Below are 55,678 nucleotides of genomic sequence, written 5' to 3'. Positions count from 1 at the left end.
AGCATTAAGTTTAATGACAACGGATAAATAAGCGGCTGGGAACCATCACTTTAGAGTACGTCGCTAAACTGATAAACCATCGCTTCTACTGTCGATACACAGATAATAACGACAATTAGTATCATCTCAATTTAACCATAAAGGCTCTTATTTTGAATAAACGCTTATTACAGCAAGTTCTTGAACGCTGCCAACAAAAAGGGGTTCGGTTAACCTCGCAACGACAACAAGTGCTTGAATTAATTTGGCAACAGAAAGGTTCATCCACCGCTTATGAATTACTGGATAAGCTAAAAGTTAATGAACCTCAAGCTAAACCCCCAACCGTTTATCGCGCACTTGAGTTTTTATTAGAGCAAGGTTTTATTCATCGAGTGGAATCCACTAATAGCTTCGTCTCATGCTGCTTTTTTGGTGATCATCCCCATGAGCATAAACATTTTTCGCACTTACTGATCTGCGATCAATGTGGTGATGTCAGTGAGTTACAAGACGATGATCTTATTGCTCTTTTGACTAAGAATATTGAAGATCATGGATTCACCTTAACCAACCATGTCATTGAAACCCATGGAACCTGTAAAAACTGTGTCTAGTTTTACTTATTCAATCGTGAGTTTGAGGTACAAAAAAGGTTGGCATATTCGCCAACCTTTTTATTAGGTTCAGTATTTAATAGATAATTTCTATCATAACAACTCCCCTAACGACTAAGCCTTGAACGCTTTAAAAGCGTTAATCAAACCATTCGTTGAGCTATCGTGTGAATCAACCGCTTTATTGTCAGCCAATTCAGGCAAGATTTGATTTGCTAGTTGCTTACCAAGCTCTACGCCCCACTGATCAAAGCTGAAAATATTTAAAATTACACCTTGTACAAAGATCTTATGTTCGTACATAGCAATCAAGTTACCTAATGTTCGAGGGGTAATTTGCTTCACTAAAATTGAGTTTGTTGGGCGATTACCACCAAACACTTTAAACGCGACTAAGTCTTTCACTTCTTCTGCTGTTTTACCCGCCGCGGCAAATTCAGCTTCAACGGTTGCTTTACTCTTACCAAAAGCAAGTGCTTCAGTTTGAGCAAAAAAGTTAGACATCAATTTCTGATGATGATCACCCACTTTATTATGGCTAATCGCTGGAGCAATAAAGTCACAAGGAATTAATTTTGTTCCTTGGTGGATCAATTGGTAGAAAGCATGCTGACCATTAGTTCCTGGCTCACCCCAAATAATAGGGCCAGTTTGATAATCGACATCATCACCATTGCGATCAACACATTTACCATTTGATTCCATATTCCCTTGCTGGAAGTAAGCAGCAAAGCGGTGCATATATTGATCATAAGGAAGAATCGCTTCAGACTCTGCGCCATGGAAGTTGTTGTACCAAATGCCAATTAACGCCAAGATCACAGGAATGTTGCTTTCAAATTCCGTTGTTGAAAAATGCTTATCCATTTCATGAGCACCTTCTAATAGCTCAACAAAATTATCAAAGCCAACCGCAAGCGAAATAGATAAACCAATCGCCGACCAAAGCGAGTAACGTCCACCAACCCAATCCCAAAATTCGAACATATTGTCGATATCGATACCAAACTCAGACACGGATTTTGCATTAGTTGAAAGCGCCGCAAAGTGTTTCGCGACATGCGCATTATCACCCGCTTCTGCTAAGAACCAATCACGCGCCGTATGCGCATTCGTCATCGTTTCTTGAGTCGTGAAGGTTTTTGACGCCACCAAGAATAGAGTTGTTTCAGGGCTTAATCCTTTCAAGGTTTCTACGATATGAGTACCATCGACATTAGAGACAAAATGCATATTTAAACGCGTTTTGTTGACCGTCAATGCTTCAGATACCATATATGGACCAAGGTCTGAACCACCAATACCAATGTTAACCACATCGGTAATTTCTTTACCTGTGTAACCTTTCCACTCGCCCGATACGATACGGTTAGTGAACGTTTCCATTTTTTTCAATACCGCATTGACCGCTGGCATCACATCTTGACCGCCGACCACAACCGGAGTGTTACTGCGGTTGCGTAATGCCGTATGCAGTACTGCGCGACCTTCTGTCTTATTGATAGTTTCGCCACTAAACATCGCATCGATTGCTGATTTTAATTCTGTTTGTTCAGCCAAAGAGAACAAGTGAGTCAATGTCTCTTTGTCGATCAGGTTTTTTGAGTAATCAACCAGAATATCTGAACCAAATTTAGCTGAAAATTCAGTGAAGCGTGCATTATCTTGCGCAAACAAGTCAGCCAATTCCATATCTTGTGCACTTTCGAAGTGTGCGGTTAACGCTTTCCATGCCTGTGTCGTAGTTGGGTTAATATTTTTCAACATAATGATGATCCCGATGTGTGTTGGATTGATTAACATCTATCGACAAAATATCGATAAGATGTCCCCCCCGATTAAAAATCTTCTGATCTAATATTTTTGATCTAATGATAGGTTTAGATCATTAGATACAATTTCGTACTGCCATCCCCCAACCAAAAAATGATTGGCTCGAAGTACTTATTCTATAACTAAATTATCGCAACGATTTTTATTATTAGTATTGCGCTATATCAGTTATCGCCCTTTTACTTAATATCAAAACAAGATTGCTGAAACTGAAGAGTAATGACCAAGCTAAATCAAGCCCTCTAAAAGGGTTGGTTTACCATCAAAACACGCTCTCTTCACTGCTCCAAGCCATTTCAGTTCGAACCACTATGCCTTCAATCTGAAAACGGCTTGCCCCACCAAAACTAGAACGCATGTCTTGATGAAGTGTTGCTAAGTTATACTCATCGGCAACACGGCCAACATCGGTAAACACAACCCATTGCCACCAAGGGACATTGTATAAATCAAATATTGGCCAATTTTGCAGTGGTTGCCAATCAGGCATCACTCGATATTCAAGGCTGTAATTAATCGCCGCTTGTCCAGTAAATCGTCCGCCAGAAAAAGCTCGCTGACGATACAAGCCACCTAAACGAACCCCTGCATATTCAGGAGGTCGATTCTCATTGCCAGAAGTACCGTTATCCCAGCTGGGTGTACCTGCGGTATAAAAATCAAAGGCCAATACTTGCTTATTAAAAAGGGTACCAAGTGCCCCTAAGTCCCAAAACTGACTATTTTGAAACTCCCACGTAGACCACGGATTATCGTTGCCAATATCCGGAGCGTAGGTCAATGCTAATTGAGTACGTGAACCCGTCGTGGTATTTCGAAGAGTATCTCGGTTATCCCAATCCGCTCTCAGTTCAACTCCCCAAGTCGATTCTGGTTCAAAACCATCATAATCATCGAGGTGACGGCTCTTATAAAAAGGCTTTATCCATAATGTTGAAACGCCGCTTTCGAGAGGGTTGGCTGACGTAATATCTCGGGTCGTTGCATAGCCCGCTGCTCCGCCTAACTTTTAGCCCAAGCCGATAGGTAAAACATAACGAAAAGACGCCTGTAAGCGTGATTCTTGGCCGTCAGTGATAACCGAATCTTTAAAGTGAGAATCATTACTCGAATTCACGCCTAAATAATAATCGTAATCTTTAAATTGAGCACTGTAACCATCAAAATTAAATAACCAACTCTCCGAAACTTGGTAATTATAACCACCAAGGTAAGTCATGTAGCTTCCTTTATCAGATACGAATGCCGCACCAAGTAAAGCAGCTTGTGGCTGACCCGCTCCTTTTAATAATCCTGCTGCGCCAATTGAATTACCAATACTGTCTGAAACAAAACCAAAAGGGACCACTTTGAAATCGGAATACCAAGATGACGTTTTATCCTTGCTGTCAGAAGACAAGTCATCGGCATAAATAGAAAAGGAGAAAGGAAAGTTAACGATCAAAAACGATAACACTACTTTCCAATGAAATTTCATCCATTTAAATATCATGTATGATTAATCATGGTGACAATATTTTAGTATCACTCGCCCTGTCAGCTGAGTGACCAACTCATAAGCAATCGTACCGATATGTTGTGCCACCTCTTCGACAGGCAATGCCTCCCCCCAAAAAATGGCCTCATCACCCACTTTCTCTTGACTGTCTGGGCCAAGATCAACCGTGATCATATCCATCGACACTCGACCAGCTAACGTCACTTTTCGACCATTGACCAATACAGGCGTCCCATTTGGCGCGGTTCGAGGATAACCATCCCCATACCCCATCGCAATGACCCCAATTTTGCTATCTCGCGTAGAAGTCCACGTCGCGCCATAACCAACACTTTCACCGGCTTTGATATCACGCACTGCAATTAAATGAGAAGTTAACGTCATCACCGGTTGGAAGCCTAATTGTTGCGCGTTGGAATCAGAGAAAGGAGAAATGCCATACATAATGATACCAGGGCGAACCCAATCAAAATGACTATCTGGCCAAGATAAAATACCCGAAGATGCCGCTAAAGAACGAGACCCTTTAGCATCAGTAAGCGATTTAAAAACGTCAATTTGTTCGGCGGTAACGGGGTTATCAAGCTCATCTGCACAACCAAAGTGACTGATAAAGCACAGTGGCTTTTGAACATTATTACATGCCGTTAAGCGCTCAATAAAATGCTGAACATGATCAGGGCGAACGCCTAAACGGTGCATACCCGTATCAATTTTTAGCCACACAGTAATAGGTTTACTTAAACAGGCTTGTTCTAAAGCAAGTAACTGCTCTTCACAATGAATAGCGGTTTGTAAATCATAAGATGAAAGAATATTTACATCATTCGCAGAATAAAAGCCTTCTAATAACAAAATCGGTTTTTCGACCCCTGCCGCGCGTAATTCAAGCGCTTCTTCTAATCTAGCAACCCCGAATGCATCAGCATCCGTGAGGCTTAATGCAACAGGAACAACACCATGACCATAAGCATTGGCTTTAACAATCGCCACCGATTGACTAAAGGGGGCTTTGTTCTTAACCTTCCGCAAATTAGATTGCAGTGCATTTAAATTAATATACGCGGTTGCTGCTTGCATCAATTTCATTTCAGTTAATTGTTTCTCATTCATTGGACTGGATTACTCATCATCAAATGCTGGTCCCGCATAATTATCAAAACGAGAATATTGCCCTTGGAAAGTCAGACGTACTGAACCAATCGGACCATTACGCTGCTTACCAATAATAATTTCCGCAATCCCTTTCAATGCGCTATCTGGGTTATAAACTTCATCACGATAAATGAACATGATTAAATCCGCATCTTGCTCAATCGCACCTGATTCACGCAAATCTGAGTTAATTGGACGCTTATCCGCTCGTTGCTCCAAGGAACGGTTGAGCTGAGAAAGCGCCACTACCGGCACATTAAGTTCTTTCGCTAGCGCTTTTAACGAGCGTGATATTTCGGATATTTCCAAGGTACGATTATCTTTCATACCCGGCACTCGCATTAATTGGAGGTAATCGACCATGATCATGGAAAGGCCACCGGTTTCACGTGCAACTCGACGAGCGCGAGAACGTAAATCGGTCGGTGTTAGACCAGAACTATCATCGATGTACATATTCTTTTTCTGCATCAGAATACCCATCGTTGATGAAATACGCGCCCAATCCTCATCATCAAGTTGACCAGTACGGATTTTAGTTTGATCAACGCGAGAAAGTGAAGCCAGCATACGCATCATTAATTGTTCCGCGGGCATCTCTAGTGAGAAGATCAAAACGGGCTTGTCTTGATCCATCGCCGCATTTTCACATAAGTTCATAGCAAACGTGGTTTTACCCATTGATGGACGCGCTGCCACAATGATCAAATCGGAACCTTGCAAACCTGCCGTTTTCTTATTTAAGTCAGCAAACCCAGTATTCACACCCGTCACACCATCTTGTGGTGATTTATACAATTCTTCGATACGCTCAAGCGTTTTTTCTAGAATATTATCAACCCCTTGAGGGCCTTCATTTTCCGTTGTGCGCTCTTCTGCAATGGCAAAAACTTTACTTTCCGCCATATCGAGCAAATCAGCCGAACTACGCCCTTGTGGATCGTATCCAGCATCAGCAATTTCATTAGCCACACCGATCAAACTTCGAACCAAGGCACGCTCGCATACTATGTCGGCATAAGCATTGATATTGGCAGCACTTGGGGTGTTTTTGGCTAGATCGGCAAGGTAAGCAAAGCCTCCTACCGACTCTAATTCTTCACGCTGTTCAAGATGTTCAGAGAGAGTAATAAGATCCAGAGGTTGGTTATCGTCTAAAATCGCTTTAATCGCTGCGAAAATAGAACGGTGTGGTCGGCTATAAAAATCCTTACCCACAACCTTTCCAGAAATAGAATCCCAGCGTTCATTATCAAGTAATAACCCACCTAAAACTGACTGTTCTGCCTCTAAAGAATGCGGGGGCACTTTAAGCGCGTCGACTTGAGCGTCTACGATTTTTCGAGTTTGATTGTCTGCCATGGGATCACTTCATTGAAAACTATAGCCAGCCATTATAACGGAGTGTATGGATTTGTAAGCACACTATTGAATAAAATAGAAAATTAACTCGCTAATGACTGCACTATAATTATACTCCGTTATAATTGTGAACTTTTACTCATTTAGGTAAGCAAATTCGTGCAAAAACGTATATTACCGCTGTTATTTTTACTCTGTAGCGCCAATAGCTACAGTGAGGAATCAGCGACAATATCAACGGATGATAGTCAACCTCAAACGCTTCCACTTTCTGGTGCTCCTCAAAGTGCGGATATTGCCGCCTCTGAAACGCCTGAGCTTAAAGAAAGTAACGCGGAACAGACCAAAGAAGATACGCAAAGTAAGCCAGATCAGCCTCAAGAAATCACCTTTGAAGAGCCGGAATCTGCCGAAGCCCCAGAAACAACAGAGCAAGATAAAACACAGCCAAATAAAGATGACACTAAAGATCCTAAAACGGCTGAAGAACAAAAGGCCAAGGAAGAAATAGAAAAAAGCGAAGAAGCAGATTCAGAGGTGGATGATGCTGCAATCTCTAAATTATTGAATGAGAATAGTGATGGTAGCGTTCAGGAAGAAGAACCGTCACCTTGGGAATCAGAGGTAGAATTCGGTTATCGCTCCGAACAAGGCAATGAAGATAAAAAATCATTAAATGCTCGCGTTTCAATTTCTTACATCAAGGGTCGACTTCGTAATACTGGTGAAGTCAAAGTTTACATGAAAGATAAAGATGGTGAGGAGGACGAACGAGATCAAACCTATCAATTACAAAGTGACTATAAGTTAAGTCCCAAAACCTACCTTTACGGAAACTTTAAAGGGATTACCTCTAAGTACAAATCTTATTATCAAGATTATACGGTTTCAACTGGCTTTGGTTACCAAATCACCAATACTGATACTTTAAAAATAGAAGCAGAGCTCGGCCCGGGTTACCGCTATCAAGAACCCAATACCGATGAAATTGATGATGACGATCCTATCTTCCCAGATAATGTCCAAGAACCTATTATCCGGGCTAATTTAACCGCTCTTTGGAAACCGTTTGAACGTATTGGATTTAACTTTGATGGAACGGTGGTAACGGGATCGAGTAATACACGTTTTGATACTGAAATTAGCATCATTAATAATATTACCGAAAGCATCGCTTTGAAAATTGCACAATCTCGCCAGCATTTAAGCCATGTTCCAAATAATTTAGAAAAAACGAATAGTACGATCACGATCAATATCTTATTTTCCTTTAAATAATATCAACCAGAGATCCCAATCGATAGACGAAAAAAAACCGACTTAAAAAGTCGGTTTTTTTGTATTGCGTTGAGAGTTACTCAGCAACAACTTGTAATTTAACATCTGCAAAAACTTCAGAATGAAGTTGGATGCTAATGTCAAACTCACCGATGTTACGTAGTGCGCCTTCAGGAAGACGAACTTCGCTCTTAGAAACTTTAACGCCAGCTGCAGTAATTGCATCAGCAATATCGCGAGTACCGATAGAACCGAACAATTTACCTTCATCACCTGCTTTCGAAGCAAGTACAACGGCTTCTAGTGCATTGATTTGATCAGCGCGAGCTTGACAAGCAGCTAGTTGCTCAGCAACTTTAGCTTCTAGTTCAGCACGACGAGTTTCAAAAACTTCAACGTTAGCTTTAGTTGCCATAACTGCTTTACCTTGTGGGATAAGGAAGTTACGAGCGTAGCCAGATTTAACGTTTGCTTGGTCGCCAAGGTTGCCTAGGTTACCAATTTTATCAAGTAGAATAACTTGCATTATCTTAGTCCTCTTAAATTATTTAACTGCGACCAATTACAGATGCTTATCTGTATATGGAAGAAGTGCTAAATAACGAGAACGTTTGATAGCACGAGCTAGCTGACGCTGATATTTAGCGCTAGTACCAGTGATGCGGCTAGGTACGATTTTACCAGCTTCAGTGATGTAGTTTTTAAGAGTTGATACGTCTTTGTAATCAATCTCTTGTACGCCTTCTGCAGTAAAACGGCAGAATTTACGACGACGGAAGAAACGAGCCATGGGCTATCTCCTGATCTTAAATTTGAGTAATGTTGTCAGCATGTAGCACTAATTTTCCTAAACCATTTCGGCCAGTCTGATAAGCGACAAAACCGCCTACCTTAATGTTACTGCCTAGAACTAAATGTTGAGTTAATGCTTGTGACCTTTGCCCACTAACGACTACCTGTATACGACAATAAACTTGCCTTGGTAAATCGGCTTCCATCACTGTCGAACGATGCTCAAGGCTAAAAAAGCAATGGGCAATGCCAGCAGGACTTAGGCTTCTAACTGGAGCTTTAACGACATGGCCGCTTAACTCCAATCGATTGGTCATCAAATATTACTCAGCGTCTGCTTCTGGCTTAGCTTCTGGCTTAACTTCAGAACGCTCTTCACGATCTTCACGACGTGGAGCACGTTCAGCACGCTCTTCACGTACTTTAAGCATAATCGATTGCTCAGTCACAGCGCCTTTAGTGCGCATGATCATGTTACGTAAAACTGCATCGTTAAAACGGAAAGCAGTTTCTAGCTCGTCAATCACTTCTTGGCCAGCTTCTACGTTCATAAGAACATAGTGAGCTTTGTGAAGTTTGTTGATTGGGTAAGCCATTTGACGACGACCCCAATCTTCTAGACGGTGAATAGTACCGCCCGCTTCAGTGATAGAACCAGTGTAACGCTCGATCATGCCAGCCACTTGCTCGCTTTGATCAGGGTGCACCATGAATACGATTTCGTAATGACGCATAGGTTGCTCCTTACGGATTATTAGTTTCCACATGGGCTCGGCCGTCCGGAGGAAACAAGGAACGAAAAATATAAAAGACCGAGATTTCAGGACGGCGAATTGTATAAGAGGCAATCACTTTAGGCAAGGGAAATATTGAACGACCTATGCTTTAAAAAACGAGGCACTACACCACTCTATTTTGCTCAATCCCTTGCTGAAATTTCACTACATTATCCATCAATATATTACATAAGGTTTGAATAGAAGAATCGCTACCCCAAGCTACATGTGGGGTTAAGATCAAATTAGGTAGATCCATATTAGCAATTAATGGATTGGTTTCATCCGCGGGCTCTTGAGTAAAGACATCACAACCAGCGCCTGCAATGTGTTTACTTTTTAGTGCTGCAATTAAATCGGCTTCATTGACCAAACCGCCACGGCCCGCATTAATAAGAATCGCACTCGGCTTCATAGATTGAAGCTCAGGCTCTGCAATCAAATTATGAGTACTGTCACTTAATGGACAATGTAACGTTATTACATCTGCTTGTGACAATACTTGCTCAAACGGCACATAACCCGGTCGGCATTGTTTGCCCCCTTTACGCTCAGCGAATATCACTCGCATCCCTATCGATTTAGCCAGCTTCGCCACCGCCTGACCCAAGCTGCCGCTGCCGATAATACCTAATGTAGAATCCGCGACATCACCGATCGGGTGAGAAAAGAAACAAAACTGCTTTTGTTGTTGCCAAACACCCGCTGCAATATCTTGGTGATATCCCACTAAGTTACGCTTTAGCGCAAACATCATGGCGATCACGTGCTCTGGCACAGAACGAGTGCCGTACCCTTGCACATTGGCGACTGCAATTTGCTTATCACGACAATAAGCTAAATCAATATTATCGGTTCCGGTTGCCGCCACTGCAATTAAACGTAGATTGGGTGCATGTGCTAAAACCTCTGCGGTCAGTTTGACTTTATTGGTGATCACAATATCAGCCGCTTGAATACGCTCAATAATTTGATCTGGCTCGGTCAAATCAAACTGCTGAAACTGATGTTCAAAGGTTAAGTTAGGGATACTGATTTGGTTCGGAATAGTGGCAACATCAAGAAAAACTACCGTAGGTTTACTTGGTAGGTTACGCGGCGTTATCGTCATAAAAAATCCTTTCTAAGATTCAGCCCTGCTCAATTAAGGACAAGGCAATGTTTTATAATCGGGCAATTTAGAGGGCGGGTTATAATGTTCTAAAAGCTGAGCTTCAACATCAGGGTAAAAATCACACTGAACAAAAATCGTCGACAACCTCAAATTTCGCGGATGGTAAAAACCTAACTCAGCCGAATGCAGTTGTAAACGATCCGAAAAAGCAAATGCCTCAGGAGTCGCATAAAATTCATCACCAACAATAGGATGACCAATCGACATCATATGCACTCTAAGCTGATGAGAACGACCAGTAATAGGCAGTAAGCGTACAACGGTGGTTTTGTCTTCTCTCGCAACGACTTGATAACGAGTAAGCGATGGTTTGCCATCTTGAGTACACACTTTTTGTCGTGGTCGATTTGGCCAATCGCAAATTAAGGGCAAATCAATCTCACCTTCATCTTGCTCAACACATCCCCACACACGGGCGTAATACATTTTATGGGTTAAGCGATATTGAAACTGCTTCTTAATATGTCGCTCTGCTGATTTAGTCAACGCAAATAGCATTAAACCAGAAGTCGCCATATCCAAACGATGTACCACTTGAATATCTGGATAATCTTCACGCAAGCGACTCCACAGGCTGTCGTGGTGCTCAGGTAAACGCCCAGGAATAGACAGTAAACCAGCCGGCTTATTGGCCACTAAAATATGATTATCTTGGTAGACAATTTCAGTCCAAGGATCGGTAGGAGGAAAGTATTCGAGTAAAGCCATAACCAAACGTCTCTAGGTATGAGCGCTGACGCCTAAAATCCAATAACAATGAAGATCAAGGCGGCAGAGCTAAGGTCTCTATCTATTAAAAATTGCCTATTGATGGGCAACCACAATCAAACGCAATGAATCCAGTTGCAGTTGAGCACTTTCAATATAGCCCGACAACTGCTGCATTTGTTGCTCAAGAATGTCAATCTCTTCATCTCGTATATTCGGATTCACCGCTTTTAATGCCAGCAAGCGCTCTAATTCGCCATTGAGTTTTTGCTGCATTTCGCTATTCGCACTATGACGAACCTCATCTAAACGAGGCAATACCGCTTGCTCGGCTTGTTCAATCAAGGCGTGAATTTGGTCTTGCACCGAACTCGCCACTTTACTCGCCATATGACGATTAATTGGGCTAAGTTGACGATTAAAGGTATCAAACGGTACTTGTTCTGATAATTCATTGCCTTTGGCATCCATTAATAAACGGATTGGCGTTTTAGGTAAGAATTGATTGATTCCACTGCGTTTTGGAGCTTGTGCATCCACAACATACACCAGCTCTAAAAATAGAGTACCGACAGGCAATGCTTTATTTTTAAGTAAAGATACCGCATTAGTACCAACACCTTCGCTCAACAGTAAATCAATCCCGCCTTGGATCATTGGGTGCTCCCAACTGATGAAGTGCATATCTTCACGCGACAATGCCGTATCACGATCAAAGGTAATCGTTGCGCCTTCATAAGGTAGTCCTGGGTAGCTTGGCACCATCATATGTTCAGATGGTGTCACCACTAACGCATTCTCACCTTTGTCATCTTGATTTAAACCAATCGTATCAAACAGGCTTAAAGAAAACGTAACCAGATTGGTGTCATTATCACCCGCGGCAATCGTTTTGGTAATTTTCTGCGCTTTTTCACCACCATTGGAGTGAATTTCGAGTAAACGATCTCGACCTTGCTCTAACTGGGATTTCAGCGTTTTATTTAGCTTGGCTGAATCTTCTACCAACTCATTTAAATCATCGATATTAATCGCGGCCAACATTGCCACCAGCTGATCAGAATATTGGTCATAAACCGAACGACCTGTCGGGCACGTCTCTGCAAAAGCATTAAGCCCATGATGATACCAATGCGCCAAAATTGATTGTGCAGAATCCGTAAGGTACGGTACAAACACATCAATATCGCGCATTTGCCCAATACGATCTAAACGACCAATACGTTGTTCAAGTAAATCGGGATTAAACGGCAAATCAAACATCACAAGTTGATTGGCAAACTGGAAGTTACGCCCCTCAGAACCAATCTCTGAACAAATAAGAACCTGCGCCCCACCTTCTTCTTGTGCAAAATAAGCCGCCGCTTTATCTCGTTCTAAAATCGACATGCCTTCATGGAATACCGTGGCGCGAATACCTTCACGTTCACGCAATGCTTGCTCAAGCTGCAATGCGGTTGTGGCACGCGAGGCGATCACTAATATCTTTTCCGACCGTTTCGCCAGCACTTTATCCAACAGCCAACTGACGCGAGGATCAAAACTCCACCAAGAAGATTTATCGCCTTCTAAGTCTTGAAGAATTTCTTCTGGATATAGGTTTTTGATGGCTTGGGTGGTTTCGGGTAAATCGCCATCCATCATTTTTGCTACACGCATCGCTCGCGTATATTGCTCTGGCATTGGCATTTCTAGTAGATGCACATTACGAGTTGGAAAACCTTGAATCGCGGCGCGGGTATTACGGAACAAAATACGCCCAGTCCCATGGCGATCCATTAAGTTATCAATTAACTCTTGGCGCGCTAGCACTTTTTGCTCAATATCAAATTCTGCTTGTGAACTACAACCATCTAAAATACGAAAGAGTGGTTCGGCATCTTGCTCTGACAATAATTCAGTAATGCTATTTTTTTCATCGTTGGTGAGTGATTTCCCAGATTCTAGACTGGTGACCGCTTCTGCCACTGGCGCGTATTGTTGCTCTTCTTTTACAAACGTTGGGTAATCAAAGAAGCGATCTGGGTCAAGCAAGCGCAAACGTGCAAAGTGGCTTTCATGCCCAAGCTGCTCTGGGGTTGCAGTCAGCAATAACACCCCGGCAATATTTGCGGCTAACGCTTCAACCATTTCATACTTACGACTTGGCGCTTCACGGCTCCACTCTAAATGGTGCGCTTCATCAACCACCAACAGATCCCATTTAGCCGCTAGAGCTTGCTCATAACGCTTCGAATGCTTGCACAAGAAATCTAATGAGCACAATACATACTGCTGAGTATCAAATGGATTGCCTTCTGATTCAGACTCAATACAACGCTCTTCATCAAACACTGAAAAATGCAGGTTAAAACGACGCAACATTTCCACAAGCCACTGATGCTGCAAGGTTTCAGGCACCACAATAAGAATGCGTTCAGAGCGACCAGTCAGCACTTGTTGGTGAATAATCATCCCCGCTTCAATGGTTTTACCTAAACCCACTTCATCGGCGAGTAAAACACGAGGCGCATGACGTCGACCCACTTCATGGGCAATATAAAGTTGATGCGGAATAAGGCCAGCACGCATACCACAAAGACCACGCATTGGACTCTTATGTTGTTGGTATTGATTCGAGAGTGCGTGATAGCGCAACACAAAATTGTCCATGCGATCAATTTGACCGGCAAATAATTTGTCTTGCGGTTTATTAAAACGAATTTGGTTATTAAGAAATATTTCACGTAATACAACGTCGGTTTCTTGCGTATCTTGGCGAGTACCAATATAAGTCAACACATCAGCATCAACCTTTAATGTCTCAACTTTTAAGCTCCAGCCTTCTTGGCTTTCAATCACATCGCCAACATTAAAAATCACACGAGTGATCGGCGCATCGCTACGAGCATAGAGCCTATTTTCTTCAGAAGCGGCATACATCACAGTCACGGTACGCGCATCTAATGCGACAATAGTACCTAAACCTAAATCACTTTCTGTATCACTAATCCAACGCTGACCTAACGCAAATATCATGTAATCGACTACCTCTAACCAAATCAAAAAATTCTTATTAATACGCCTAAACACACCATTATTTTAGTGCTAAATAAGCTGTTTTTCTCGTAAAAGCAAAGATCCAAGAAAAATAAAGACAAGCATAACGCTCATCGATAAAAAGCCGCACATAGTACTGCACAGCGCCTTTTTTATCACCTTGAATCGCATTAATTTTGTGGACTGACATAAAAGTGTCAATATTTAAGCGCTATTGTAAGGTCGAAAGCAAAAAACTTTCATATACTAAGAAAGTACATTGCTTGCCTTCCGCTTGGTGGAAAAAGGAGATGCTATGGGCACAATCAAAAAGACGCAAAACTGCGATACTCAGCACGATAAATCATCGCGCAAACTCTTTGTCCTTGATACCAATATTCTACTACACGAACCCCACGCTATTTACTCATTCCAAGAACACGATGTCGTCATTCCGATGACCGTATTAGAAGAACTTGATCGAATAAAAGACAGTAAGCGCGATGTAGCGCGAGATGCCAGAGTCGCAATTCGTGCATTAGAAGCCATTTTTCACGACGCTACGCCAGAAGAAATATCGACCGGTATTCCATTTGGAAAGCAGATAACCGATAGCAATCATGTCAGCGGAACTATTTCCATTTTGGCTGATTTTGACATCCAAGACAGCGACAAAGCCTTTGCCGATAAAGCGGGTGATAATCGAATCCTCAATGGTGTACTTTCACTGCAAAATAGCAGCGCTCCGCGAGAAGTCGTGTTAATCACCAAAGATATAAATATGCGCTTGCGTGCTAAAGGCGCCGGTGTTGAGCATGTTGAGGATTACCGCACTGACCAACTGATTGATGATGTGCAATTTCTTACCAAAGGTTTTACTGAATATAAAGGCAACTTTTGGGATAACTTTAAACAAGTTGAAAGCAAAAATATCGGCAGTAAAACCTTTCATACTGTCGATCGTGAAGGGCTTGAGCCAACCTACATCAACCAATATCTAATAGATGAAGATAGCGACTTTGCTGGCCGCGTTGAAGAACTCACGCCAACCACGGCCAAAATTCGTGATTTAGGCCGAGAACATTTATTACACCGGCAAGCTTGGGATGTTCGATCTAAAAATATTTATCAAGGCATGGCACTGAATGCCTTACTCGATCCGGATATCGATTTAGTTATTTTAACTGGAGCAGCAGGAAGCGGAAAAACCATACTTGCAATGGCGGCTGCACTGGAAATGACTATAGAAAAGAAAATATTCGATAAGATCATCGTGACCCGAAACACACCCGATATCGGGGAAGCAATTGGTTTCTTACCGGGAACGGAAGAAGAAAAAATGTTGCCTTGGCTTGCCGCCATCACTGACACACTCGAAGCACTGCATAAGAATGATCACAATACGGAGGGATCACTAAAATACATCTGTGATAAAGCCAATATTCAATTCAAATCGATTAACTTTATGCGTGGTCGTTCCATCCAAAATGCCTTTGTGCTTCTGGATGAATGTCAAAATCTCACCGCTTCACAAATTAAAACCATCATCACTCGCTGTGGTGAGGGCAGCAAAATTGTTTGCTCTGGTAACTTGGCGCAAATAGATTCTACCTACTTAACCCCTGTCACCTCTGGTTTAACTTATATTGTTGAGAGATTTAAAAGCTTTGAAGGTAGTGTCAACGTCCATTTAAATGGCGTAGTACGAAGCCGCTTGGCTGAGTTTGCTGAAGAGAACTTATAGTGTCTAACGTTGCAGCTAATTCAGGCTGCAACGTTAATTATATTAAAAGCTAAACCGCTTTTAAAAACTTAACACAACAAAATAGATAGCTGTTTGAGTCTATTTCATTTGAGATAATATCAATTTTTTATGATTTATAGGAATATCATATGAAAAATGAATCTAAACTTAACATTGGTTTAAACAATAAAACGTAGCTAGAATCGTCCGCTTCTTTCACTCCCCTCGTAAAAACTGATATACCCATCACATTTTTACAGCGTTTACCTAGGTTTTCATATGAACAATACCCAAAAACTGCAAGTGATTCGACGCGCAACACTACGATTTTTAGTGTTATCGGTTTTGGTGTCTTTACCTGTAATGTGTGTCCGTATTGATATGTTTTATTTGCATAATGGACTTAGCGAAATTTCCCTCACCGAACTATTACAAGAAACAATCCTCTTTATTTCAGTTTGTCTATTTGGCTATATTGCCAAAAAAGAACCCGCAACCCGTCACGCTTATGTGCTGGTAACTGGTTTTTTTGCTTGCTTATTGATCCGAGAATTTGACGAATTTCTTGACCTCATATTCCATGGTTTTTGGGTTGTTCCAGCCTTAATCGTTGCGGCAACTGCCATCGGCTACGCTTGGAGTGATAAACAAAAAACGCTTGATGGTTTATGCGCACATATCCTCGATAGAAACAGTGTCTCGATGACTGTCGGGCTTTGTATTTTACTTGTTTTCTCTCGCATCTTTGGGATGGGTAGCTTATGGGACGGGCTCATGGGTGACGCATCTGTCAGGGCGGTAAAAATAGTGGCGGAAGAAGGCACGGAAGTTCTCGGCTATGTCATTATGTTCTATTCCGCACTGTGTTACTTCATGGACTTTAAGCGTAGCCAAACTTTAGATAAAACGACGCAACCGAATAACTAATCCGATATACGAGAATACCTAACGTTAAATAGATTAATAAAGATCGATAAAAAATGGAGGCCATTCGCAGTCTCCATTTTTCATTATTACCTGCACACAAAATCACTGAATAAAAGCGGCCAGCTGAGGTGTGATTTGTTTAGAAAATAACATCTCCATACTTCCACTTTCACAGATTTTCCCCTGCTGCATAAAAGCAAAATGTGTCGCCATATTTTTAGCATCTGAAACATGGTGGGTGACCATAACTACGCTCACTTTTCTCTCATCTGCTAACCGCTTAACGAGTTGTAGCATATCTTCGCGTAATACCGGATCCAGTGCTGAAAAGGGCTCATCTAATAACCAAATTGAATGCGACTGAACAAAACAACGTGCCAATGCAACACGCTGCTTTTGCCCGCCAGATAACTGTTCTGGCAGTCTATCTAGCATATCTTCCAATCCTACTTGCTGCGCGGCTTGCTCGACCTGTTGTTTGTCGCTTGCTGTTAGCTTCAACCCGGGATGCAAACCTAAACCAATATTATCGCGCACGCTTAAATGAGTGAATAAATTATGTTCTTGGAACAGCATTGCCACTGAACGTTGATGTGGCGGTAATCCTAAAACACTTTTTCTTTGCACTTGAATATCACCGCTTATGGGTTCGATAAATCCAGCAACCAAACTCAGCAAAGTTGACTTCCCAGAACCGCTTGGCCCCATTAAAGCGAGGATTTGTCCTTGTTCGAGCTGGCAATCAAATTCAAAACGTTCTTGTTCATAATGATAAACCACTTGTTGTAATGATAAGACGCAACTCATCAATGACTTTCCTCTTGATTACTGACAGTGTTGTTTTTCGGACTAAGGCGATTATTACTTTGAGACTTATTACTTTGAGGCTTATTGTTTTGAGGCTTATTCGCTTGTTTAAAGACCGTTTCTATTAGTGCAAAACACAACACACTAAATAGCAATAAACATAATGCGACAACCGCTGCTGACTGCATTTGATAACTGCCTAATAATTGGAATAAATACAGCGGCAAGGTAGTAAAAGATTGGCTACCAAATAAGGCAATAGCACTAAGATCCCCCATCGCAAACATAAAGCTGATCGCAAAAGCATGGGCAATCGGCTTGTTCAACGCTCGCCATTCGATCAAGCGAAAACGTGACCAACCCTTCATCCCTAAACTGGCGCAAATATATTGATATTGCTGTGCAATTTGCAGCATAGGTTGGGCCAGTGTTTTAATCACATAGGGCAGCGCCATCAAGCTATTGACCAGAATCACCACCCAGAAAGCTAAGCTGAATACATCCACCTGATCACGAAGCAATAAAAACAATCCCGTGCTTATCACAATACCGGGCGTCACTAAAATAATCGTGCCGAGTAACTCAATGCCATGCGATCGATTCACATGACCTTTTAAGTGCCATGCTCGACTGGTCATTAAGATTCCAATACCTAAGCATAATGCGAGGCTACTGGCTAAAATAGCCACTTGAACGGAAGACCATAACGCCTGCCAAAACTGGCTGTTTTGCAAGATGATCAGAGCTTTGGGGTTGATTCCTTGCCACACCACCATGATTAACGGCGGTAATACCACCAGCATCGAGAATCCAATCCACACACCATCCCATAACTTTAATGCCCAATTCGATTGAGTGCCTAATATCAGTCCAGAATGAGCCTGACTGGCTGGAAGTGTACGGCTAAACTTTAAAATAGTGAGGCTTAATAATCCGCATAATACCATTTGCCACAATGCTAAAATCGCGCCAGATTGCAAGTCAAAATCAAATTTTATCGCTTGATAAATAGCCAGCTCAATGGTGGTGGATTTCGGCCCGCCCCCCAACGCCATTACCGTTGAGAAACTGGTGAAGCACAGCATGAAGACTAATCCCGCCACATGCGGTAATTGCTGCTTGATACGTGGCCATTCCACAAGATAAAATTTTTGCCATGGGTTCATTCCTAAATGCGCACACAATTTATGTTGCTCAAACGGAATCGACTCTAATGATTGCAGCAACAAACGACTGGCATACGGAAGATTAAAAAAGACATGAGCAACTAAGATGCCATTTAAACCATAAATAGAAAAAGGTAATTTACGGTCAAATAGTGTAAATAAATCAGCCAATAAACCACTGTTGCCTAAAATAGCCAAGATCCCAAACACACCAACTAATACTGGCAGCACTAAGGTCGATGCAAACAATTTCAGTAATAAGCCTTTACCTTTAAATTGACGACGAGATAAAGCATGCGCCACGGGGATCGCAAGCCCTACACTCAATAGCGTGGAGAAAAAGGCTTGGTAAAAACTAAAATAGGTAATGTGCCGATAATAGTCATCTTGCCATATCCAGCTTAGATTTAGAGTTGGCGCATATTGAATTAACGCGCCGATGCTGGCGAGTACAAACAAGCCAATACCAATCGCAATCCAGATTCCTAACTTAGGAATAGACCCATTCATCACAAACCTATTCCCATTAGCTTACTATTCCCGTCGTATTACCGCGCATCATCATATTAGTTTGAGAGCGCCGATTGCCACTCTCTCGTCCATGGCTTAAGCTCTTTTGCCACTTGTTTAGGATCCAAACTCAACATTTTGCTTGGCACACTTAACTGCTCATAGCCTTTTGGCAAGGTGATACCGGTGACTGGGTACATCCAGTTGGCGGTCGCCATTTGATTTTGGAAATCATCACTCAAAATAAACTGCATGAACTCATCGGCAAGTTTTGGGTGTTGGCTACTTTTCACTTTCGCGGCCAATTCAATTTGGGTGTAATTCCCTTCGGTAAAACTCGCCGCCGCATAATTATCATCGTTTTCAGCAATAATATGATAAGCCGGAGATGTGCTGTAAGAGAGCACCATATCCGACTCGCCTTTTAAGAACATCGAATAAGATTCAGACCAACCTTTTGTGACCGTGACGGTTTTCTTGGCCAATTTTTGCCATGCTTGGGGCGCTTTATCGCCATACACTGATTTCATCCACAACAATAAACCTTGCCCTGTAATCGAGGTGCGGGGATCTTGATAAATAATGTTGAAGTCATCACGATCCACCAACTCTTTTAAACTCTTTGGCGGATTCTTCATTTTCTGCTTGTTATACACAAAAGCAAAATAGCCATAATCAAACGGGACAAATAACGAATTATTCCAACCTCCCGGCATGGTGATGTTAGACATATCGACATGATGTGGTGCCAGTAACCCCGTTTGCTCGGCTTGATCCATGATGTTGTTATTTAGACCAAGCAGCACATCGGCTTTACTATTCTTACCCTCTAAACGTAAACGGCTCAATACCGAACCACCATCGTCTAATGCGACAAAATTCAGTTCACAACCACACTTAGCTTCAAACGCTTTTTTTACTGCAGGCCCCGGCCCCCAATCAGAAGTAAAAGAGTCGTAGGTATAAACGGTTAAGACTTCTTTGTCAGCCGCTTGTGCATTAAAAGAAAAAGATAACAAGACAGGCAAGGCTAACGCGCTAAAAACCATTTTGGCTTTCGTGGTTATTGAGCCAATAGAATGTGAATGTAAATGTGTAATCGAAGTAGAAAAGATGTCGTTCACTAGAATATCCTTTTTAGTGAGCGGCACAGGAGAATAAGTAGGGAGATCCAGACTCAATTCCTACGCCAGCATTATCTGGTTCAGGTTCACGGGTCTCTTTTTCAACCGAAAGAAAAAAAAGATCTCAGCACAAGGCTCCCCGATGAGTATTTTGATTGTATTAAATTGTCGATTATTAGGCTAGCGACTCATTCATAAACGGCGTGTTAATCACGCTGATCATATCCCCAACGCGGTACTAATCCTTGTTCAATACCCAGGTGATCTAACATTCGCGCGACCATGAAATCAATCAAATCGTTAATGGTTTTAGGTTGATGATAGAAACCCGGTGCAGCAGGCATAATTGTCACCCCCATTTGAGAAAGTTTATGCATATTCTCAAGATGCAATGTCGAGAATGGCGTTTCACGTACCACCAGCAACAGTTGACCACGCTCCTTCATCACCACATCGGCAGCCCGTTCAATTAAGTTATCCGAGAGGCCATGCGCAATCGATGCCACACTACCTGCCGAACAAGGACACACAACCATTTGTTTTGGTGCAGCCGAACCTGAGGCCACCGGCGAGAACCAATCTTCTTTGCCGCATACGATAAGCTTCTCACTCTCAATCAACTTTTTATGCGTGCTCATCTGGTCGAAATTGCGATTTAAATGCTCAATCAATATTTTTTGCGCCGCTTGTGGGCCACTCGGTAGTTTTAAACCATGTTCCGTTGCCATCACCACTCGCGCAGCGGAAGAAATCAATAAATACACCGTATAATCGGCGGCAAGCAAACACTCCAATAAACGCAGGCCATAAGGTGCGCCTGAGGCTCCAGTGAAAGCTAACGTAATATGTTTATTTGATGATTGATTCATTATTCTTCCTTAACTCTTAACTTAGCAAAAAGATCATCATGATCTCTTTGCCTATTATGATCTTTTTGCTAAGACACCTTTTTACTTATGATGATCTTTTTACTTTTTATCGGCTAATGCTTGTAATAGCTTGGCATGGATCCCTCCAAAGCCCCCATTACTCATCACTAAGATCTGATCGCCCTCATTAGCTTGTGCCACCACTCGCTGCACTAATTCATCAATATCATCTTCAACAAAAGCCGTTTGGCTACATTGATCAGCAACTGATTGAACTGACCATTTAATATTATTAGGTTGGTATAACGCCACTACATCGGCATGCTTAAAAGCCGCGGCGAGAGTTTGTTGATGTACTCCCATCTTCATGGTGCTTGAACGTGGTTCAAATACGGCAATAATTTTACGTTCACCCACCTTATTACGCAGGCCATCAAGGGTGAGATCAATCGCGGTTGGATGATGAGCAAAATCATCATAAACCGTCACGCCAGCTTCAATGCCTTTAAGCTCTAAACGACGTTTGGTATTAATAAATTTCCCTAACGCTTCACAAGCAAGATCAACAGTGACTCCTACATGACGTGCGGCAGCAATCGCCATCAAGGCATTATTGACATTATGATCGCCAACCAACTCCCATTTCACTTCACCACCAAGTTGACCATCAAGGTAAACATTAAAATGACTGCCATCTTTTTTCACTTTGTCTGCTTTCCAGTGACCATCATCGCCAATATGCTCAAGCTCACTCCAGCAACCACGCTTAATCACATCCTCTAACCCTGCATCATTAGTTGGAGTAAGAATGCGACCATTACCCGGAATAGTACGCACTAAATGGTGAAATTGACGCTTGATCGCTTCCAGATCATCAAAGATATCCGCATGATCGAACTCAAGATTATTCATCACTAAGGTGCGAGGATGGTAGTGCACAAACTTAGAACGCTTATCGAAAAAAGCACTGTCATATTCATCCGCTTCCACCACGAAAAACATGCTATCGCCTAAACGTGCCGACACACCAAAATTACCAAGTACTCCCCCAACAAGGAAACCAGGAGCGTAACCACAATCTTCTAAAATCCAAGACAGCATACTGGAGGTTGTGGTTTTACCATGGGTACCCGCCACCGCCAGTACCCAGCGATCATGCAACAAAAACTCTTGCAACCATTGCGGACCAGAGGTGTATTTAAGGTTATGATTTAAGACATATTCCACACACGGATTACCACGACTCATTGCGTTACCAATCACAACTAAATCAGGCGCAGGATTTAATTGAGACGGGTCAAATCCTTCAATTATTTCAATACCTTGCGACTCTAACAAGGTGCTCATCGGTGGGTAAACATTGGCATCACTACCCGTCACTTTATGCCCAAGCTGACGCGCTAATACCGCGGCTCCGCCCATGAAAGTGCCACAAATACCAAGAATATGAATATGCATAATAAGGTTTCCTGCCCATAACCGTAGAGCTGATTATAAATTGTCAAAATTGCGGTGAATAGTAACGTAAACACAAGAAAATGTATGGTGGATTTCAATAATTTTATCGTTAAAACTAGAGACAATAAAAGCTCACTTGCTTAAGTCCACATTTATCTAATTTGCTCGCTTACTTCATTACCATAAATAAGATTCTAGATTTACAATCCGGAAGCAAATATTCAAAACATCATACAACGGCGCTCCCCCTTTATTACTTATGACAAATTAAACGACAAAAAGGATCTGTTATGTCGACAACCCGCACCTTAGGCGAGTTTATTGTTGAAAACCAACATCATTTTCCACATGCCAGTGGTGATCTTTCTTCCCTGCTTGGCTCCATCAAACTGGCTGCAAAAATTGTCAATCGTGAAATAAATAAAGCTGGATTAGTCGATATTACTGGCTCCGTTGGCGCGGAAAACATTCAAGGTGAAGAGCAACAAAAGCTCGATCTTTATGCCAATGATAAATTCAAGGCTGCACTTGAAGCACGCGATCAAGTGTGCGGAGTCGCAAGCGAAGAAGAAGATGAAGCCGTAGCTTTTAATAAAGATCTCAATAAAAATGCAAAGTACGTCGTATTAATGGATCCACTCGATGGTTCATCTAATATTGATGTCAATGTATCCGTTGGGACTATTTTCTCTATTTACCGCCGAGTTTCACCCATTGGCAGCGCACCGACTCAAGAAGATTTCTTGCAACCAGGTCATAAACAAGTGGCGGCTGGCTATATTATTTATGGATCGTCCACCATGTTGGTGTACACCACAGGAAATGGTGTACACGGCTTTACTTATGATCCATCCCTTGGTGTGTTCTGCTTATCTCATGAAAGAATGATGATCCCACAGGTTGGTTCTATCTACTCGATTAACGAAGGTAACTATATTCGTTTTCCAACAGGCATTAAGAAGTACATTAAATATTGCCAAGAAAACGTGCCTGAAGACAATCGCCCTTATACATCTCGCTACATTGGTTCATTAGTCGCTGACTTTCATCGAAATTTGTTAAAAGGCGGTGTGTACTTATATCCAAGTACTGAAAGTCACCCTAGCGGCAAACTGCGTTTATTATATGAATGCAACCCCATCGCTTTCTTAATGGAACAAGCAGGTGGTAAAGCGACCGATGGTTATCAACGTATTATGGATATCAAACCAACGGAGTTACACCAACGTGTGCCTTTTGTAGTGGGATCACCTGTCATGGTTGAAAAAGTAGAATCATTCCTGGAGCAATTTCCAGACTAAGCGGTATTAGCATACCTCTAAGCTATTATTATAATCGCAATGTGAGCAACTCTCGCTCTCATTGCGATCTTCTATATTCGTTTTATTTGAGGGTCATGTATTCTTTTTCATCATTTCAACCGCACACTGATAACCTTCCTGCTACAAAATATCGACAAGTCACGTTATAATCTGGCGGTTAATTACTTTTATAAAAGGAGCCCCAATGAGCTTAAATCATGTCCCAGCAGGTAAATCACTACCCGATGATCTTTACGTGGTTATCGAAATCCCAGCCAATGCTGACCCAATTAAATATGAAGTCGATAAAGACAGCGGTGCACTATTTGTAGATCGCTTAATGTCAGCTCCAATGTTTTATCCATGTAACTATGGCTATGTAAACAACACTTTATCTTTAGATGGCGACCCAGTAGACGTATTGGTTCCAACTCCATTTCCATTAATGCCAGGTTCAGTCATTCGCTGTCGTCCAGTTGGCGTATTGAAAATGACAGATGAATCTGGTGAAGATGCAAAAGTGATTGCGGTCCCACACAGTAAGCTATCGAAAGAATACGACCACATTCAAGATATTGGCGATGTTTCTACGCTATTAAAAGCTCAGATTACCCATTTCTTTGAGCGTTACAAAGATCTTGAAGAAGGCAAGTGGGTAAAAGTCGATGGTTGGGAAGATGTCGCTTCTGCCCGCCAAGAGATTTTAGAATCTTTTGAGCGCGCTAAAAAATAATTTTTACTCAATACACCTATTAACATAAAACCCTCAATAATTATTTTTAAATCATTGAGGGTTTTTTATATAGATACCATATCATTAGAATAGGTGTTCAAAAGGACTACATACCACCATGGTTAGATTGCATTCCCGACATATAATCTTGGCGGAAGAAAGGATCCATATTATCGCAAATGCCACGGTAAGGCTGTCCTGTTGAGCCTAGCCATGATGCATTTTGACCACAATATTGTTTTTGACCAATAAGATAACCTTGATGATAAGCATCCGATGCTTCATTGCTCAGCATCGTCAAACCACTTTTAGTCGCTAAGTCTTGCTTAGAGTGTTCAACAAAACCTTTGCTTGCACGTTCTTGACCATAAGCTTGCCAAGCTTGAGCATTGCTACTGTTTGGCATTGTATTTTGCGATGCACAACCCGCAAGAATGATGATGGTTACGAATAAAAATAAACGTTTCATAGCTATTCTCCATCATTAACACCTTAACCAATACGGCTCTCATGGCTTTTTTGTTCACTTTTTATTCAAAGTAATTAATAGATAACACCGATTACTAGAAAGCGCCTTATTTTAAGTAAGCTTAGTTGAAACTAAACTGATAGATGAAATCAACCGCACTGTCGAGTCCTGTCACCGCTTCAACATAAAAATCACTCATTAATTCATAACGAACCGTAAATTCACCTAATGAGTTAAAAATTCCAACGCCATATTTCACTTGTAGACCTGGCGCAATATAACCGCTCACGGTGACTTGTGAATCGTCCCCCGATCCTGCTGTTCCAAGTTGCAAGTCTTGCACGCCAAACTTTTCACCAATTTGGCCGACTACTTTACCGCTCTTCGCCAAACTAAGGCCAATTAATGCTGTCGTCATGGCGCTGCCGCCAGAACCACCTTCTATATCTTGCCCGCGTAATAAATAGGATAATGCATTCGTTTGTGGCATTGCGGGTTCAGAAAACACCACGACTTCTGGCGCATCTGCAGGACCGGTCACCGTGATCCCTGCAATAACATCATCTTGCGTGTTATCAGGGTTTCGGATCGCTTTTATCGAAACATAAGGTTGATCAGCTGGGCCATTCATTAAGATCTTACCTTCCTTAATGATCAGATCTTGACCAAAGGATCGATAGGAACCATTTTCTATTCGTATCTCACCAAAAATAAAAGGCCCTTTATTCTTTTGAGAAACTTTCAAACTACCGACTAAATTACCACGTAGACCAAAGGCTGATAAACTCACATCATTGCCAATATTGATAGTAATGTCGGTTTCCAGCTCCATTGGTAGGCCGGTGCTCTTCTCTATAGGCTTAAGATTCTGATCCAGAATGACTTCATCTTTTGAAACGCTCACAGCGCTTTCTGGTAGCTCTTCCACCAAGATACGTCCCCAAGGTATATCAATATTGCCCGTGATTTTGGCTAACGTGGGGGTAATCGTAATGGTAAGATCTGGTTTAACTTTTAAGCGCACCATTGGCGGCGCTTCCACTTTTAATTCATCACCATAGACGCGTAAATTCACCCTCCATTTTTCAAGATTTGACCAGTCCGCATCCCCTTTTAAGTTAAGCTCACCGTCAGGAGTATGAAGGTTCGAGTTTAACTTCGCAGAATAACCATTAAATTGAGTATTCACTTCCCCGCTATTCACATCGACAGGAAACATCTGACCTTTCAGCTTCATGTCTAACACTCTAAAATCACCGACTACCTTAGGTTTTAACATCGGCCCTTGAAAGGTGAGTGATGAATTAATATCGGCTTGCATGAGGTTTTGCTCACCCAATAATGGTGATAGAAATGACAGGTTAATGTGCTTAATGACATTCTTACCTTGCATGATAGGGCGCTGACCTTGCACATCTTTAATTGAAATATTTCCTTTAATGTCACCGTTATTGATTAAATCCAGTAACCAATTAAGATCGAGCGTATTGTTGCGTAAATTCGCACTGAGTTTTATATCTTCCCAACCAAGGGTTACCGGTGTAGCAAGATTTTGCGTCACATATCCTTTGGGGATCATGACATCAAGCTTAACTTGAGGAGCGGTATTGGGTGCCCATTTAGCCCAAGCTGTCGCATTGAGCTCACCGCTGATTACAGTATCAGCAGGAATAAAGGCTTTTAGCTGGGAAAAAACAAAATGCTTAACTGAAATAGCGGCTTCCCCTTTTTCTCCCAGGGTGGCATTATTTTCTAAGCAAATTTTTGCTGGAGAATTTGACCAACAATGCGCATCAATTTGAGCGGTTTGTTTATCGATTTGATAAGCCAATGGCAAAGGATGGTCGAGTTGCCAGCGCTGAGATTGTAGTTCTGGCTGCTTAAGCTCAATTAATGCGGACTCTAATTGACCTTTCCAGTGTGTTTTTGATTTATCACTAACCCCCCCAGTTAATACAAAATGGGTAGCAACAATATCGGTGATGGCATCAAAATCTAATTGATGCTTCGCTTCATCTCCCACAAATCGTAATTTTAATGTTTCTAAAGTACGATTTTGATATTTACCTTGGCTCGCCAGTAATGAAATATCGCCACTAGGCGCAGGTAGCGGGCTCACTTCTCCTTTTATACTTAACGACTTTAATGTTGCTTCCATTTCAGGTAGAGCGATATTGTTCGCTTCTACGTTAGTGTAAATCTTCGGCTGTTTTTGCAATCCACGCAGCCGAACCATGCCTTTAACACTGCCTTTAACTTGAGGAATAGATTGTGATAATTTCGGTGCAGAAACATCCAAATCCATATGCCATTTCTTCCCTAGATCACCTTTCATCAATAAGCCATTATCGGCGTGAGAAATACGCAACCCTCGAGTTTTCAAGTTTACATTGCCATCACCATTGATATCACTGGCATTCAGTTGCCCTTTAATCACAATCGGATATTGCCTTAAAACGCCTTTAATATCTAAGCTTGGAACCTTGACTTGCCAACCATCTTGCTTCGTTAATGAGCCAGAATTCACGATACTGCCGCTAATTTTTCCTTCTGCTTGTGGCCATTGCAAGCCCGGTTGTATATCCGTCAAGCCGAGCGTGGCAGTCCAATAAAATAAATGCTGCCAGTTGGCCATTACTTGCCCAGAAATATGCCCGCCTAAAGTATCAAGAGTGATTCTTTTAATGCTTACTTGAGACATATTGCCAGAACCTATTGCCTCTAGCCCAGTAGATGGAATATCGCCTCCTGAAGCCTCCGCCTGAAAAGTAAAGTGATATTGTTCTAATGAACCTTTGGCACTTAAATCAGGCACGCTAAGTTGGTAGTCTGATGGCCCTTTTAGAGGCCAGCGAACTTTTGTTTGGCTCAATTGAATATCAAACGGCAAGGCTGCCTTCAGTGGTTGTAGTTTTGCCTGCAGGTGAGCTTGTGCGCCATTAGACAACTGCGTGCGTAACGATAAATCGGCCGCACTACCATCGGCTTCCAAGCGAATCTTTTGTCCATTAAGCTCAGGGATTTTTAGTTGGCTATTCATGCGCAGACTCAGTGGGTAATCCCCCGAAAGTGTGACCTTCGCTTTGGCATCCACATCGGCTTGTGGAGCGTCTAACTGCAAGCGCATTATATTAACTTTACTGCCTCTGGTATCACCCATTAATGCTAAACGGTTAACCACTATTGGCGTCTCGCCAGCCATCTTAAAATCTTTGACTTCAAACGATTCAATATTCAAGTTCAAAGGCAATGTAATATTGGGAAGTTTAATATCAGGCTGTTGTGATAACGGAATGGCTTTCTCTTTAGATGAGGGTTTGGCTCCTGATGATTGTTCTTTAGTGGATGCTAGCGATAGACGAATAGCTTGCCACTGCGTTGGACTGATCGTCAGTGTTTTGCCTTGCATATATAAACCACTAGAGAATGATTTCCAACTCACCTTATTGCCCAAAATGTTTAGATCAATATCATTTAAGGTTAAATGGGTTAACGAAATTGGAATCGGCAAGAATAATGCAGGCATAGAACTCTTAGCATTTTCTTGTGTATCCGAAGGTTCAGGTAAGGAAGGGAGTTCTAACTTTAAACCCTGTATAGCAACAGTATCGACACACACTGAACGTTGTAATAAGCAATCTAGAGTCACCGAAAAGTCAAATTGTTTAAGCCGAACATTAATTGGAATATCAGTGTTATTGTATTGCACATCATGCAAGGTAAATGCTGGCAATAAACTCCCTTGCATCTCACCCACTTTCAATTCAGGCACAAACTTTTGCGCCACCCATAACGAAGTGCTTAACCCAACATTAGTAAATAAGAGAACGACAACCAATAGCAATACCACCAGCACTGTCGTCGGTATTACTAGAATAATGCCTAATAGCCATTTCAATAGTCGTTTCATTACAACTCAGGCCCTAAGGTAAAGTGGATACGGAATTGATCACCTTGAGCTGCATCTTTACCGTAAGCAAAATCCAAGCGAATAGGCCCAACTGGTGATCCCCAACGGAGCCCCATTCCTAACCCAGTTTTAAGTTCAGGTGTATCGGTCCATGCATCACCAAAATCGGCAAACGTTGCCCACCACCAATTGCCAGTAATTCGATATTGATACTCAAAACTACTGGTTGCCATATAAGCACCGCCTTCTAATTCACCCTTGCTATTTTTTGGTGAAATTTCTTCATAACCATAACCGCGTAAAGAGTTTATCCCGCCGACAAAAAATCGTAATGACGGTGGTACCTCATCCCAATTTTCAGCAAAAGTTCCGCCAGCATCCAACCTAGTTAAAAAACGATGATTTTGCCCTAATCCACGCACCCAAGCAGTATGACCAATCACTCTAAGTAAACGCGTATCAGAAAAAGCCATTGGATCGCCATATTCAACATTAATACTTTGCTTATCTCCCCACATTGGCATTGCGCTGGTGCCGCGAGTCCTCACTCTCGAAAATGAGATACCAGGTAAAACGTAAAGAGAATTGCCAGACTCAGAAGCCTGTACATAATCTTCATATAAGAGCCGAAGGTAAATACTACGATGCCACCCATTGTCATACAGCCAATGCCTTTCAAATGAGAGGTTTTGTTCTTGGCTATCAGTATCGTTTTCATTTTCATCTTTAAAACCATACTGCATTAAATAATAATCATGCAAAACATCTTCAAGCGGGATCTTATAGTTAGCGATAAAGGTTTTTTCTGGTCTCGAAACCATAACACTGGCACCAACACTATGGCCGTATTCATTTAGCCACGGCTTTTTCCACGATAACTTAGCTCTTGGTCCTACGTCAGTAGAGTAACCAATACCGGTTTCGATCTGGTTTTTAGTTTGCGGCGCAAGATTGACTGTCATCGGTAATTTTTTTGTTTTTCCTGAATGCTCAAGATCGGGTAAAACCGAAACAGATGAAAACCACTCCGTGCTAGATAAGTTTTGGTTTAATAAACCCACCGTAACCGACTGATAGGGATCGCCCTCTTTATAAGGAATTAATGAGCGAACTCGAGGATCTTCAATTTGGCTTCCTGATATCATCGTACTGCCAAAAACATAACGAGGGCCACTTTGGTAATGCAAGTGAATAAAAGCCTGATTACGCTCTGGAGACACTTGCAATCTCGCATCGGTAAATTCACCATCAAAATAGCCTTTTTGCAGTGCTAAATTTCTCACTGCATCTTTGAAGCTCTCATAATGACCGTGATTGATCACTTGGCCTAAATTTAACTTCGCACGGTCGACTAAGTGAACAAAATCGACATCTGCCGCGGCTTCACCGCTAATATCAATATCACTAACATAAATAATGCTAGGTAAACCTTTATCCACCTGAACGATCAATTCGTTATCGCTTGCAGTCTCGTCCCCTTCAACGCTAAAGTGGATCTCAGGATTGTAGTAACCTAATGCTTTTAAAGCGTCGCGAATATTATCTTCGACTTGAGATTGAAAGCGCAAAGATACGGAATACTCATCTTCCTTAATCGAGGATAAATACGCGGAGATATTGTCTTCCACCTCTCCATCTACACCTTTTATAGTCAGATCAGTTGCCGCATAACTTGCCGTCACAGGCAAAATAAGCAATATACTGAGTAAAAAAGAAAAGTGGATTTTATTCATAGGTGATTGCGACTCTATCCTTGAAACAATTGAAACTTTCGTTTATTTGAAATAACGGATGAGACCATCAGGTCTGGTAGTATAACTGTTTGCTAAACTACCAGACTTTCTATTTTCTCTAAAGCGACAAGAGGCTAAAACATGTCAAATAAAGATAAATTAATCACTCAAGAAACGGCTTTGGTAGGCCGAAGCGAAAAAATGCCGATAACTGAACAGCACTTTATAAACCAAACTGATTTAACAGCAGAAAAACCAAATGGTTACCAGCAAGTTTTTTTAGGATTAGGCTGTTTTTGGGGAGCGGAGCGTGTTTTTTGGCAACTGGAAGGCGTTATTAGTACATCGGTTGGGTACAGCGGTGGTTATACTCCTAACCCAACCTATCAAGAAGTATGTTCTGGTCAAACCGGACATGCCGAAGTTGTACGCGTTATATTTGATCCAAGCAAAATTACGTTAAATCAGATTTTAACCGTATTTTGGGAACGTCACGATCCTACTCAGGGAATGCGTCAAGGTAATGATATCGGAACCCAATATCGTTCAATAATTTTAGTCGAAAACTTACAAGACCAAGCCGTGGCTATCGCCAGTAAAGATAGGTACCAGCAGGCGCTAGAGCACGCAAATAAACTCAGCATCACCACAGAAATCAGTATTATCCAAGACTATTACTTGGCCGAAACTTATCATCAACAATATTTAGCCAAAAACCCTCAAGGCTATTGTGGTATTGGTGGTACTGGAGTTTGCTTCCCTCCACAAAAATAAACGCTAACACAGAAAAACAATCACGGCGTTGTAGTCGATGCTTCTACCATAAGAACTACAACGCTCTATCACTAAATAGCAGTATAAATTTAGCAGTCCAACGATAGTGTTTTAATCGCTAAATTTATCTCTTTCATTACCTTTAATTGCTTCTTATCTGCAATGGCTGGTAACAATACTTTACCCTGGTCAAAACGGAAATATCCAACCCCTTGAATGATAAACTCCCCACTAAACAGCATTTTTACAAAACGTGCAATTTTAGTTGGACGATAGCGACGAAAAATTGGTTTCATATTCATGATATTAACCCATTTGTTTTGGTGTGAATCAAATTCAACGAATAAAGCGATTGTAGCGGTAAGGTTTCGCCTCTACTTAAAATCGGTGAATACCTGTTATAGACAAAAAATGAAATGAAAATTAGATCTAGGCGACAAATACACACTTTAAAACACAATTGTTACGCTATTATGTAAAGGATTCTTCATTATTAGTGTTTAAACTAGGTAATTCATTATGTTCAAAAAAATCACTGCTATTTTATTATTATCCATCACTCCTTTTATTACTCACGCGAATAATATTAAGGTAGGCCAAAGTGTCGCGGCAGTCAGCGTTGACGAGGGCGGTGAAATCTTTATTGAAAATGATACTACCTCTTATTTACCATGGACGACGGAACAAATGCTTGGCAAAGTTCGCGTCATCCAAGCTATTGCAGGTCGTTCAAGTGCAAAATCAATGAATGCCCCATTGATGGAAGCCATCACTAATGAACACTTCCCTGAAGATGATTATCAAACGACTACGATTGTGAACCAAAATGATTCAATTTGGGGTACAGGATCATTTGTTAAATCTTCAGCTGAGGATGGTAAACAAGATTTCCCTTGGTCTTCAATGGTGCTAGACAGCGACGGCGTCGTATCGAAAGTATGGCAACTTGATGAGAGCACTTCCACCATTATAGTTCAAAATAAAATGGGTCAGGTGTTATATACTAAACAAGGCAAGTTAACCGACCAAGATATACAACAAGTATTGCAGTTAATAAAAAAATCACTGTAAGTTAATCAAAATAGAAGAGAAAAAACGTTATTTTCCTTTTATATAAAATACCAACATTATGAGCAGAGTAATTAGCTCATAACGTTGGTATTGATATCGATATAACGAAAAAAGTACGAAACCGTTATGCGCTAATAATGCCTTTCGCTTGCAACGTATTTAAACACTGTAAAACCAACTCACCGATGGACTTGTCTCCAGCAAGTAAATCAATTTCTGCTTGTAATGGTGCTTCATATTCTGAGTCAATACCGGTGAAGTTCGTTAACTCTCCCGCTCTAGCTTTTTTATACAAACCTTTAGGATCACGTTGTTCGCACACTTCAAGCGGTGCATTGACAAACACTTCAATAAATTCACTTTCTGGCAGTAATTCACGCACCATTTGTCTCTCTGCTCGATGAGGTGAAATAAAGGCCGACAAAACAATCAGTCCTGCATCAGCCATCAATTTAGCCAATTCACCAATACGACGAATATTTTCACGTCGGTCTTGTACTGAAAAACCTAAATCACGACAAAGCCCATGCCTAACATTATCACCATCTAATAAATAGGTGTGATAGCCACGTTGGACTAAAGCCGATTCCAGAGCGCCCGCGACTGTTGATTTACCAGCACCCGATAAGCCAGTAAACCAAAGTACGACAGGTTTTTGTTGCTTCAATTGCGAACGTGTTTGTTTTGTCACTTGGTGTTGATGCCAAATCACATTTTCGTCTTTTTCAATCTCCGCATCAGTTGCATTTTGTTCAATTAGACTCATTATTTACATTCCATCTTAAAAAGGGAAAAAATAAGGGATCAGGCTCAACACTAATGTTGAATACACCAAAGATATTGGCACCCCAATTTTAATAAAATCTTTCATTCGATAATTCCCTACGCTGTATACCAACAAATTAGTTTGATACCCATAAGGAGAAATAAAGCTGGCGCTCGCGCCAAATAATACCGCCATAACAAATGGCATAGGATCGATGCCATATGCCATTGCCATGCTATAACCAATAGGAAAGGCAAGCGCTGCAGCCGCATTATTGGTGATCAACTCAGTTAATATAAGAGTAAAAAAATAGGTCGCAATTAAAGCTCCTATTGGTCCCCAACCATTAAACAAGTAAATGAACAAATCACCCATTTGTTGCGACAAACCCGATGACATCATTAATTGCGCTAAAGATAACGCCGAACCCACAATCACGACAATATCTAAAGGAAAACGACGACGTAATTCAGTCATACCAACAGCGCCAATCGCCAACATTAATACGATATACGCGGCGAGCGCTTTAATAATTGGGACGAACCCGAGCAGAGACACACTAATAGCCAAAGCAAAACCGACTAAAGCAATGGCCGATTTTTTGCTATCTAGTTTCGCGCTACTGTCTAAATCATTGGTCAGCACAAACTCTTTGCCGTGCGTTTCCCGCGCCCGATGGAAACCTTTACCAGGAACCAGAATTAAAGTATCGCCAGCAGCTAAAGTTACGTTACCTAAGCCTCCCTCAAGACGTTCGTGCCCACGACGAATGGCAACCACAACCGCATCAAATCGGTCACGAAACTGTGTCGATTTTAAGGTTTTATTGCAAACCGAAGCCGATTGACCAATCACCACTTCAATAAAACTTTGCCCATTTAAATGATGCTGCCCAAACAAGGTAATGCCAGGGATCTCTTGCAACGTCGCAACACTTTCCACATCGCCACAAAACAGTAATCTGTCTTTTTCGAGTAAAATAAGATCTGGTGTAACAGAAGCCAACGTCACACCATCTCGAATAACTTCAGCTAAAAATAATTTACGCAACGCACGCAAGTTATTTTCCGCAATGCTCTTACCAATCAATGGCGACTCTTTTTCAACCCGAGCCTCTAAAAAATAAGGCAATTCATCTTGCTCGTTTGAATCACTGCTTGGTAAGAGATAACTCAGTGGAATTAACATTAAAACGCCACCCGCTAGCACTGCGAGACCAATGCAGGTCGGGGTAAAAAAGCCCAAACTTGGTAACCCTGCATCCACAACAAAACTATTAATAATAAGGTTGGTTGACGTGCCAATTAACGTTAACGTGCCACCAAGGATCGCCGCATAAGAAAGTGGAATTAATAACCTTGATGGGGCATGGGACTGATTACGCTTAATAGCACCAATTAATGCGACGACGACTGCGGTATTATTGGTAAAAGATGATAAAAATGCGGTTGATAAACCTAGCTTAGTTACCACCGTTCCAAGCTTACCTTTAGAGATATAACGACTAATCCAACTGATCAGGCGGGTTTTCTCTAACGCACAAGATGCTAAAATTAATAACACCAAAGTAAGTAACGAGGAATTGGTAAAGTTTTTCGCTAATCCATTAAGATCAACCGCGCCAATCATAAAGGCGACAAGTGTGGCTGTGGAAAAAATCAAGCTAGGCTTACACTTGGTAAAAACTAAACTACCAATAATGCTGACTAACAATAATAAGACAACCCATTTTTCCCACATGCCAACACCCAACCTTATTGCTGCTGATTCACAGGTTTGACATCAAAAATTTGACTGATATCTTTCGCTTCCCACTGTGGGAAGTGCTTACGAATAAGAGCATTCAATTCAACTTCAAAACTGGCAGAGGTTTTAGGTTGAAGATCTTGTGAAAGTAAGCGCTCACGGATCATTCCTGCCCCCACCGTCACATTGGTTAATCGATCAATAAAGATAAAACCACCCGTGTCTTCACAATCGTTATACTCATCTAGCGCGACGGTTTCAGTTAGTGATATTTCACATAAACCAATACCATTTAGTGGTAGCTCTTGGGTTTCAAATTGCTCAAGATTATTAATATCGTATTGATATTTAATGGACTCTAATTGACCAACCGTTTGTTTTCCCGCAATTTTAATATCGTATTGACGACCAGTTACGAGCGGTTGATCCGTCATCCATACCACGTCCGCTAAAAACTGATTAGTCGCTTTAATCGATGCACCTGTAGGGACGAGCAGATCACCACGACTGATATCAATTTCATCTTCAAGCGTTAATGTTATGGCTTGTCCTGCACGCGCCGAATCTAAATCACCATCAAAAGTCACAATACGGGCCACTTTTGAACTTTTACCAGAAGGCAGTGCTGTCACGCTATCACCAACAGCAATGGTTCCGTTCGCAATCGTTCCGCAAAAACCGCGGAAATCCAAATTAGGACGATTAACATATTGGATCGGCAAACGGAATTCACCTTGAGTATGCGCGTGACTTAAATCAATATTTTCTAAAATTTGTAGTAATGGTAAACCTTGATACCAAGCCAAATTTTCAGTTTGATCGACCACGTTATCGCCTTCCAGAGCCGAAATGGGGATCAATTGAATATCAATATCTTGGTTAAGGTTTTTAGCGAACTCAAAATACTCTTGACGAATTTCTTCAAAACGCGCTTGTGAGTACTCCACTAAATCCATTTTATTAACGGTCACAACAAAATGTCGAATACCTAATAAGCTAGCGATAAAAGAGTGACGACGAGTTTGATCGAGCACACCTTTACGAGCATCAATTAAAATAACCGCCACATCACACGTAGAGGCGCCAGTTGCCATATTACGCGTGTACTGCTCATGCCCTGGAGTATCTGCAATGATAAACTTACGCTTTTGAGTCGAAAAATAACGATACGCCACATCAATAGTAATACCCTGCTCACGCTCCGCTTGCAGACCATCCACCAATAGTGCTAAATCAGGGCGATCACCCGTAGTGCCAACACGTTGGCTATCATTATTGACCGCAGCTAATTGATCTTCATAAATTTGTTTTGAATCATGCAGTAAACGACCAATTAAGGTACTTTTACCATCATCAACGGAGCCACAAGTTAGAAAGCGCATTAATGATTTGTATTGATGTCGGGTCAAATAACCTTCGACTCCCAATTCAGCTAACTCAGCTTCAATCACCGTATTCATAGTTAAATCCTTTTATGCAAATGCATGTTTTAATAGCATGGTAGTAAGCGCACTTAAGCAAAAATAATGGAATTAGAAATAGCCTTGACGCTTTTTCAATTCCATTGATCCGGACTGATCGTGGTCGATCGCCCGACCCTGCCTTTCACTTGATCTTGCTACTAACATTTCTTGAATAATTTCGGGTAACGTGGCTGCTGTAGACTCAACCGCTCCCGTTAATGGATAACACCCTAACGTTCTAAAACGAACACTCTTATGCTCAACTTTTTCACCCTCTTCGAATACAAAGCGATCGTCATCTACCATGATCAACATGCCATTACGATTCACAACCGGACGAACAGCCGATAAATATAAAGGTACAATTTCAATGTTTTCTAGGTAGATGTATTGCCAAATATCAAGCTCTGTCCAATTCGATAGAGGAAAAACTCTAATGCTTTCGCCTTTATTTACTTGGCCGTTATAGGTTTTCCACAATTCTGGGCGTTGGTTCTTAGGATCCCAACCATGGTGTTTGTCACGGAAGGAATAGACTCGTTCTTTAGCGCGCGATTTTTCTTCATCACGACGAGCACCACCAAATGCTGCATCAAACCCATGTTGATTTAACGCCTGTTTCAAACCTTGAGTTTTCATGATGTCGGTATGTTTAGACGAACCGTGAACAAAAGGATTACACCCCATCGCCATTCCTTCTGGATTTTTATGCACCAAAAGATCAAAGCCATATTTTTTAGCGGTGCGATCACGAAATTCAATCATCTCTTTAAATTTCCAATCGGTATCAACATGTAGAAGTGGAAATGGCAACTTGCCTGGGTAAAAAGCTTTACGAGCTAAATGCAACATAACCGCTGAATCTTTACCGATCGAATACATCATGACTGGATTATCAAACTCAGCAGCAACTTCACGGATGATATGAATACTTTCCGCTTCGAGTTGCTGTAAGTGGGTCAAACGTTCTTGTTCCATGTTATATTTCCTTATCGCTCTAAGAGCTTCTATCTATATCCAAGGATTGATTACTGCACTTAAACACTGCGATTAGACAGCTAGCACCTTGGCTTGATGTAAATTTAAATGTGTAATTACGCCACCGTTGTTCAATTGAGCATCTTGATTAAACCAACTCAATTTATTCGCAAGTTTTACCACTTCACCCACAACAATTAATGATGGCGACTCAGCATACGTGGCTAAGCTAGCAAGCTCAGAAAGCTCACCAATGAAAACTTTTTGATTTTTCTGTGTACCACGTTCAATAATGGCAACTGGTGTACTGGTGGCACGGCCATTTTCAATTAGTTGCTGCTGAATATGACTCGACTTCATCAAACCCATATAAATAACTAACGTTTGATTACCGCGCGCTAGCGTTCCCCATTCCAGGGAATCTTGCTCAGATTTAAGATGACCGGTAATAAACATCGCAGACTGAGCGTAATCACGATGAGTTAATGGAATACCAGCATAAGCAGTGGCTCCTGCAGCCGCAGTAATACCGGGGATCACTTCAAATTGAATTCCAGCATCGGCAAGTACCTCTAACTCTTCGCCACCGCGGCCAAATACAAAAGGATCACCACCTTTAATTCGTGCCACCTTATAACCCTGGGTTGCGAAGTCGACTAAGAGCTGGTTGGTTTTATCTTGTGGTACGCTGTGATGACCTGCTTTTTTACCTACACACACTAAAATCGTGTCGCTTGGTATTAACGCCATAATTTCATCAGAAACTAAATAGTCATAAAGCACGACATCGGCCTGCTGGAGATAAGATAAGGCTTTCAAGGTCAATAATTCTGCATCGCCAGGGCCTGCACCGATTAAAGCTACACGCCCACGTATAAGTTGACTTGTTGCTTTAGTCAGCAAGGCATGGATATTTGGAGCCACTTGACCTTGGTTATTGTCTCGTACTGGGAAATGCTTAATCGTATCCATACCGTTGAATCACCATTAATCCTAAATGAGAATTCATTATGACGATCTGTATGAATTAGCTGAAATTCCAAAAATTCATTCGTTATTCGAATAACTGCTAAGAGAGGGGAAATACTATGAATATTAAATCTATCAGAAATATCGTATTGGCGGGGTAACGGTAAGCTGGTAGGGTAATCAAAAAATAAGACTCTAATCAATTTAAAGAGAAATATTATGCAATGGAAATGTGTACCATTTGAAGCCTTAACACCAATAGAGCTTTATCAGCTATTGAAGTTACGTGTTGATGTCTTTGTTGTAGAACAGACTTGCCCTTATCCCGAACTCGATGGAAAAGACATCCTATCTGGGGTTTACCATTTAATAGGTTATAAAGAGAATGAGATCATTGCCTGTGCGCGATTACTACCCCAAGGTATTAGTTTTTCAAACGTCAGCATTGGCCGTGTAGCAACAAAAGAGAATCATCGGGGTTCAGGTCTAGGACATGAATTAATTAAAACGGCATTAGTGCATTGCCAAAAACTTTGGGGGGAGTGTGATGTGAGCATCGGTGCACAATCGCATTTAGAGCATTATTATCAAAAGCATGGATTTAAAAAAATCAGTGAGGAATATCTAGAAGATGACATCCCCCATATTGATATGACCAGAATCGCTTAATTACTGACCTCGTTCAAAACCACCACTTGAAAGGCGGAAAAATAACACAGTGCTAGCTTCTTTTTCGATCTGAAGAATATCAAGATCACCACGATTAGTCAGTTTGAAACGAACTAACTGACCATTTTTAATCTGGCTCAACGGTTTATCTTTACCTTCAATAGCAACCAACTGGTTTAAATCTGACAACGATAGATCATTATTTCTAAAAACCTGAGAAAGCGTATCTCCTTCCTCAACGGTATAACTATGCCAAGGTTCAGGTCCAGCATTATCACTCACCGTAGGCTTGGTTTTTGATTCCGATTTTACGTCATCAGTATTGCCACCTAAGCTAATGCGCTTTTCATCTTTATTATCATTTATTTTTGGTTGCGGTTTGGATGCACTCGTCTCAACACCATTGATCATTACGGGTACCGAAACGCGCTGTGGATTGCGGGCCTTGTTAGTTGATTTAGCCACATCAGGCTCAGAATGGCTAACAGGAAGACACATCAATACCAAAACAATCGGTATAAGAACCATTAAACCGCGCTGATGCCACCTTGGTAACCCATTCCAATACCTATTGAAAGTAATAAAAAAGGAACTATTGATTATTTGATGTTTAAAGGACGATGGTTGTCGATGTCGTTGATTCACAGCCAAACCTCATATTAATTTTTCATCATCATAATTATTTAACTTAAACCTGTGTCAAGTAGAGTACAAAATTTCAGACTCCTCCGATAGTAAAACCAATTTATTCTTACAAAGTTTCATCTCTATAGCAGAACTGGTATTCTTAACGCTTCATTTAAGCAAACAAGAGATTCGCATGTCTGACGTTAAATTAGAAACAGTTGAACAAAAAGCAAGTTACGGTATTGGTCTTCAAATGGGACAACAGCTTGCAGGAAGTGGTCTAGAAGGTCTAAATGTAGCAGCGATTGCAAAAGGTATCGCAACCTCATTAACTGGTGACATGCCAGAAATCGAAGTTGATGACATTAACAATGCACTACGTGACTTACACACTCGAGCGGAATCACAACGTGCTGAACTTGCTAAAGTAGCAGCAGCAGATGGTGAAGAATTTTTGAAAGATAACGCACTTCGTTCTGAAGTTACGACTCTGGAATCAGGTCTACAGTATGAAGTAATGACCCAAGGTACTGGTGACGTTCCTACATCAGATAAGCAAGTTCGCGTCCATTACCATGGCCAATTAACCGATGGCACTGTTTTCGATAGCTCAGTAGAACGCGGTCAGCCTGCAGAGTTCCCTGTAACTGGCGTTATTGCTGGTTGGGTTGAAGCATTACAATTGATGCCTGTTGGTTCAAAATGGAAACTGTATATCCCTCAAGATCTTGCTTACGGAGAGCGTGGTGCCGGTGCAGCAATCCCACCTTTCGCCGCACTTGTATTCGAAGTGGAATTATTAGCTATTCTTTAATATTAGAAATAATATTATAAGTAAAAGCAGCCCGTTGGCTGCTTTTTTTATAACCAAACAACCACCTAACAACATTATTTTTAACCATAATGACAAATTGTATTAACTAACGTATAAACTAATATAGTTGTATAAAAAACATATCAGAACATCAATAAAATAGGGTACTTCCATGAAGAGAATAACAGTTGGTTTTATCACATTAAGCATGCTTATATCAGCACCAAGTTATGCACTGTTTGGTCTTAGCGATAAAGATTCAAACTCGGTTAATAAGCTTAGCTCACAAATTAGTAATTCCGCTAAAAACAGTTCTGAGTTGGTCAATACATTAAAAAGTGAGCTTGGAGTATCTACCACTCAAGCCGCTGGTGGTGCTGGAGCTCTTTTAGCCCTAGCATCAAATAAGCTGCCAGCCGATGATAGCAATGAATTGGATGGGTTATCTTCTCAACTTGGAGGATTACTCAATACGGCAAAATCAGCCAGCGGTTCGCTAGATAGCATGGCAGCCGTAAAAAGTGCATTCGAGAAACTAGGCTTAGATAGTTCGATGGTCGAACAATATGCACCAATTGTGCTCGATTATTTAAATAAAGAAGGGGCAAGTAGTGGGTTAATGGATTCGCTGACAGGTCTTTGGAAATAAATAGGCTGACGACTTCTTTTAAACACAAATCATATTTTACAGACAAAAAAAACGCTGAGTCATCGACTCAGCGTTTTTTATTAATGAACTTACGTATTATTCAGCAGCTTCTTCAGCTGATGCTGGACGATCTACAAGCTCAATGTAAGCCATTGGAGCTTTATCACCAGTACGGAAGCCACATTTTAAGATGCGAGTATAACCGCCTTGACGGCTCGCAAAACGTGGACCTAGTTCAGTAAACAATTTTGCTACAACTTCGTTATCACGAGTGCGAGCAAATGCTAGACGACGGTTAGCAACGCTATCCGTCTTAGCTAATGTAATCAAAGGCTCAACTACGCGGCGAAGCTCTTTTGCCTTAGGCAAAGTCGTCTTAATAACTTCATGACGAACTAGAGAGCCAGCCATGTTGCTAAACATCGCTTTGCGATGGCTGCTGTTGCGGTTGAGTTGACGACCACTCTTACGATGGCGCATGACCTAATCCTTCTAACTAATATCAATTAATCTTCAGCAATCGACGCTGGTGGCCAGTTTTCTAGGCGCATACCTAGAGAAAGACCGCGCGACGCTAGAACATCTTTAATTTCTGTTAAAGACTTCTTACCAAGGTTTGGCGTTTTAAGAAGCTCAACCTCAGTACGCTGTACAAGATCACCGATGTAGTGAATCGCTTCTGCTTTTAAGCAGTTAGCAGAGCGAACTGTTAGTTCAAGATCGTCTACAGGACGCAGAAGAATAGGATCGAATTCCGGCTTCTCTTCTTTCTCTTCTTTCTCTTCAGGTACACGTACATCACGTAGATCTACGAACGCATCAAGTTGTTCAGCTAAAATTGTAGCTGCACGACGAATTGCTTCCTCAGGTTCCAAAGTACCGTTCGTTTCCATATCGATAACGAGCTTGTCTAAATCAGTACGTTGCTCTACACGCGCTGCTTCTACTGCATAGGCGATTTTATCGACTGGGCTGTAAGTAGCATCAACAAGTAGGCGACCAATTGGACGCTCATCTTCTTCTGTATGGATACGAGCTGAAGACGGAACATAACCACGACCACGTTCTACTTTAATACGCATAGCGATTTCAGCATTGTCATCCGTTAGGTGACAAATAACGTGTTCTGGGTTAGCGATCTCTACATCACCATTATGGATGATGTCACCTGCAACAACAGGGCCCGAGCCTGACTTATTTAGTGTAATGAACACTTCATCTTTGCCTTCGGCAACACTTACAGCTAAACCTTTCAGGTTAAGAAGAACCTCAAGGATATCCTCTTGAACACCTTCTTTGGTGCTGTATTCGTGTAGAACGCCATCAATTTCTACTTCTGTCACAGCACAACCTGGCATAGAAGATAGAAGAATTCGGCGAAGTGCATTACCTAAAGTGTGACCAAAGCCACGCTCTAAAGGCTCAAGAGTTACTTTTGCATGTGTCGTGCTGATCTGTTCGATGTCAACAAGACGTGGCTTAAGAAATTCTGTTACAGAACCCTGCATTGTGTCCTCTCTTTTGTTTAAACTTTACTTAGAGTAAAGTTCGACGATCAAGTGTTCGTTGATGTCAGCAGATAGATCAGAACGTTCTGGGATGCGTTTAAACACACCTTCCATCTTGCCACCATCTACTTCAATCCAAGTTGGTTTTTCGCGTTGTTCAGCAACTTCTAGAGCAGCCTTAATACGTGATTGCTGTTTAGCTTTTTCACGGATAGAAACAACGTCATTCGCCGAAACTTTGAATGAAGGAACGTTAACTACTTTGCCATTTACTAAGATAGCTTTATGGCTAACTAGTTGACGTGATTCAGCGCGAGTAGCACCGAAACCCATACGGTAAACAACATTATCTAAACGACCTTCAAGAAGTTGAAGCAGGTTTGCACCTGTATTGCCTTTAAGGCGTGCAGCTTCTTTATAGTAGTTGCGGAATTGTTTTTCTAGTACGCCATACATACGACGAACTTTTTGCTTCTCACGAAGCTGAACGCCAAACTCAGATAGACGACCGCGACGAGCGCCGTGTACACCTGGTGCGTTATCAATTTTACACTTGGTATCAATCGCGCGGACACCTGACTTAAGGAATAAGTCAGTACCTTCACGACGACTAAGCTTAAGCTTAGGGCCCAAATATCTTGCCATGATCTTTCTCCAATATTCCTAGAAACGAATTAAACGCGACGTTTCTTAGGTGGACGACAACCGTTATGAGGGATCGGAGTTGCATCTACAATATTTGTAATGCGGTAACCCAATGCGTTTAAAGCACGGATAGTAGACTCACGACCAGGACCAGGGCCCTTAACCATAACTTCCAAGTTCTTTAAGCCATATTCTTTGGCTATTTCACCTGCGCGTTCAGCAGCAACCTGTGCAGCAAACGGCGTAGATTTACGAGAACCACGGAAACCTGAACCACCTGCAGTAGCCCAAGCTAGTGCGTTACCTTGACGGTCAGTAATGGTCACGATTGTGTTGTTAAAAGAAGCATGGATGTGCGCTACGCCATCTGCTACTTGCTTGCGAACGCGTTTACGCGTGCGTGTTGGTTGTTTTGCCATTGTACTCTCTACCTTATCCGATTATTTTTTGATCGGCTTGCGCGGACCTTTACGGGTGCGAGCGTTGGTTTTAGTACGCTGTCCACGTAGTGGTAGACTGCGACGATGACGAAGACCACGATAACAACCAAGGTCCATAAGACGCTTAATGTTCATCGATACTTCACGACGTAGATCACCTTCTACAGTGTATTTAGCTACACCATCACGCAGTTGATCAATCTGCTCATCTGTTAGTTCACTGATCTTAACATCTTCAGCAATACCCACTTCAGCTAAAATAGCTTGAGAACGAGTTTTACCGATGCCGTAAATCGCGGTTAAAGCGATTACTGCATGTTTTTGATCAGGAATGTTAATGCCTGCTATACGGGCCACTATTCACTCCTAGTACTTATATAAAGAATTATCCGCTGCAGAGCCCGTCGAGGATACGCAGCGGCATACTACTTCTTTTGCACGCAAAAGGTAGGCCGAGGAATATACTCGGCCTGCCTTCATATTTCAAGTAAAAATTTCTGCTAATTAGCCTTGGCGTTGTTTATGCTTTGGCTCACTGCAAATTACACGCACAACACCGTTGCGCTTGATAACTTTACAGTTACGGCAGATTTTTTTAACGGAAGCACGAACTTTCATTGCTAAACTCCGTAAATGAAATCTGAACTATAACCACTATTATTAGCGACTATAGCCTTTCAGATTTGCTTTTTTCAACACAGAATCATACTGCTGAGACATCAGATGAGTCTGTACCTGTGCCATAAAGTCCATGATTACAACCACTACAATTAGTAGTGATGTACCACCAAAATAGAACTTAACGTTCCAAGCGGTCATCATAAACTGTGGGACTAAACAAATAAAGGTAATATATAAAGCACCAACAAGCGTTAAGCGTGTCATTACTTTATCTATATATCTTGCTGTCTGTTCACCTGGGCGGATACCGGGTACGAATGCACCGGACTTCTTCAAATTATCTGCTGTTTCACGAGGGTTAAATACCATCGCAGTATAAAAGAAACAGAAGAAAATAATTGCTGTTGCATACAGTATTATATATAGAGGTTGTCCTGGGCTTAAAGCTAAAGACACATCCGTTAACCAACCAAATGTTGGACTTTCTCCATTTTGACCAAGCCATTGAGCTAGAGTCCCCGGAAAAAGAATAATACTTGAAGCAAAGATGGCAGGAATAACACCAGCCATATTTATCTTCAATGGTAAATGCGTGCTTTGAGCTGCAAATACTTTTCGACCTTGTTGACGCTTTGCATAATTAACGACAATACGACGTTGACCACGCTCCATGAAAACTACGAAATATATTACAGCGAACGCAATTACACCAATCAACAACAAAAGAAGCACGTTCAATTCACCTTGACGCGCTTGCTCAATTGTATGTCCGATTGCAGCAGGCAACCCTGCAACGATACCAGTAAAAATAATCAATGATATACCGTTACCAATTCCTCGCTCAGTAATTTGTTCACCTAACCACATCAAAAACATGGTGCCAGTTACTAAACTGATGGTAGCAATGATTGTGAACATGGTTTGATCGATAACGACCAAATTTTGGACCATATTCGGTAAACCAGTTGCAATACCAATTGCTTGGAAAGTTGCCAGCACAAGCGTGCCATAGCGTGTATATCGGCTAATCTTACGACGGCCGGCTTCACCCTCTTTCTTGAGTTCAGCTAACGCTGGATGAACTACTGTTAACAGTTGGACAACAATCGATGCCGAAATATACGGCATGATACCCAACGCTAATATAGATGCACGCGAAAGAGCACCACCAGAGAACATGTTAAACATTTCAATGATGGTACCTTTTTGCTGTTCGAACAAATCGGCAAGTACAGTCGCATCAATACCAGGAATCGGCACAAAAGAGCCAGCTCGGAATACTAAAAGTGCACCTATTACGAATAATAAACGTGACTTTAATTCACCAGTACCCTGTTTAGCAGTACTGAAATCTTGTCCTGGTTTTTTAGCCATCTGTACCTATCCTTCGAAGATTAAGCTTCGATTTTACCGCCAGCAGCTTCGATAGCAGCTTGAGCACCTTTGGTCACACGTAGACCTTTGACAGTGACAGACTTGCTAATTTCACCAGAAAGAACAACTTTAACAAATTCGATATTCTTAGTGATTACGTTAGCAGCTTTTAAGCTGTCAAGATCGATAACGTCAGCCGTTACTTTCGCTAGCTCAGCTAGACGAACTTCAGCAGTCACAAGACTCTTACGAGATGTGAAACCGAATTTTGGTAGACGTTGTTTCAAAGGCATTTGACCGCCTTCAAAACCTGGACGAACAGAGCCGCCAGAACGTGATTTTTGACCTTTGTGACCGCGGCCACCAGTTTTACCTAGTCCAGAACCGATACCACGACCTAAACGCTTCTTAGAAGGTTTAGAACCAGCAGCCGGTGATAGAGTATTCAAACGCATTCTGATTACTCCTCAACTTTAACCATATAGTAAACTTTGTTGATCATTCCGCGTACACACGGAGTATCTTCAAGTTCAACTGTATGGTTGATACGACGAAGGCCTAGACCACGCAAAGAAGCTTTATGCTTCGGTAGACGGCCGATTGAGCTTTTAGTTTGAGTTACCTTGATAGTTGCCATCGTGTTCTTACTCCGAAATAGATTCAACAGTTAGACCACGTTTAGCAGCTACCATTTCTGGTGACTTCATGCCGCTCAAACCATCAATCGTTGCACGAACGACATTGATTGGGTTTGTAGAGCCATACGCCTTTGCAAGAACGTTATGAACACCTACAACTTCAAGTACTGCACGCATTGCACCACCGGCAATGATACCTGTACCTTCTGAAGCTGGTTGCATGTAAACTTTAGAGCCTGTATGGCGACCTTTCACTGAGTGGTGAAGAGTGCCTTCATTAAGCGCGATAGTAACCATGTTACGACGTGCTTTTTCCATTGCTTTTTGAATCGCAGCTGGTACTTCACGGGCTTTACCGTAACCGAAACCAATGCGACCATTACCGTCACCAACAACAGTTAGTGCAGTAAAGCTAAAGATTCGACCACCTTTAACCGTTTTTGCAACACGGTTAACAGCGATTAACTTTTCGTTCAAATCTGAAGCTTGTTGTTCTTGTTTAGCCATCTTCCAACCCTACCTTAGAATTTCAGACCAGCTTCACGTGCAGAATCTGCAAGTGCCGCTACTCGACCGTGGTATTGGAAACCAGAACGATCGAAAGCAACATCTAAGATGCCTTTTTCGATAGCGCGCTCAGCAATAGCTTTACCTACAGCTTTAGCAGCGTCAACGTTACCAGTATTCTTAACTTGCTCACGGATCGCCTTTTCTACAGTAGAAGCAGAAGCGATAACCACAGAGCCGTTTGGTGCGATAACCTGAGCGTACACATGACGTGGAGTACGGTGTACTACTAGACGGTTTGCGCCTAGCTCGGCAATCTTACGACGTGCGCGTGTAGCACGACGGATGCGAGATGCTTTCTTATCCATAGTGTTACCTTACTTCTTCTTAGCTTCTTTAGTACGCACATTTTCATCTGCGTAACGAACACCTTTGCCTTTATAAGGCTCAGGCTCACGGTAAGAACGAATGTCTGCTGCAACTTGACCAACTTGTTGCTTATCACAACCAGTTAAAATGATCTCAGTTTGAGTTGGACATTCTGCTTTAACACCTTCTGGTAGAGCATGCTCTACAGGGTGTGAGAAGCCTAAAGTCAGGCCTACTGCATTACCTTTAATGGTAGCACGGTAACCTACACCTTTAAGAACTAGCTTCTTAGTAAAGCCTTCAGTAACACCAACAACCATATTATTCACTAGCGCACGAGCAGTACCTGCTTGAGCATTTGCTTTAAATACACCATCTTTAGGTGTAAATGTTAGGTTGTTATCTTCCTGTGAAAGAACTACAGCGTTATTTATAACGCGAGTTAATTCACCTTTAGCACCTTTGACAGTGACTTCCTGGCCGTTCAGTTTCACCTCAACGCCGGCAGGAATAGCAACTGGTGCTTTAGCAACACGAGACATAGTCTACTCCTTACGCAACGTAACAGATGATTTCACCACCAAGACCTGCTTTACGAGCAGCACGGTCAGACATCAGACCCTTGGAAGTGGACACAACAGCAACACCCAAACCACCCATCACAGTCGGTAACGTGTCTTTATTCTTATAGACGCGTAAACCAGGACGTGATACACGTTGGATTTGCTCAATTACAGGATTAGCTTGGAAGTACTTAAGTGTAACTTCTAGCACCGGTTTTACTTCGCTATCTACAGCGAAGTCAGCGATATAACCTTCAGCTTTGAGTAAAGTAGCAAGTGCAACTTTAAGCTTTGAAGAAGGCATTTTCACAGCAACTTTATTTGCTGACTGCCCGTTACGAATACGGGTCAGCATATCCGAGATCGGATCTTGCATGCTCATAAGATTTACTCCAAATGATTAAGTGGCAATTACCAGCTGGCCTTACGAAGTCCAGGAATCTCGCCTTTCATGCAAGCTTCACGAACTTTGATACGGCTCAGACCGAATTTACGTAGGAAACCGTGTGGGCGACCAGTTTGGTTGCAACGGTTGCGCTGACGTGATGCACTTGAATCACGAGGAAGAGATTGCAATTTAAGAACTGCATTCCAACGATCTTCTTCAGATGCGTTTACATCGCTGATTGTTGCTTTAAGAGCAAAACGCTTTTCAGCAAATTGCGCTACAAGCTTTGCACGTTTAGTTTCACGTGCTTTCATTGATTGTTTAGCCATAACAGTAACCCTTCACCTTATTTGCGGAATGGGAAGTTAAAGGCAGCCAGCAGAGCTCGGCCTTCTTCATCGGTACTAGCAGACGTCGTGATAGTAATATCAAGACCGCGTACACGATCGACTTTATCGTAGTCGATTTCCGGAAAGATGATTTGCTCGCGAACGCCCATGCTGTAGTTACCGCGTCCGTCAAAAGACTTAGCGCTAACACCACGGAAATCACGTACTCGTGGAAGAGCGATAGAAATCAAACGCTCAAAGAAATCCCACATACGCTCGCCACGCAAGGTTACTTTACAACCAATCGGATAGCCTTCACGAATTTTAAAACCAGCTACAGATTTGCGTGCTTTTGTAATTAATGGTTTTTGACCTGAAATGGTCGCCATATCACTAGCAGCATTCTCTAGAAGTTTCTTATCGTTTATTGCTTCACCAACGCCCATATTTAGGGTGATTTTATCAATCCTAGGGACTTGCATGACGCTTGTGTAGCTGAACTCTTTGGTCAGTTCAGCGACTACAGACGACTTGTAGTAATCATGCAGTTTCGCCATAGTAGAACTCCAAATTACTTAATTAATTCACCGTTTGATTTGAAGAAACGCACTTTAGTGCCTTCTTCCAAACGGAAACCGATACGATCCGCTTTACCAGTAGATGCGTTAAAGATTGCAACGTTAGAAGCATCAATAGCTGCTTCTTGTTCAACGATGCCACCTTGTTGACCAGTAGCCGGTTGAGGCTTTTGGTGTTTTTTAACAAGGTTGATACCTTCAACGAAAACTTTACCAGTTTCGAGAACCTTAGTTACTTTACCGCGCTTGCCTTTATCTTTACCAGCAAGAACGATTACTTCGTCATTACGACGGATTTTAGCTGCCATTTTATTGTCGCTCCTTACAGAACTTCAGGTGCTAGTGATACAATCTTCATGAATTTCGCATTACGAAGTTCACGAGTCACAGGACCAAAGATACGTGTACCGACTGGTTGCTCAGTATTGTCATTCAACAAGACACAAGCATTACGGTCGAAGCGAATGACAGAACCGTCTGGACGACGAACGCCTTTACGGGTGCGCACCACTACCGCTTTCAGGACATCACCTTTTTTAACTTTACCGCGAGGAATTGCTTCCTTAACAGTAACTTTAATGATGTCTCCGATATGTGCATAACGGCGGTGAGAGCCACCCAGAACCTTAATACACATTACTCTGCGAGCGCCGGAGTTATCCGCTGCGTCGAGTGTACTTTGCATTTGGATCATGTTAGTGCTCCGCTAAATATTAAAACTAGACCCATCACGGGTCGGGCTGCCTCTTTTACAAGGGCTGCGAATTGTACCACCGTTTCTTTTAGAAAGGTAGTCAAAAAATAAACGGCTCCAAAAAAACCTTTGGAGCCGTCTTAAAGATCTAAAAAATAACAGAAAATTAAATTTTCGCTTTTTCTAGAACTTTTACCAATGTCCAAGACTTAGTCTTAGATAGTGGGCGACACTCACAGATTTCAACTTTGTCGCCTTGGCCACATTCGTTGTTTTCATCATGTGCATGTACTTTTGTCGTACGTTTAATAAACTTCCCATAAATTGGATGTTTAATAAAACGTTCGATAGCAACAACAATAGACTTATCCATCTTGTCACTAATTACACGACCTTGAGTCGTACGAGTAGTTTCGCTCATTATGCGCCTGCCTTACTAGTCAAAACAGTCTTAACACGTGCGATATCACGGCGTACAGCTTTCAGAGTATGAGTTTGCTGAAGTTGACCAGTTGCAGCTTGCATGCGCAAGTTAAACTGTTCACGTAGCAAGTTCAATAACTCAGCGTTAAGCTCTTCAACGCTTTTTTCGCGTAGGTCTTGTGCTTTCATCACATCACCTGCTTAGTTACAAAAGTTGTTTTTATAGGCAGTTTGCGCGCCGCTAGACGGAACGCTTCACGTGCCAACTCTTCAGGTACACCACCCATCTCGTACATCACTTTACCAGGCTGGATTTGGGCAACCCAATATTCTACGTTACCCTTACCTTTACCTTGACGAACTTCAAGAGGCTTTTCTGTGATAGGTTTATCTGGGAAAACTCGGATCCAGATTTGACCTTGACGCTTAACGTGACGCGTCATAGCACGACGTGCCGCTTCGATTTGACGAGCTGTCATACGACCACGGCCTACAGCTTTAAGACCGAATTCGCCGAAGCTCACATCAGTACCTTTAGCTAGACCACGGTTACGACCAGTCATAACCTTACGGAATTTAGTACGTTTAGGTTGTAGCATCAGTCGTCTCCTTACTTACGGCTTTTACGCTGCTTCTTAGGCTTATCAGCCTTTGGCTCAACAGCGTTTGCGTCAGGCATTCCACCAAGGATTTCTCCTTTGAAGATCCAAACTTTAACACCGATCACACCGTATTGGGTGTGAGCCGAAGAAGTTGCATAATCAATGTCAGCACGTAGGGTATGTAGTGGCACACGGCCTTCACGGTACCATTCAGTACGCGCGATTTCAGCACCGCCAAGACGGCCGCTTACTTCTACTTTAATACCCTTAGCACCTAGACGCATTGCATTTTGTACTGCGCGCTTCATAGCGCGACGGAACATAACACGACGTTCTAGTTGAGACGAGATGCTATCAGCCACTAATTGACCATCTAGCTCTGGTTTGCGTACTTCTGCAATGTTAATTTGCGCCGGTACACCTGCAATTTTAGCTACAGCTGCGCGTAGCTTCTCAACGTCTTCGCCTTTTTTACCGATAACGATACCAGGGCGAGCAGTGTGAATAGTCACACGAATGCTTTTCGCTGGACGCTCGATAACGATGCGAGATAAAGACGCTTTAGACAGTTCTTTCGTTAAGAACTGACGTACCTTGAAGTCGCCGTCTAGGTTGTCAGCGAATTCTTTGGTATTAGCAAACCATGTAGCATTCCAAGGCTTAACGATGCCAAGACGAATACCATTTGGATGTACTTTCTGACCCATTTGCTTACTCTCCTAGTCTTTTAGCGATCTGCTACAACAATAGTGATGTGGCTTGAACGCTTCAAGATACGATCGGCACGGCCTTTAGCACGAGGCATAATACGCTTCATGATAGGACCCTCATCTACGAAGATTTTAGCGACATTAAGATCATCAATATCTGCACCTTCGTTGTGTTCCGCATTTGCAATCGCAGAATCAAGAACTTTCTTAATTAATTCAGCAGCTTTTTTGTTGCTGAATGTCAAAATTTCAAGAGCTTGGTCTACTGATTTACCACGGATTTGGTCTGCAACTAAGCGAGCTTTCTGAGGAGAAATGCGAGCAAAGTTATGTTTAGCAATAGCTTCCATTATTTACTCCTTACTTCTTCTTAGCTTTCTTATCTGCAGCATGGCCGCGATAGGTACGAGTTGGTGCGAATTCGCCCAGTTTGTGACCGATCATTTCATCAGTTACAAATACTGGAACGTGTTGACGACCATTATGGACAGCGATGGTCAAACCAATCATTGATGGTATGATCATTGAGCGACGGGACCAAGTCTTAATAGGCTTTTTGTCTCCGCTTTCCACCGCTTTCTCTACCTTCTTCAGCAAGTGTAGGTCAATAAAAGGACCTTTCTTGAGAGAACGTGGCATGGCGATTCCTCTTTATAGATTATTTGTTACGACGACGTACAATGTACTTGTCAGTGCGTTTGTTCTTACGGGTTTTGAAGCCTTTAGTTGGCATACCCCATGGAGAAACTGGATGACGACCGCCCGAAGTACGACCTTCACCACCACCGTGTGGGTGATCTACTGGGTTCATTACCACACCGCGAACGGTAGGACGAACACCGCGCCAGCGGTTAGCACCAGCTTTACCAAGTTCACGAAGCATGTGTTCAGAGTTACCTACTTCACCGATAGTTGCACGGCCTTCAGATAACACTTTACGCATCTCACCAGAACGTAAGCGTAAAGTTACATATGAACCGTCGCGAGCGACAAGTTGAGCATATGCACCAGCTGAACGAGCCAGCTGTGCACCTTTACCAGGCTTAAGTTCAATACAGTGAATAGTCGAACCTACTGGGATATTACGCATCGGCAGGGTATTACCTGCTTTGATTGCGGCATCAACACCAGACTGGATCGCATCACCGGCTTGAATGCCTTTAGGTGCAATGATATAACGACGTTCACCGTCTGCATACAATACTAAAGCAATGTTTGCACTACGGTTTGGATCGTATTCTAGACGTTCAACCTTTGCAGGGATCCCATCTTTGTTACGTTTAAAGTCAATCAGACGGTAATGGTGCTTATGACCACCACCAATATGACGAACTGTAATACGACCGTTATTATTACGACCACCGTTTTTAGAGTTTTTCTCTAAAAGTGGTGCGTAAGGCTTACCTTTATGAAGGTCAGCATTAACTACTTTAACAACGTGGCGACGACCAGGGGAAGTCGGCTTACACTTAACAATAGCCATTTTTAACTACTCCTGTTACTCAGCACCGCCAACGAAGTCAAGGTCTTGACCTTCTTTCAACGTCACGTACGCTTTCTTGACGTCTGAACGACGACCTTCACGAGCACCTGAACGCTTGGTCTTACCCTTAAGAACTAGGGTATTTACAGACTTAACTTCAACTTCAAATAGCTTTTCTACAGCTGCTTTAATTTCTTTTTTAGTTGCATTAATAGCAACTTTAAAAACGATAGTATTTGCTTTTTCAGCAGTCATTGTCGCTTTTTCAGAAATATGTGGAGCACGTAGAACTTTTAGTAGACGCTCTTCACTGATCATGCCAGCATCTCCTCAACTTGCTTCACTGCGTCAGCAGTAATTAGAACCTTGTCAAATGCGATTAGACTAACTGGATCAATACCAGCAACATCACGTGCATCAACTTTGTAAAGGTTACGAGCAGCTAAGAATAGATTCTCGTCTACTTCGCTAGTTACGATTAATACATCGTTTAGCTCAAGATCTTTAAGCTTAGCAACTAGGTCTTTAGTTTTTGGCGCTTCAACTGAGAAGTTATCAACAACGATTAAACGCTCTTGACGAACTAATTCAGAAAGAATGCTTTTCATAGCACCACGGTACATTTTTTTGTTAACTTTTTGGCTGTGATTTTGTGGTTTCGCAGCAAAAGTAACACCACCTGTACGCCAGATTGGGCTACGGATTGTACCAGCACGTGCACGGCCAGTACCTTTTTGACGCCATGGTTTAGCGCCGCCACCAGATACTTCAGAACGAGTCTTTTGAGCACGAGTACCTTGACGAGCACCTGCTGCATATGCAACAACTACTTGATGTACAAGAGCTTCGTTAAACTCACGTCCGAAAGTAGTCTCGGAAACAGTTAGTGCATCAGCACCTTTAACCATCAATTCCATTACTTACTCCTAGACGTTATGCTTTAATAGCTGGTTTTACGATAACGCTGCCGCCGATAGAACCCGGTACTGCACCTTTAATAAGAAGCAGATTGCGTTCAGCGTCAACACGTACGATCTCTAGGTTTTGAGTCGTTACACGCTCAGCACCCATGTGACCAGCCATTTTTTTGCCTTTAAACACGCGACCTGGAGTTTGACATTGGCCAATTGAACCCGGTGCACGGTGAGACAAAGAGTTACCGTGAGTCATATCTTGAGTACGGAAGTTCCAGCGTTTAACTACGCCTTGGAAGCCCTTACCTTTAGATGTACCAGTAACGTCTACTTTTTTGATTTCATTGAAAAGTTCTACGTTTAGCTCAGCGCCAACTTCAAACTCTTCACCGTTTTCTAAACGGAATTCCCAAAGACCGCGACCTGCTTCAACACCCGCTTTCGCAAAGTGACCAGCTTCAGGCTTAGATACACGGTTAGCTTTCTTAGCACCTGCAGTTACTTGAATAGCTGAGTAACCATCGTTTTCAAGTGTACGCACTTGAGAAACACGGTTCGCTTCAACCTCAACAACTGTTACAGGGATAGAAACGCCTTCTTCGGTAAATACGCGGGTCATACCCACTTTACGACCGACTAGACCAATCATTATCTCTTCTCCCTTAACCTAGGCTGATTTGAACATCAACGCCAGCAGCAAGATCTAAACGCATCAATGCATCAACAGTTTTATCTGTTGGCTCAACGATGTCGATCAAACGCTTGTGAGTACGAATTTCGTACTGATCACGTGCGTCTTTGTTGACGTGAGGAGAAGTAAGAACAGTGAAACGCTCTTTACGAGTAGGCAGTGGAATAGGACCACGAACCTGTGCGCCGGTGCGCTTTGCTGTTTCAACGATTTCCGCTGTAGACTGATCGATTAAACGATAATCGAAAGCCTTAAGACGGATACGAATACGTTGGTTCTGCATGAGACAGAGCTCCAATTAATTAATTACACAAACAATATCGCCACTCAACTGCGTAAGTTCGCAGGAATGTCGATTGATTTATGTGAAACCGTAGTGCCCTTATTGGGTACATTGTCAGTTAAAATTGATCAGCAACTATGAATAGATAACTAATTTTATTAACTGCGAACATAAGCTGAGTATACATTATGGCTAATCACCGAATAATCTCTATAAGATTAAGAGTGTTAACACGAATCCTCGCTGCTCATTGGTTCACAACTGGCTTAACCAGTGCGGTGCATTATACAGAACGAAAGAATGGATGCAAGGGTGGGATGAAAATTAATCGGCTATACGGAATGCGGAGAATATTTTATTTTTTAGATCTAAAAAAGGGAAGCCTAAGCTCCCCTCTTTTTTGTACTAACGGTTGTTAATCTTGTTTATTAAAAGCATCAGCAATTAAGCG

The 55,678-nt window shown here is 42.0% G+C and carries 68 protein-coding genes and 1 riboswitch (1 of these 69 cut by a window edge); of the genes, 12 read left to right on the top strand and 56 right to left on the bottom strand.

Translation table 11 applies throughout. The features are described from left to right. A protein-coding gene (locus tag FH976_RS07575; protein ID WP_194090268.1) for a heme biosynthesis HemY N-terminal domain-containing protein crosses the window boundary here: on the top strand, positions 1 to 31 show its end. It extends 1,154 nt beyond the left edge of the window; 31 of the gene's 1,185 nt are visible here — the last part of the coding sequence; its start codon lies off the left edge, out of view; its stop codon occupies positions 29 to 31. 106 nt (positions 32 to 137) lie between these two features. Beyond that, entirely contained in the window at positions 138 to 596 is a 459-nt protein-coding gene (gene zur / locus FH976_RS07570) for a zinc uptake transcriptional repressor Zur (RefSeq protein WP_407701636.1), read from the top strand. 114 nt (positions 597 to 710) lie between these two features. On the opposite strand, the gene pgi is transcribed toward zur, so the two are convergent. The 5 genes from pgi to FH976_RS07550 form a co-directional block, all read right to left on the bottom strand. Then, positions 711 to 2,363, bottom strand: a complete 1,653-nt coding sequence (gene pgi, locus FH976_RS07565; protein WP_194090266.1) for a glucose-6-phosphate isomerase — start codon at positions 2,361 to 2,363, stop codon at positions 711 to 713. Positions 2,364 to 2,691: 328 nt separating this feature from the next. Continuing rightward, entirely contained in the window at positions 2,692 to 3,210 is a 519-nt protein-coding gene (locus FH976_RS15870; RefSeq protein ID WP_228767369.1) for a hypothetical protein, read from the bottom strand. A gap of 228 nt (positions 3,211 to 3,438) precedes the next feature. Next, complete coding sequence (locus FH976_RS15865) at positions 3,439 to 3,906, bottom strand: hypothetical protein (protein WP_228767368.1); 468 nt, start codon at positions 3,904 to 3,906, stop codon at positions 3,439 to 3,441. A gap of 21 nt (positions 3,907 to 3,927) precedes the next feature. Further along, the gene (gene alr, locus FH976_RS07555; protein WP_194090281.1) at positions 3,928 to 5,007 is read right to left on the bottom strand and encodes an alanine racemase; all 1,080 of its coding nucleotides are present in this window, start codon (positions 5,005 to 5,007) and stop codon (positions 3,928 to 3,930) included. Between the two features lie 42 nt (positions 5,008 to 5,049). Then, positions 5,050 to 6,444, bottom strand: coding sequence for a replicative DNA helicase (locus tag FH976_RS07550; protein WP_194090265.1), 1,395 nt, complete (start codon positions 6,442 to 6,444; stop codon positions 5,050 to 5,052). A 159-nt stretch (positions 6,445 to 6,603) separates the two neighbouring features. Between FH976_RS07550 and FH976_RS16090 the strand changes: the two genes are divergently transcribed. Then, positions 6,604 to 7,722: a DUF481 domain-containing protein gene (locus FH976_RS16090; protein ID WP_324187415.1), complete on the top strand. Its 1,119-nt coding sequence runs from the start codon at positions 6,604 to 6,606 to the stop codon at positions 7,720 to 7,722. A gap of 76 nt (positions 7,723 to 7,798) precedes the next feature. On the opposite strand, the gene rplI is transcribed toward FH976_RS16090, so the two are convergent. The 8 genes from rplI to FH976_RS07505 form a co-directional block, all read right to left on the bottom strand. After that, entirely contained in the window at positions 7,799 to 8,248 is a 450-nt protein-coding gene (rplI, locus tag FH976_RS07540) for a 50S ribosomal protein L9 (protein WP_194090264.1), read from the bottom strand. A gap of 36 nt (positions 8,249 to 8,284) precedes the next feature. After that, a complete protein-coding gene (rpsR, locus tag FH976_RS07535) occupies positions 8,285 to 8,512 on the bottom strand; it encodes a 30S ribosomal protein S18 (protein WP_027695404.1) in 228 nt (75 codons plus the stop codon). A 16-nt stretch (positions 8,513 to 8,528) separates the two neighbouring features. After that, entirely contained in the window at positions 8,529 to 8,831 is a 303-nt protein-coding gene (gene priB, locus FH976_RS07530) for a primosomal replication protein N (RefSeq protein ID WP_194090263.1), read from the bottom strand. A 6-nt stretch (positions 8,832 to 8,837) separates the two neighbouring features. Further along, the gene (rpsF, locus tag FH976_RS07525) at positions 8,838 to 9,248 is read right to left on the bottom strand and encodes a 30S ribosomal protein S6 (RefSeq protein WP_194090262.1); all 411 of its coding nucleotides are present in this window, start codon (positions 9,246 to 9,248) and stop codon (positions 8,838 to 8,840) included. A gap of 166 nt (positions 9,249 to 9,414) precedes the next feature. After that, entirely contained in the window at positions 9,415 to 10,401 is a 987-nt protein-coding gene (locus FH976_RS07520) for a D-2-hydroxyacid dehydrogenase (RefSeq protein ID WP_194090261.1), read from the bottom strand. A gap of 33 nt (positions 10,402 to 10,434) precedes the next feature. Beyond that, positions 10,435 to 11,172 carry a bifunctional tRNA pseudouridine(32) synthase/23S rRNA pseudouridine(746) synthase RluA gene (gene rluA, locus FH976_RS07515; RefSeq protein ID WP_194090260.1) on the bottom strand — a complete coding sequence of 246 codons (738 nt, stop codon included), beginning with the start codon at positions 11,170 to 11,172 and terminating at the stop codon, positions 10,435 to 10,437. Between the two features lie 96 nt (positions 11,173 to 11,268). Next, positions 11,269 to 14,190: an RNA polymerase-associated protein RapA gene (rapA, locus tag FH976_RS07510; protein WP_194090259.1), complete on the bottom strand. Its 2,922-nt coding sequence runs from the start codon at positions 14,188 to 14,190 to the stop codon at positions 11,269 to 11,271. A gap of 58 nt (positions 14,191 to 14,248) precedes the next feature. Continuing rightward, the gene (locus FH976_RS07505; RefSeq protein ID WP_194090258.1) at positions 14,249 to 14,401 is read right to left on the bottom strand and encodes a hypothetical protein; all 153 of its coding nucleotides are present in this window, start codon (positions 14,399 to 14,401) and stop codon (positions 14,249 to 14,251) included. Positions 14,402 to 14,506: 105 nt separating this feature from the next. On the opposite strand from FH976_RS07505, the gene FH976_RS07500 reads away from it, so the two are divergent. Together FH976_RS07500 and FH976_RS07495 are read left to right on the top strand one after the other, a co-directional pair. Continuing rightward, positions 14,507 to 15,934 carry a PhoH family protein gene (locus FH976_RS07500; protein WP_194090257.1) on the top strand — a complete coding sequence of 476 codons (1,428 nt, stop codon included), beginning with the start codon at positions 14,507 to 14,509 and terminating at the stop codon, positions 15,932 to 15,934. Between the two features lie 279 nt (positions 15,935 to 16,213). Then, positions 16,214 to 16,861 (top strand): hypothetical protein, encoded by a 648-nt coding sequence (locus FH976_RS07495; protein WP_194090256.1) that lies wholly within the window; start codon positions 16,214 to 16,216, stop codon positions 16,859 to 16,861. Positions 16,862 to 16,963: 102 nt separating this feature from the next. Here the strand turns inward: FH976_RS07495 and thiQ are convergent, their stop codons facing one another. From thiQ to mpl, 5 genes are all read right to left on the bottom strand, one after another. Beyond that, a complete protein-coding gene (thiQ, locus tag FH976_RS07490) occupies positions 16,964 to 17,668 on the bottom strand; it encodes a thiamine ABC transporter ATP-binding protein (RefSeq protein WP_194090255.1) in 705 nt (234 codons plus the stop codon). Next, on the bottom strand, positions 17,668 to 19,344 hold the full coding sequence (gene thiP / locus FH976_RS07485) for a thiamine/thiamine pyrophosphate ABC transporter permease ThiP (RefSeq protein WP_194090254.1): 1,677 nt from the start codon (positions 19,342 to 19,344) through the stop codon (positions 17,668 to 17,670). Before thiP ends, thiQ begins: the two co-directional genes overlap by 1 nt. Positions 19,345 to 19,400: 56 nt before the next feature. Further along, the gene (gene thiB / locus FH976_RS07480) at positions 19,401 to 20,393 is read right to left on the bottom strand and encodes a thiamine ABC transporter substrate binding subunit (protein WP_194090279.1); all 993 of its coding nucleotides are present in this window, start codon (positions 20,391 to 20,393) and stop codon (positions 19,401 to 19,403) included. A 115-nt stretch (positions 20,394 to 20,508) separates the two neighbouring features. After that, positions 20,509 to 20,620: riboswitch (TPP riboswitch) on the bottom strand. Positions 20,621 to 20,674: 54 nt separating this feature from the next. Further along, entirely contained in the window at positions 20,675 to 21,337 is a 663-nt protein-coding gene (locus FH976_RS07475) for a flavin prenyltransferase UbiX (RefSeq protein ID WP_194090253.1), read from the bottom strand. Positions 21,338 to 21,436: 99 nt separating this feature from the next. Next, positions 21,437 to 22,795: a UDP-N-acetylmuramate:L-alanyl-gamma-D-glutamyl-meso-diaminopimelate ligase gene (gene mpl / locus FH976_RS07470; RefSeq protein ID WP_194090252.1), complete on the bottom strand. Its 1,359-nt coding sequence runs from the start codon at positions 22,793 to 22,795 to the stop codon at positions 21,437 to 21,439. A gap of 290 nt (positions 22,796 to 23,085) precedes the next feature. Between mpl and fbp the strand changes: the two genes are divergently transcribed. Together fbp and ppa are read left to right on the top strand one after the other, a co-directional pair. Then, complete coding sequence (fbp, locus tag FH976_RS07465) at positions 23,086 to 24,096, top strand: class 1 fructose-bisphosphatase (RefSeq protein WP_194090251.1); 1,011 nt, start codon at positions 23,086 to 23,088, stop codon at positions 24,094 to 24,096. 205 nt (positions 24,097 to 24,301) lie between these two features. Next, entirely contained in the window at positions 24,302 to 24,829 is a 528-nt protein-coding gene (gene ppa, locus FH976_RS07460) for an inorganic diphosphatase (protein ID WP_194090250.1), read from the top strand. 106 nt (positions 24,830 to 24,935) lie between these two features. Here the strand turns inward: ppa and FH976_RS07455 are convergent, their stop codons facing one another. The 3 genes from FH976_RS07455 to tamA form a co-directional block, all read right to left on the bottom strand. Then, a complete protein-coding gene (locus FH976_RS07455) occupies positions 24,936 to 25,298 on the bottom strand; it encodes a DUF2799 domain-containing protein (RefSeq protein ID WP_194090249.1) in 363 nt (120 codons plus the stop codon). Positions 25,299 to 25,419: 121 nt separating this feature from the next. Further along, positions 25,420 to 29,208: an autotransporter assembly complex protein TamB gene (gene tamB / locus FH976_RS07450; RefSeq protein ID WP_194090248.1), complete on the bottom strand. Its 3,789-nt coding sequence runs from the start codon at positions 29,206 to 29,208 to the stop codon at positions 25,420 to 25,422. Beyond that, positions 29,208 to 30,941 carry an autotransporter assembly complex protein TamA gene (tamA, locus tag FH976_RS07445; protein WP_194090247.1) on the bottom strand — a complete coding sequence of 578 codons (1,734 nt, stop codon included), beginning with the start codon at positions 30,939 to 30,941 and terminating at the stop codon, positions 29,208 to 29,210. The genes tamB and tamA overlap by 1 nt, the downstream gene beginning before the upstream one ends. A 141-nt stretch (positions 30,942 to 31,082) precedes the next feature. On the opposite strand from tamA, the gene msrA reads away from it, so the two are divergent. Then, positions 31,083 to 31,715 (top strand): peptide-methionine (S)-S-oxide reductase MsrA, encoded by a 633-nt coding sequence (gene msrA / locus FH976_RS07440; protein ID WP_194090246.1) that lies wholly within the window; start codon positions 31,083 to 31,085, stop codon positions 31,713 to 31,715. Between the two features lie 89 nt (positions 31,716 to 31,804). On the opposite strand, the gene FH976_RS07435 is transcribed toward msrA, so the two are convergent. Then, complete coding sequence (locus FH976_RS07435) at positions 31,805 to 32,017, bottom strand: DUF1107 family protein (RefSeq protein WP_194090245.1); 213 nt, start codon at positions 32,015 to 32,017, stop codon at positions 31,805 to 31,807. A gap of 217 nt (positions 32,018 to 32,234) precedes the next feature. Here FH976_RS07435 and FH976_RS07430 point away from each other — a divergent pair, with 217 nt between their 5' ends. Further along, complete coding sequence (locus FH976_RS07430; protein WP_194090244.1) at positions 32,235 to 32,786, top strand: YtfJ family protein; 552 nt, start codon at positions 32,235 to 32,237, stop codon at positions 32,784 to 32,786. Positions 32,787 to 32,910: 124 nt separating this feature from the next. Here the strand turns inward: FH976_RS07430 and cysC are convergent, their stop codons facing one another. The 5 genes from cysC to cobA all read right to left on the bottom strand — a co-directional run bounded on the left by cysC (position 32,911) and on the right by cobA (position 38,711). Further along, positions 32,911 to 33,552: an adenylyl-sulfate kinase gene (cysC, locus tag FH976_RS07425; RefSeq protein ID WP_194090243.1), complete on the bottom strand. Its 642-nt coding sequence runs from the start codon at positions 33,550 to 33,552 to the stop codon at positions 32,911 to 32,913. A 15-nt stretch (positions 33,553 to 33,567) separates the two neighbouring features. Beyond that, entirely contained in the window at positions 33,568 to 35,292 is a 1,725-nt protein-coding gene (locus FH976_RS07420; protein ID WP_194090242.1) for an SLC13 family permease, read from the bottom strand. Between the two features lie 14 nt (positions 35,293 to 35,306). Beyond that, positions 35,307 to 36,758 carry a sulfate adenylyltransferase subunit CysN gene (cysN, locus tag FH976_RS07415; RefSeq protein ID WP_194090241.1) on the bottom strand — a complete coding sequence of 484 codons (1,452 nt, stop codon included), beginning with the start codon at positions 36,756 to 36,758 and terminating at the stop codon, positions 35,307 to 35,309. A 72-nt stretch (positions 36,759 to 36,830) separates the two neighbouring features. Further along, on the bottom strand, positions 36,831 to 37,739 hold the full coding sequence (cysD, locus tag FH976_RS07410; protein WP_194090240.1) for a sulfate adenylyltransferase subunit CysD: 909 nt from the start codon (positions 37,737 to 37,739) through the stop codon (positions 36,831 to 36,833). A 72-nt stretch (positions 37,740 to 37,811) separates the two neighbouring features. Next, positions 37,812 to 38,711 carry a uroporphyrinogen-III C-methyltransferase gene (gene cobA / locus FH976_RS07405; protein ID WP_194090239.1) on the bottom strand — a complete coding sequence of 300 codons (900 nt, stop codon included), beginning with the start codon at positions 38,709 to 38,711 and terminating at the stop codon, positions 37,812 to 37,814. A 213-nt stretch (positions 38,712 to 38,924) separates the two neighbouring features. Here cobA and FH976_RS07400 point away from each other — a divergent pair, with 213 nt between their 5' ends. Beyond that, positions 38,925 to 39,377 carry a GNAT family N-acetyltransferase gene (locus FH976_RS07400; RefSeq protein ID WP_194090278.1) on the top strand — a complete coding sequence of 151 codons (453 nt, stop codon included), beginning with the start codon at positions 38,925 to 38,927 and terminating at the stop codon, positions 39,375 to 39,377. Here the strand turns inward: FH976_RS07400 and FH976_RS07395 are convergent, their stop codons facing one another. Continuing rightward, on the bottom strand, positions 39,378 to 40,022 hold the full coding sequence (locus tag FH976_RS07395; protein WP_324187414.1) for a LysM-like peptidoglycan-binding domain-containing protein: 645 nt from the start codon (positions 40,020 to 40,022) through the stop codon (positions 39,378 to 39,380). A gap of 175 nt (positions 40,023 to 40,197) precedes the next feature. Between FH976_RS07395 and FH976_RS07390 the strand changes: the two genes are divergently transcribed. Then, positions 40,198 to 40,818: an FKBP-type peptidyl-prolyl cis-trans isomerase gene (locus tag FH976_RS07390; RefSeq protein WP_194090238.1), complete on the top strand. Its 621-nt coding sequence runs from the start codon at positions 40,198 to 40,200 to the stop codon at positions 40,816 to 40,818. A gap of 172 nt (positions 40,819 to 40,990) precedes the next feature. Further along, positions 40,991 to 41,467 carry a DUF2780 domain-containing protein gene (locus FH976_RS07385; RefSeq protein WP_194090237.1) on the top strand — a complete coding sequence of 159 codons (477 nt, stop codon included), beginning with the start codon at positions 40,991 to 40,993 and terminating at the stop codon, positions 41,465 to 41,467. A gap of 96 nt (positions 41,468 to 41,563) precedes the next feature. Here FH976_RS07385 and rplQ read toward each other — a convergent pair whose 3' ends face one another. The 28 genes from rplQ to rpsJ all read right to left on the bottom strand — a co-directional run bounded on the left by rplQ (position 41,564) and on the right by rpsJ (position 55,227). Further along, a complete protein-coding gene (gene rplQ / locus FH976_RS07380; protein WP_190332530.1) occupies positions 41,564 to 41,947 on the bottom strand; it encodes a 50S ribosomal protein L17 in 384 nt (127 codons plus the stop codon). 26 nt (positions 41,948 to 41,973) lie between these two features. After that, on the bottom strand, positions 41,974 to 42,975 hold the full coding sequence (locus FH976_RS07375; RefSeq protein WP_194090236.1) for a DNA-directed RNA polymerase subunit alpha: 1,002 nt from the start codon (positions 42,973 to 42,975) through the stop codon (positions 41,974 to 41,976). Positions 42,976 to 42,999: 24 nt separating this feature from the next. Beyond that, the gene (rpsD, locus tag FH976_RS07370) at positions 43,000 to 43,620 is read right to left on the bottom strand and encodes a 30S ribosomal protein S4 (protein WP_194090235.1); all 621 of its coding nucleotides are present in this window, start codon (positions 43,618 to 43,620) and stop codon (positions 43,000 to 43,002) included. Positions 43,621 to 43,649: 29 nt separating this feature from the next. After that, positions 43,650 to 44,039: a 30S ribosomal protein S11 gene (gene rpsK, locus FH976_RS07365; protein WP_190332527.1), complete on the bottom strand. Its 390-nt coding sequence runs from the start codon at positions 44,037 to 44,039 to the stop codon at positions 43,650 to 43,652. Positions 44,040 to 44,060: 21 nt separating this feature from the next. Continuing rightward, positions 44,061 to 44,417 (bottom strand): 30S ribosomal protein S13, encoded by a 357-nt coding sequence (gene rpsM / locus FH976_RS07360; protein ID WP_190332526.1) that lies wholly within the window; start codon positions 44,415 to 44,417, stop codon positions 44,061 to 44,063. A 147-nt stretch (positions 44,418 to 44,564) separates the two neighbouring features. Continuing rightward, positions 44,565 to 44,678, bottom strand: coding sequence for a 50S ribosomal protein L36 (gene rpmJ / locus FH976_RS07355; protein ID WP_000868186.1), 114 nt, complete (start codon positions 44,676 to 44,678; stop codon positions 44,565 to 44,567). Between the two features lie 42 nt (positions 44,679 to 44,720). Continuing rightward, entirely contained in the window at positions 44,721 to 46,055 is a 1,335-nt protein-coding gene (gene secY / locus FH976_RS07350; protein ID WP_194090234.1) for a preprotein translocase subunit SecY, read from the bottom strand. A 20-nt stretch (positions 46,056 to 46,075) separates the two neighbouring features. Continuing rightward, on the bottom strand, positions 46,076 to 46,510 hold the full coding sequence (rplO, locus tag FH976_RS07345) for a 50S ribosomal protein L15 (protein ID WP_017026376.1): 435 nt from the start codon (positions 46,508 to 46,510) through the stop codon (positions 46,076 to 46,078). 5 nt (positions 46,511 to 46,515) lie between these two features. Beyond that, complete coding sequence (rpmD, locus tag FH976_RS07340) at positions 46,516 to 46,692, bottom strand: 50S ribosomal protein L30 (RefSeq protein ID WP_101111175.1); 177 nt, start codon at positions 46,690 to 46,692, stop codon at positions 46,516 to 46,518. Between the two features lie 7 nt (positions 46,693 to 46,699). Beyond that, positions 46,700 to 47,200: a 30S ribosomal protein S5 gene (gene rpsE, locus FH976_RS07335; RefSeq protein WP_153447909.1), complete on the bottom strand. Its 501-nt coding sequence runs from the start codon at positions 47,198 to 47,200 to the stop codon at positions 46,700 to 46,702. A 14-nt stretch (positions 47,201 to 47,214) separates the two neighbouring features. Then, the gene (rplR, locus tag FH976_RS07330) at positions 47,215 to 47,568 is read right to left on the bottom strand and encodes a 50S ribosomal protein L18 (RefSeq protein WP_194090233.1); all 354 of its coding nucleotides are present in this window, start codon (positions 47,566 to 47,568) and stop codon (positions 47,215 to 47,217) included. 9 nt (positions 47,569 to 47,577) lie between these two features. After that, positions 47,578 to 48,111, bottom strand: a complete 534-nt coding sequence (gene rplF, locus FH976_RS07325; RefSeq protein ID WP_194090232.1) for a 50S ribosomal protein L6 — start codon at positions 48,109 to 48,111, stop codon at positions 47,578 to 47,580. A 10-nt stretch (positions 48,112 to 48,121) separates the two neighbouring features. Further along, on the bottom strand, positions 48,122 to 48,514 hold the full coding sequence (gene rpsH / locus FH976_RS07320; protein ID WP_194090231.1) for a 30S ribosomal protein S8: 393 nt from the start codon (positions 48,512 to 48,514) through the stop codon (positions 48,122 to 48,124). 29 nt (positions 48,515 to 48,543) lie between these two features. Next, a complete protein-coding gene (gene rpsN, locus FH976_RS07315) occupies positions 48,544 to 48,849 on the bottom strand; it encodes a 30S ribosomal protein S14 (RefSeq protein ID WP_190332522.1) in 306 nt (101 codons plus the stop codon). A 17-nt stretch (positions 48,850 to 48,866) separates the two neighbouring features. Continuing rightward, positions 48,867 to 49,406, bottom strand: coding sequence for a 50S ribosomal protein L5 (gene rplE, locus FH976_RS07310; protein ID WP_153447913.1), 540 nt, complete (start codon positions 49,404 to 49,406; stop codon positions 48,867 to 48,869). 14 nt (positions 49,407 to 49,420) lie between these two features. After that, positions 49,421 to 49,735: a 50S ribosomal protein L24 gene (rplX, locus tag FH976_RS07305; RefSeq protein WP_190332520.1), complete on the bottom strand. Its 315-nt coding sequence runs from the start codon at positions 49,733 to 49,735 to the stop codon at positions 49,421 to 49,423. A gap of 14 nt (positions 49,736 to 49,749) precedes the next feature. Next, entirely contained in the window at positions 49,750 to 50,121 is a 372-nt protein-coding gene (rplN, locus tag FH976_RS07300) for a 50S ribosomal protein L14 (protein WP_017026385.1), read from the bottom strand. Between the two features lie 166 nt (positions 50,122 to 50,287). Continuing rightward, a complete protein-coding gene (gene rpsQ, locus FH976_RS07295) occupies positions 50,288 to 50,542 on the bottom strand; it encodes a 30S ribosomal protein S17 (RefSeq protein WP_194090230.1) in 255 nt (84 codons plus the stop codon). Next, a complete protein-coding gene (rpmC, locus tag FH976_RS07290) occupies positions 50,542 to 50,733 on the bottom strand; it encodes a 50S ribosomal protein L29 (protein WP_017026387.1) in 192 nt (63 codons plus the stop codon). Before rpmC ends, rpsQ begins: the two co-directional genes overlap by 1 nt. Continuing rightward, positions 50,733 to 51,143, bottom strand: coding sequence for a 50S ribosomal protein L16 (gene rplP / locus FH976_RS07285; protein WP_153447917.1), 411 nt, complete (start codon positions 51,141 to 51,143; stop codon positions 50,733 to 50,735). Before rplP ends, rpmC begins: the two co-directional genes overlap by 1 nt. A gap of 11 nt (positions 51,144 to 51,154) precedes the next feature. After that, the gene (gene rpsC / locus FH976_RS07280; RefSeq protein ID WP_190332518.1) at positions 51,155 to 51,853 is read right to left on the bottom strand and encodes a 30S ribosomal protein S3; all 699 of its coding nucleotides are present in this window, start codon (positions 51,851 to 51,853) and stop codon (positions 51,155 to 51,157) included. A gap of 20 nt (positions 51,854 to 51,873) precedes the next feature. After that, positions 51,874 to 52,206 carry a 50S ribosomal protein L22 gene (rplV, locus tag FH976_RS07275; protein ID WP_190332517.1) on the bottom strand — a complete coding sequence of 111 codons (333 nt, stop codon included), beginning with the start codon at positions 52,204 to 52,206 and terminating at the stop codon, positions 51,874 to 51,876. 10 nt (positions 52,207 to 52,216) lie between these two features. After that, entirely contained in the window at positions 52,217 to 52,495 is a 279-nt protein-coding gene (gene rpsS, locus FH976_RS07270) for a 30S ribosomal protein S19 (protein ID WP_004398469.1), read from the bottom strand. 19 nt (positions 52,496 to 52,514) lie between these two features. Next, the gene (gene rplB, locus FH976_RS07265; protein WP_190332516.1) at positions 52,515 to 53,339 is read right to left on the bottom strand and encodes a 50S ribosomal protein L2; all 825 of its coding nucleotides are present in this window, start codon (positions 53,337 to 53,339) and stop codon (positions 52,515 to 52,517) included. A 15-nt stretch (positions 53,340 to 53,354) separates the two neighbouring features. Further along, the gene (gene rplW, locus FH976_RS07260; RefSeq protein ID WP_190332514.1) at positions 53,355 to 53,657 is read right to left on the bottom strand and encodes a 50S ribosomal protein L23; all 303 of its coding nucleotides are present in this window, start codon (positions 53,655 to 53,657) and stop codon (positions 53,355 to 53,357) included. Continuing rightward, positions 53,654 to 54,256 (bottom strand): 50S ribosomal protein L4, encoded by a 603-nt coding sequence (gene rplD / locus FH976_RS07255; RefSeq protein ID WP_190332513.1) that lies wholly within the window; start codon positions 54,254 to 54,256, stop codon positions 53,654 to 53,656. The genes rplW and rplD overlap by 4 nt, the downstream gene beginning before the upstream one ends. Before the next feature lie 16 nt (positions 54,257 to 54,272). Then, positions 54,273 to 54,902 carry a 50S ribosomal protein L3 gene (gene rplC, locus FH976_RS07250; protein WP_190332511.1) on the bottom strand — a complete coding sequence of 210 codons (630 nt, stop codon included), beginning with the start codon at positions 54,900 to 54,902 and terminating at the stop codon, positions 54,273 to 54,275. 13 nt (positions 54,903 to 54,915) lie between these two features. Then, a complete protein-coding gene (gene rpsJ / locus FH976_RS07245) occupies positions 54,916 to 55,227 on the bottom strand; it encodes a 30S ribosomal protein S10 (protein ID WP_153447923.1) in 312 nt (103 codons plus the stop codon). Positions 55,228 to 55,678: the final 451 nt, after the last annotated feature.

Origin of the sequence: Vibrio hibernica (assembly GCF_015223435.1) — a bacterium.
Classification (GTDB): Bacteria; Pseudomonadota; Gammaproteobacteria; order Enterobacterales; family Vibrionaceae; genus Vibrio; species Vibrio hibernica.
Note: the sequence above shows the minus strand (reverse complement) of the source record. Positions and strands in the feature narration are given on the sequence as shown.

What these genes read in the sequence shown, in the direction of transcription:
- rpsC (WP_190332518.1), bottom strand. Translation starts at nt 51,853, where the DNA reads ATGGGTCAGAAAGTACATCCAAATGGTATTCGTCTTGGCATCGTTAAG.
- cobA (WP_194090239.1), bottom strand. Translation starts at nt 38,711, where the DNA reads ATGGATACGATTAAGCATTTCCCAGTACGAGACAATAACCAAGGTCAA.
- FH976_RS07550 (WP_194090265.1), bottom strand. Translation starts at nt 6,444, where the DNA reads ATGGCAGACAATCAAACTCGAAAAATCGTAGACGCTCAAGTCGACGCG.
- rapA (WP_194090259.1), bottom strand. Translation starts at nt 14,190, where the DNA reads ATGATATTTGCGTTAGGTCAGCGTTGGATTAGTGATACAGAAAGTGAT.
- rpmC (WP_017026387.1), bottom strand. Translation starts at nt 50,733, where the DNA reads ATGAAAGCACAAGACCTACGCGAAAAAAGCGTTGAAGAGCTTAACGCT.
- thiP (WP_194090254.1), bottom strand. Translation starts at nt 19,344, where the DNA reads ATGAATGGGTCTATTCCTAAGTTAGGAATCTGGATTGCGATTGGTATT.
- rplO (WP_017026376.1), bottom strand. Translation starts at nt 46,510, where the DNA reads ATGCGTTTGAATACTCTATCACCGGCTGCTGGTTCTAAACCTTCTAAG.
- tamB (WP_194090248.1), bottom strand. Translation starts at nt 29,208, where the DNA reads ATGAAACGACTATTGAAATGGCTATTAGGCATTATTCTAGTAATACCG.
- FH976_RS07375 (WP_194090236.1), bottom strand. Translation starts at nt 42,975, where the DNA reads ATGCAGGGTTCTGTAACAGAATTTCTTAAGCCACGTCTTGTTGACATC.
- thiB (WP_194090279.1), bottom strand. Translation starts at nt 20,393, where the DNA reads ATGGTTTTTAGCGCGTTAGCCTTGCCTGTCTTGTTATCTTTTTCTTTT.
- FH976_RS15865 (WP_228767368.1), bottom strand. Translation starts at nt 3,906, where the DNA reads ATGAAATTTCATTGGAAAGTAGTGTTATCGTTTTTGATCGTTAACTTT.
- rplQ (WP_190332530.1), bottom strand. Translation starts at nt 41,947, where the DNA reads ATGCGCCATCGTAAGAGTGGTCGTCAACTCAACCGCAACAGCAGCCAT.
- rplR (WP_194090233.1), bottom strand. Translation starts at nt 47,568, where the DNA reads ATGGATAAGAAAGCATCTCGCATCCGTCGTGCTACACGCGCACGTCGT.
- rpmJ (WP_000868186.1), bottom strand. Translation starts at nt 44,678, where the DNA reads ATGAAAGTTCGTGCTTCCGTTAAAAAAATCTGCCGTAACTGTAAAGTT.
- secY (WP_194090234.1), bottom strand. Translation starts at nt 46,055, where the DNA reads ATGGCTAAAAAACCAGGACAAGATTTCAGTACTGCTAAACAGGGTACT.
- rpsD (WP_194090235.1), bottom strand. Translation starts at nt 43,620, where the DNA reads ATGGCAAGATATTTGGGCCCTAAGCTTAAGCTTAGTCGTCGTGAAGGT.
- rplN (WP_017026385.1), bottom strand. Translation starts at nt 50,121, where the DNA reads ATGATCCAAATGCAAAGTACACTCGACGCAGCGGATAACTCCGGCGCT.
- rluA (WP_194090260.1), bottom strand. Translation starts at nt 11,172, where the DNA reads ATGGCTTTACTCGAATACTTTCCTCCTACCGATCCTTGGACTGAAATT.
- rpmD (WP_101111175.1), bottom strand. Translation starts at nt 46,692, where the DNA reads ATGGCAACTATCAAGGTAACTCAAACTAAAAGCTCAATCGGCCGTCTA.
- ppa (WP_194090250.1), top strand. Translation starts at nt 24,302, where the DNA reads ATGAGCTTAAATCATGTCCCAGCAGGTAAATCACTACCCGATGATCTT.
- rplB (WP_190332516.1), bottom strand. Translation starts at nt 53,339, where the DNA reads ATGGCTATTGTTAAGTGTAAGCCGACTTCCCCTGGTCGTCGCCACGTT.
- rplX (WP_190332520.1), bottom strand. Translation starts at nt 49,735, where the DNA reads ATGGCAGCTAAAATCCGTCGTAATGACGAAGTAATCGTTCTTGCTGGT.
- rplP (WP_153447917.1), bottom strand. Translation starts at nt 51,143, where the DNA reads ATGCTACAACCTAAACGTACTAAATTCCGTAAGGTTATGACTGGTCGT.
- mpl (WP_194090252.1), bottom strand. Translation starts at nt 22,795, where the DNA reads ATGCATATTCATATTCTTGGTATTTGTGGCACTTTCATGGGCGGAGCC.
- alr (WP_194090281.1), bottom strand. Translation starts at nt 5,007, where the DNA reads ATGCAAGCAGCAACCGCGTATATTAATTTAAATGCACTGCAATCTAAT.
- FH976_RS07420 (WP_194090242.1), bottom strand. Translation starts at nt 35,292, where the DNA reads ATGTGGGAAAAATGGGTTGTCTTATTATTGTTAGTCAGCATTATTGGT.
- rpsH (WP_194090231.1), bottom strand. Translation starts at nt 48,514, where the DNA reads ATGAGCATGCAAGATCCGATCTCGGATATGCTGACCCGTATTCGTAAC.
- rplD (WP_190332513.1), bottom strand. Translation starts at nt 54,256, where the DNA reads ATGGAATTGATGGTTAAAGGTGCTGATGCACTAACTGTTTCCGAGACT.
- FH976_RS07435 (WP_194090245.1), bottom strand. Translation starts at nt 32,017, where the DNA reads ATGAATATGAAACCAATTTTTCGTCGCTATCGTCCAACTAAAATTGCA.
- rpsQ (WP_194090230.1), bottom strand. Translation starts at nt 50,542, where the DNA reads ATGAGCGAAACTACTCGTACGACTCAAGGTCGTGTAATTAGTGACAAG.
- pgi (WP_194090266.1), bottom strand. Translation starts at nt 2,363, where the DNA reads ATGTTGAAAAATATTAACCCAACTACGACACAGGCATGGAAAGCGTTA.
- msrA (WP_194090246.1), top strand. Translation starts at nt 31,083, where the DNA reads ATGTCAAATAAAGATAAATTAATCACTCAAGAAACGGCTTTGGTAGGC.
- rpsN (WP_190332522.1), bottom strand. Translation starts at nt 48,849, where the DNA reads ATGGCTAAACAATCAATGAAAGCACGTGAAACTAAACGTGCAAAGCTT.
- rpsR (WP_027695404.1), bottom strand. Translation starts at nt 8,512, where the DNA reads ATGGCTCGTTTCTTCCGTCGTCGTAAATTCTGCCGTTTTACTGCAGAA.
- FH976_RS07455 (WP_194090249.1), bottom strand. Translation starts at nt 25,298, where the DNA reads ATGAAACGTTTATTTTTATTCGTAACCATCATCATTCTTGCGGGTTGT.
- rpsK (WP_190332527.1), bottom strand. Translation starts at nt 44,039, where the DNA reads ATGGCAAAACAACCAACACGCACGCGTAAACGCGTTCGCAAGCAAGTA.
- rplF (WP_194090232.1), bottom strand. Translation starts at nt 48,111, where the DNA reads ATGTCTCGTGTTGCTAAAGCACCAGTTGCTATTCCTGCCGGCGTTGAG.
- priB (WP_194090263.1), bottom strand. Translation starts at nt 8,831, where the DNA reads ATGACCAATCGATTGGAGTTAAGCGGCCATGTCGTTAAAGCTCCAGTT.
- FH976_RS07475 (WP_194090253.1), bottom strand. Translation starts at nt 21,337, where the DNA reads ATGAATCAATCATCAAATAAACATATTACGTTAGCTTTCACTGGAGCC.
- cysN (WP_194090241.1), bottom strand. Translation starts at nt 36,758, where the DNA reads ATGAATACGGTGATTGAAGCTGAGTTAGCTGAATTGGGAGTCGAAGGT.
- FH976_RS07385 (WP_194090237.1), top strand. Translation starts at nt 40,991, where the DNA reads ATGAAGAGAATAACAGTTGGTTTTATCACATTAAGCATGCTTATATCA.
- cysC (WP_194090243.1), bottom strand. Translation starts at nt 33,552, where the DNA reads ATGAGTCTAATTGAACAAAATGCAACTGATGCGGAGATTGAAAAAGAC.
- fbp (WP_194090251.1), top strand. Translation starts at nt 23,086, where the DNA reads ATGTCGACAACCCGCACCTTAGGCGAGTTTATTGTTGAAAACCAACAT.
- rpsJ (WP_153447923.1), bottom strand. Translation starts at nt 55,227, where the DNA reads ATGCAGAACCAACGTATTCGTATCCGTCTTAAGGCTTTCGATTATCGT.
- FH976_RS07495 (WP_194090256.1), top strand. Translation starts at nt 16,214, where the DNA reads ATGAACAATACCCAAAAACTGCAAGTGATTCGACGCGCAACACTACGA.
- rplC (WP_190332511.1), bottom strand. Translation starts at nt 54,902, where the DNA reads ATGATTGGTCTAGTCGGTCGTAAAGTGGGTATGACCCGCGTATTTACC.
- FH976_RS07500 (WP_194090257.1), top strand. Translation starts at nt 14,507, where the DNA reads ATGGGCACAATCAAAAAGACGCAAAACTGCGATACTCAGCACGATAAA.
- rpsE (WP_153447909.1), bottom strand. Translation starts at nt 47,200, where the DNA reads ATGGCTAAACAAGAACAACAAGCTTCAGATTTGAACGAAAAGTTAATC.
- rpsF (WP_194090262.1), bottom strand. Translation starts at nt 9,248, where the DNA reads ATGCGTCATTACGAAATCGTATTCATGGTGCACCCTGATCAAAGCGAG.
- rplV (WP_190332517.1), bottom strand. Translation starts at nt 52,206, where the DNA reads ATGGAAGCTATTGCTAAACATAACTTTGCTCGCATTTCTCCTCAGAAA.
- FH976_RS07505 (WP_194090258.1), bottom strand. Translation starts at nt 14,401, where the DNA reads ATGTCAGTCCACAAAATTAATGCGATTCAAGGTGATAAAAAAGGCGCT.
- FH976_RS07430 (WP_194090244.1), top strand. Translation starts at nt 32,235, where the DNA reads ATGTTCAAAAAAATCACTGCTATTTTATTATTATCCATCACTCCTTTT.
- rplI (WP_194090264.1), bottom strand. Translation starts at nt 8,248, where the DNA reads ATGCAAGTTATTCTACTTGATAAAATTGGTAACCTAGGCAACCTTGGC.
- thiQ (WP_194090255.1), bottom strand. Translation starts at nt 17,668, where the DNA reads ATGAGTTGCGTCTTATCATTACAACAAGTGGTTTATCATTATGAACAA.
- rplW (WP_190332514.1), bottom strand. Translation starts at nt 53,657, where the DNA reads ATGATCAGTGAAGAGCGTCTACTAAAAGTTCTACGTGCTCCACATATT.
- tamA (WP_194090247.1), bottom strand. Translation starts at nt 30,941, where the DNA reads ATGAATAAAATCCACTTTTCTTTTTTACTCAGTATATTGCTTATTTTG.
- FH976_RS07520 (WP_194090261.1), bottom strand. Translation starts at nt 10,401, where the DNA reads ATGACGATAACGCCGCGTAACCTACCAAGTAAACCTACGGTAGTTTTT.
- rpsS (WP_004398469.1), bottom strand. Translation starts at nt 52,495, where the DNA reads ATGCCACGTTCTCTCAAGAAAGGTCCTTTTATTGACCTACACTTGCTG.
- rplE (WP_153447913.1), bottom strand. Translation starts at nt 49,406, where the DNA reads ATGGCGAAACTGCATGATTACTACAAGTCGTCTGTAGTCGCTGAACTG.
- FH976_RS07390 (WP_194090238.1), top strand. Translation starts at nt 40,198, where the DNA reads ATGTCTGACGTTAAATTAGAAACAGTTGAACAAAAAGCAAGTTACGGT.
- cysD (WP_194090240.1), bottom strand. Translation starts at nt 37,739, where the DNA reads ATGGAACAAGAACGTTTGACCCACTTACAGCAACTCGAAGCGGAAAGT.